The sequence below is a fragment of the Lysinibacillus sp. FSL M8-0355 genome, assembly GCF_038008985.1.
Lineage (GTDB): Bacteria > Bacillota > Bacilli > Bacillales_A > Planococcaceae > Lysinibacillus > Lysinibacillus fusiformis_D.
The window spans coordinates 4,382,055-4,439,725 of the sequence record NZ_JBBPAI010000001.1; the positions used below are offsets into that span (position 1 = coordinate 4,382,055).

At 38.1% G+C, this 57,671-nt stretch carries 54 protein-coding genes and 1 riboswitch (1 of these 55 only partly in view); of the genes, 6 read left to right on the forward strand and 48 right to left on the reverse strand.

The window, feature by feature from the left end:
• From MKY46_RS21395 to putP, 9 genes are all read right to left on the reverse strand, one after another.
• A protein-coding gene (locus MKY46_RS21395; protein ID WP_036128399.1) for an iron chelate uptake ABC transporter family permease subunit crosses the window boundary here: on the reverse strand, window positions 1-506 show its 5' portion. It extends 448 nt beyond the left edge of the window; the window shows 506 of its 954 coding nt (coding positions 1-506); it begins with the start codon at window positions 504-506; the stop codon falls past the left edge of the window.
• A complete protein-coding gene (locus MKY46_RS21400; RefSeq protein ID WP_036128401.1) occupies window positions 499-1,449 on the reverse strand; it encodes an ABC transporter permease in 951 nt (316 codons plus the stop codon). The genes MKY46_RS21395 and MKY46_RS21400 overlap by 8 nt, the downstream gene beginning before the upstream one ends.
• A gap of 285 nt (window positions 1,450-1,734) precedes the next feature.
• Window positions 1,735-2,787: a YkvI family membrane protein gene (locus MKY46_RS21405; protein WP_036128403.1), complete on the reverse strand. Its 1,053-nt coding sequence runs from the start codon at window positions 2,785-2,787 to the stop codon at window positions 1,735-1,737.
• Window positions 2,788-2,829: 42 nt separating this feature from the next.
• Window positions 2,830-3,936, reverse strand: a complete 1,107-nt coding sequence (gene menC, locus MKY46_RS21410; protein WP_340835347.1) for an o-succinylbenzoate synthase — start codon at window positions 3,934-3,936, stop codon at window positions 2,830-2,832.
• Window positions 3,937-3,957: 21 nt separating this feature from the next.
• Window positions 3,958-4,782, reverse strand: a complete 825-nt coding sequence (locus MKY46_RS21415) for a GNAT family N-acetyltransferase (protein ID WP_058844744.1) — start codon at window positions 4,780-4,782, stop codon at window positions 3,958-3,960.
• Entirely contained in the window at window positions 4,782-5,927 is a 1,146-nt protein-coding gene (locus tag MKY46_RS21420) for a M20 peptidase aminoacylase family protein (RefSeq protein WP_036128409.1), read from the reverse strand. Before MKY46_RS21420 ends, MKY46_RS21415 begins: the two co-directional genes overlap by 1 nt.
• A 205-nt stretch (window positions 5,928-6,132) precedes the next feature.
• Window positions 6,133-7,620 carry a peptide MFS transporter gene (locus MKY46_RS21425; RefSeq protein WP_036128411.1) on the reverse strand — a complete coding sequence of 496 codons (1,488 nt, stop codon included), beginning with the start codon at window positions 7,618-7,620 and terminating at the stop codon, window positions 6,133-6,135.
• A gap of 413 nt (window positions 7,621-8,033) precedes the next feature.
• Entirely contained in the window at window positions 8,034-9,320 is a 1,287-nt protein-coding gene (hflX, locus tag MKY46_RS21430; RefSeq protein ID WP_340809575.1) for a GTPase HflX, read from the reverse strand.
• Between the two features lie 135 nt (window positions 9,321-9,455).
• A complete protein-coding gene (gene putP, locus MKY46_RS21435) occupies window positions 9,456-10,943 on the reverse strand; it encodes a sodium/proline symporter PutP (protein ID WP_036128414.1) in 1,488 nt (495 codons plus the stop codon).
• Window positions 10,944-11,142: 199 nt separating this feature from the next.
• On the opposite strand from putP, the gene MKY46_RS21440 reads away from it, so the two are divergent.
• Window positions 11,143-12,303, forward strand: coding sequence for a class I SAM-dependent methyltransferase (locus MKY46_RS21440; protein WP_340835350.1), 1,161 nt, complete (start codon window positions 11,143-11,145; stop codon window positions 12,301-12,303).
• A gap of 61 nt (window positions 12,304-12,364) precedes the next feature.
• Here the strand turns inward: MKY46_RS21440 and MKY46_RS21445 are convergent, their stop codons facing one another.
• The gene (locus MKY46_RS21445) at window positions 12,365-13,684 is read right to left on the reverse strand and encodes an ABC transporter permease (protein WP_340835352.1); all 1,320 of its coding nucleotides are present in this window, start codon (window positions 13,682-13,684) and stop codon (window positions 12,365-12,367) included.
• Window position 13,685: 1 nt separating this feature from the next.
• A complete protein-coding gene (locus MKY46_RS21450; protein WP_036128420.1) occupies window positions 13,686-14,372 on the reverse strand; it encodes an ABC transporter ATP-binding protein in 687 nt (228 codons plus the stop codon).
• Between the two features lie 423 nt (window positions 14,373-14,795).
• On the opposite strand from MKY46_RS21450, the gene MKY46_RS21455 reads away from it, so the two are divergent.
• Window positions 14,796-15,416: a DUF47 domain-containing protein gene (locus MKY46_RS21455; RefSeq protein WP_036128422.1), complete on the forward strand. Its 621-nt coding sequence runs from the start codon at window positions 14,796-14,798 to the stop codon at window positions 15,414-15,416.
• Window positions 15,417-15,437: 21 nt separating this feature from the next.
• Complete coding sequence (locus MKY46_RS21460) at window positions 15,438-16,454, forward strand: inorganic phosphate transporter (RefSeq protein WP_058844748.1); 1,017 nt, start codon at window positions 15,438-15,440, stop codon at window positions 16,452-16,454.
• Window positions 16,455-16,639: 185 nt separating this feature from the next.
• On the opposite strand, the gene MKY46_RS21465 is transcribed toward MKY46_RS21460, so the two are convergent.
• Complete coding sequence (locus tag MKY46_RS21465; protein ID WP_145991322.1) at window positions 16,640-17,494, reverse strand: IS3 family transposase; 855 nt, start codon at window positions 17,492-17,494, stop codon at window positions 16,640-16,642.
• Window positions 17,479-17,985: a helix-turn-helix domain-containing protein gene (locus tag MKY46_RS21470; protein WP_180957783.1), complete on the reverse strand. Its 507-nt coding sequence runs from the start codon at window positions 17,983-17,985 to the stop codon at window positions 17,479-17,481. The genes MKY46_RS21465 and MKY46_RS21470 overlap by 16 nt, the downstream gene beginning before the upstream one ends.
• A 516-nt stretch (window positions 17,986-18,501) precedes the next feature.
• On the opposite strand from MKY46_RS21470, the gene MKY46_RS21475 reads away from it, so the two are divergent.
• Window positions 18,502-20,613 (forward strand): MMPL family transporter, encoded by a 2,112-nt coding sequence (locus tag MKY46_RS21475; protein WP_340835353.1) that lies wholly within the window; start codon window positions 18,502-18,504, stop codon window positions 20,611-20,613.
• A 46-nt stretch (window positions 20,614-20,659) separates the two neighbouring features.
• Here MKY46_RS21475 and MKY46_RS21480 read toward each other — a convergent pair whose 3' ends face one another.
• The 22 genes from MKY46_RS21480 to MKY46_RS21585 form a co-directional block, all read right to left on the reverse strand.
• Window positions 20,660-21,268 (reverse strand): alpha/beta hydrolase, encoded by a 609-nt coding sequence (locus MKY46_RS21480; RefSeq protein ID WP_036128466.1) that lies wholly within the window; start codon window positions 21,266-21,268, stop codon window positions 20,660-20,662.
• Window positions 21,269-21,285: 17 nt separating this feature from the next.
• Window positions 21,286-21,477: a hypothetical protein gene (locus MKY46_RS21485; protein WP_036128468.1), complete on the reverse strand. Its 192-nt coding sequence runs from the start codon at window positions 21,475-21,477 to the stop codon at window positions 21,286-21,288.
• Between the two features lie 21 nt (window positions 21,478-21,498).
• Window positions 21,499-21,963, reverse strand: coding sequence for a hypothetical protein (locus MKY46_RS21490; RefSeq protein ID WP_036128470.1), 465 nt, complete (start codon window positions 21,961-21,963; stop codon window positions 21,499-21,501).
• A 136-nt stretch (window positions 21,964-22,099) separates the two neighbouring features.
• Window positions 22,100-22,723, reverse strand: coding sequence for an NUDIX hydrolase (locus tag MKY46_RS21495; RefSeq protein ID WP_036128472.1), 624 nt, complete (start codon window positions 22,721-22,723; stop codon window positions 22,100-22,102).
• 11 nt (window positions 22,724-22,734) lie between these two features.
• Window positions 22,735-23,826: an AI-2E family transporter gene (locus MKY46_RS21500; RefSeq protein WP_036128475.1), complete on the reverse strand. Its 1,092-nt coding sequence runs from the start codon at window positions 23,824-23,826 to the stop codon at window positions 22,735-22,737.
• A gap of 242 nt (window positions 23,827-24,068) precedes the next feature.
• Entirely contained in the window at window positions 24,069-25,766 is a 1,698-nt protein-coding gene (locus MKY46_RS21505; RefSeq protein ID WP_036128477.1) for a M3 family oligoendopeptidase, read from the reverse strand.
• 142 nt (window positions 25,767-25,908) lie between these two features.
• Window positions 25,909-26,436 (reverse strand): YdcF family protein, encoded by a 528-nt coding sequence (locus MKY46_RS21510; RefSeq protein WP_283778285.1) that lies wholly within the window; start codon window positions 26,434-26,436, stop codon window positions 25,909-25,911.
• A gap of 535 nt (window positions 26,437-26,971) precedes the next feature.
• The gene (locus MKY46_RS21515; protein WP_340835712.1) at window positions 26,972-27,826 is read right to left on the reverse strand and encodes an IS3 family transposase; all 855 of its coding nucleotides are present in this window, start codon (window positions 27,824-27,826) and stop codon (window positions 26,972-26,974) included.
• Window positions 27,811-28,317 carry a helix-turn-helix domain-containing protein gene (locus tag MKY46_RS21520; protein ID WP_340835356.1) on the reverse strand — a complete coding sequence of 169 codons (507 nt, stop codon included), beginning with the start codon at window positions 28,315-28,317 and terminating at the stop codon, window positions 27,811-27,813. The genes MKY46_RS21515 and MKY46_RS21520 overlap by 16 nt, the downstream gene beginning before the upstream one ends.
• 205 nt (window positions 28,318-28,522) lie before the next feature.
• Window positions 28,523-30,265, reverse strand: coding sequence for a methyl-accepting chemotaxis protein (locus MKY46_RS21525; RefSeq protein WP_340835359.1), 1,743 nt, complete (start codon window positions 30,263-30,265; stop codon window positions 28,523-28,525).
• Window positions 30,266-30,464: 199 nt separating this feature from the next.
• Window positions 30,465-32,213: a methyl-accepting chemotaxis protein gene (locus MKY46_RS21530; RefSeq protein WP_036128492.1), complete on the reverse strand. Its 1,749-nt coding sequence runs from the start codon at window positions 32,211-32,213 to the stop codon at window positions 30,465-30,467.
• An 82-nt stretch (window positions 32,214-32,295) separates the two neighbouring features.
• A complete protein-coding gene (locus MKY46_RS21535; protein WP_036128494.1) occupies window positions 32,296-33,591 on the reverse strand; it encodes an arsenic transporter in 1,296 nt (431 codons plus the stop codon).
• Window positions 33,592-33,657: 66 nt separating this feature from the next.
• The gene (locus tag MKY46_RS21540; RefSeq protein ID WP_036128496.1) at window positions 33,658-34,377 is read right to left on the reverse strand and encodes a YebC/PmpR family DNA-binding transcriptional regulator; all 720 of its coding nucleotides are present in this window, start codon (window positions 34,375-34,377) and stop codon (window positions 33,658-33,660) included.
• Window positions 34,378-34,577: 200 nt separating this feature from the next.
• Window positions 34,578-35,039 (reverse strand): low molecular weight protein-tyrosine-phosphatase, encoded by a 462-nt coding sequence (locus MKY46_RS21545; protein WP_036128500.1) that lies wholly within the window; start codon window positions 35,037-35,039, stop codon window positions 34,578-34,580.
• A gap of 58 nt (window positions 35,040-35,097) precedes the next feature.
• The gene (locus MKY46_RS21550) at window positions 35,098-35,700 is read right to left on the reverse strand and encodes a lysophospholipid acyltransferase family protein (RefSeq protein WP_036128502.1); all 603 of its coding nucleotides are present in this window, start codon (window positions 35,698-35,700) and stop codon (window positions 35,098-35,100) included.
• 79 nt (window positions 35,701-35,779) lie between these two features.
• Window positions 35,780-36,613 carry a putative RNA methyltransferase gene (locus tag MKY46_RS21555; protein WP_036128503.1) on the reverse strand — a complete coding sequence of 278 codons (834 nt, stop codon included), beginning with the start codon at window positions 36,611-36,613 and terminating at the stop codon, window positions 35,780-35,782.
• 2 nt (window positions 36,614-36,615) lie between these two features.
• Window positions 36,616-37,971, reverse strand: a complete 1,356-nt coding sequence (locus MKY46_RS21560) for an MATE family efflux transporter (RefSeq protein ID WP_101966905.1) — start codon at window positions 37,969-37,971, stop codon at window positions 36,616-36,618.
• A 150-nt stretch (window positions 37,972-38,121) separates the two neighbouring features.
• Window positions 38,122-38,889, reverse strand: a complete 768-nt coding sequence (locus MKY46_RS21565; RefSeq protein WP_036128509.1) for a tyrosine-protein phosphatase — start codon at window positions 38,887-38,889, stop codon at window positions 38,122-38,124.
• A 142-nt stretch (window positions 38,890-39,031) separates the two neighbouring features.
• On the reverse strand, window positions 39,032-39,982 hold the full coding sequence (locus MKY46_RS21570) for an ABC transporter substrate-binding protein (RefSeq protein ID WP_089933774.1): 951 nt from the start codon (window positions 39,980-39,982) through the stop codon (window positions 39,032-39,034).
• On the reverse strand, window positions 39,966-40,523 hold the full coding sequence (locus tag MKY46_RS21575) for a hypothetical protein (RefSeq protein WP_089933771.1): 558 nt from the start codon (window positions 40,521-40,523) through the stop codon (window positions 39,966-39,968). The genes MKY46_RS21570 and MKY46_RS21575 overlap by 17 nt, the downstream gene beginning before the upstream one ends.
• Before the next feature lie 153 nt (window positions 40,524-40,676).
• Window positions 40,677-40,876: riboswitch (cobalamin riboswitch) on the reverse strand.
• Between the two features lie 99 nt (window positions 40,877-40,975).
• Window positions 40,976-41,521: a glutathione peroxidase gene (locus tag MKY46_RS21580; protein ID WP_036128514.1), complete on the reverse strand. Its 546-nt coding sequence runs from the start codon at window positions 41,519-41,521 to the stop codon at window positions 40,976-40,978.
• A gap of 84 nt (window positions 41,522-41,605) precedes the next feature.
• The gene (locus MKY46_RS21585; RefSeq protein ID WP_036128516.1) at window positions 41,606-42,154 is read right to left on the reverse strand and encodes a hypothetical protein; all 549 of its coding nucleotides are present in this window, start codon (window positions 42,152-42,154) and stop codon (window positions 41,606-41,608) included.
• Window positions 42,155-42,244: 90 nt separating this feature from the next.
• Between MKY46_RS21585 and ytvI the strand changes: the two genes are divergently transcribed.
• Window positions 42,245-43,303: a sporulation integral membrane protein YtvI gene (gene ytvI / locus MKY46_RS21590; RefSeq protein WP_036128518.1), complete on the forward strand. Its 1,059-nt coding sequence runs from the start codon at window positions 42,245-42,247 to the stop codon at window positions 43,301-43,303.
• 194 nt (window positions 43,304-43,497) lie between these two features.
• Here ytvI and MKY46_RS21595 read toward each other — a convergent pair whose 3' ends face one another.
• Together MKY46_RS21595 and MKY46_RS21600 are read right to left on the reverse strand one after the other, a co-directional pair.
• Window positions 43,498-44,631, reverse strand: coding sequence for a C40 family peptidase (locus MKY46_RS21595; protein ID WP_036128519.1), 1,134 nt, complete (start codon window positions 44,629-44,631; stop codon window positions 43,498-43,500).
• A gap of 845 nt (window positions 44,632-45,476) precedes the next feature.
• Window positions 45,477-47,465 (reverse strand): ABC1 kinase family protein, encoded by a 1,989-nt coding sequence (locus MKY46_RS21600; protein WP_101966896.1) that lies wholly within the window; start codon window positions 47,463-47,465, stop codon window positions 45,477-45,479.
• 245 nt (window positions 47,466-47,710) lie between these two features.
• Between MKY46_RS21600 and MKY46_RS21605 the strand changes: the two genes are divergently transcribed.
• Window positions 47,711-49,405, forward strand: a complete 1,695-nt coding sequence (locus tag MKY46_RS21605) for an FAD-dependent oxidoreductase (RefSeq protein ID WP_036128553.1) — start codon at window positions 47,711-47,713, stop codon at window positions 49,403-49,405.
• 553 nt (window positions 49,406-49,958) lie between these two features.
• On the opposite strand, the gene MKY46_RS21610 is transcribed toward MKY46_RS21605, so the two are convergent.
• The 11 genes from MKY46_RS21610 to hmpA all read right to left on the reverse strand — a co-directional run bounded on the left by MKY46_RS21610 (window position 49,959) and on the right by hmpA (window position 57,667).
• Complete coding sequence (locus tag MKY46_RS21610) at window positions 49,959-50,909, reverse strand: c-type cytochrome (protein WP_036128559.1); 951 nt, start codon at window positions 50,907-50,909, stop codon at window positions 49,959-49,961.
• Window positions 50,910-51,136: 227 nt separating this feature from the next.
• The gene (locus tag MKY46_RS21615) at window positions 51,137-51,841 is read right to left on the reverse strand and encodes a DsbA family oxidoreductase (protein ID WP_058843909.1); all 705 of its coding nucleotides are present in this window, start codon (window positions 51,839-51,841) and stop codon (window positions 51,137-51,139) included.
• Between the two features lie 2 nt (window positions 51,842-51,843).
• The gene (locus tag MKY46_RS21620; RefSeq protein WP_036128563.1) at window positions 51,844-52,629 is read right to left on the reverse strand and encodes a sulfite exporter TauE/SafE family protein; all 786 of its coding nucleotides are present in this window, start codon (window positions 52,627-52,629) and stop codon (window positions 51,844-51,846) included.
• An 85-nt stretch (window positions 52,630-52,714) separates the two neighbouring features.
• On the reverse strand, window positions 52,715-52,942 hold the full coding sequence (locus tag MKY46_RS21625; RefSeq protein WP_036128590.1) for a sulfurtransferase TusA family protein: 228 nt from the start codon (window positions 52,940-52,942) through the stop codon (window positions 52,715-52,717).
• Window positions 52,943-53,083: 141 nt separating this feature from the next.
• Window positions 53,084-54,211, reverse strand: a complete 1,128-nt coding sequence (locus tag MKY46_RS21630) for an MBL fold metallo-hydrolase (RefSeq protein WP_036128565.1) — start codon at window positions 54,209-54,211, stop codon at window positions 53,084-53,086.
• Between the two features lie 81 nt (window positions 54,212-54,292).
• Window positions 54,293-54,688 carry a DsrE/DsrF/DrsH-like family protein gene (locus tag MKY46_RS21635; RefSeq protein ID WP_036128567.1) on the reverse strand — a complete coding sequence of 132 codons (396 nt, stop codon included), beginning with the start codon at window positions 54,686-54,688 and terminating at the stop codon, window positions 54,293-54,295.
• A 16-nt stretch (window positions 54,689-54,704) separates the two neighbouring features.
• Window positions 54,705-55,253, reverse strand: a complete 549-nt coding sequence (locus MKY46_RS21640; protein WP_036128569.1) for a sulfurtransferase TusA family protein — start codon at window positions 55,251-55,253, stop codon at window positions 54,705-54,707.
• Between the two features lie 63 nt (window positions 55,254-55,316).
• Window positions 55,317-55,616: a rhodanese-like domain-containing protein gene (locus MKY46_RS21645; RefSeq protein WP_036128571.1), complete on the reverse strand. Its 300-nt coding sequence runs from the start codon at window positions 55,614-55,616 to the stop codon at window positions 55,317-55,319.
• A gap of 11 nt (window positions 55,617-55,627) precedes the next feature.
• The gene (locus MKY46_RS21650; RefSeq protein WP_036128573.1) at window positions 55,628-55,969 is read right to left on the reverse strand and encodes a rhodanese-like domain-containing protein; all 342 of its coding nucleotides are present in this window, start codon (window positions 55,967-55,969) and stop codon (window positions 55,628-55,630) included.
• Between the two features lie 42 nt (window positions 55,970-56,011).
• The gene (locus MKY46_RS21655; RefSeq protein WP_036128575.1) at window positions 56,012-56,272 is read right to left on the reverse strand and encodes a metal-sensitive transcriptional regulator; all 261 of its coding nucleotides are present in this window, start codon (window positions 56,270-56,272) and stop codon (window positions 56,012-56,014) included.
• 228 nt (window positions 56,273-56,500) lie between these two features.
• A complete protein-coding gene (hmpA, locus tag MKY46_RS21660; protein WP_036128577.1) occupies window positions 56,501-57,667 on the reverse strand; it encodes an NO-inducible flavohemoprotein in 1,167 nt (388 codons plus the stop codon).
• Between the last annotated feature and the right edge of the window lie 4 nt (window positions 57,668-57,671).

Here is a 57,671-nt window from a genome sequence, read left to right on the forward strand (position 1 = left end):
CTTGCAAACATTTTACTTTGTAAACCTAAAAACTCATTAGGATCGATTAATACTTGGAAGAACGTCGTAATACTTCCTAAAAACGTACCAACAATCATTCCGACAAGCAGTAAAAAATAAATCGGTCGCTTTCCTTCTTTAAATAATACTCGGTAAAAAATTAAAGCGAATATAATCATCACTACAATAGCAAGCGTGAAATTATAGTAAATATTAATGACTAATATAGATGTAGAGCCAAAGAAAAAGTAGATGAATGTTTGAATCAACATATATAAAGCATCTAATCCCATGACACTTGGCGTTAAAATACGATTATGGGTAATTGTCTGGAAAACTACTGTTGAATAGGCAATAGCTATACCTGTTAACGACATCGCTACTACCTTTATGACACGACGTGGAAAAGCATAATGATAGTTACCATTTAGTGCCCAAAATAAATACAATAAAATAGCTATTACGGCAAGACCTAGTAAAATGAACATTTTTGTACGATTACGCATATGCTCTCCCCCTAAACAACATGAATAGGAAGATGGCACTTCCAATTACACCAACAGTCATACTAATTGGTATTTCATAAGGGAAAATCAGTACACGTCCCAAAATATCGCAGAATAATAAAAATGACATACCAAGTAATGCTGTATGTGGCAAGGTTTTTGCCAAATTATCACCTTTAAACAGTGAAATTATGTTTGGAATAATCAAACCAAGGAAAGGAATGACACCGACTGTTAACACCACTGTTGTGGAAATAAGGGCTACCAACACTAAGCCTAAATTCACCACAAATTTATAGGATAGACCAAGGTTTTTTGCAAAATCCTCACCCATCCCAGCTACAGTAAAACGATTTGCGTAAATGTAAGCTAAAATAAGTACTGGCACACTTATGTATAACAGTTCATAACGGCCTTTCATGATTAATGAGAAATCTCCTTGTAACCATGCAGAAATGTTCTGGATAATATTCGCCTTGTACGCAAAGAATGTTGTAACGGAGGACAAAATATTTCCATACATTAAGCCAATAAGCGGTATAAAAATCGCATCTTTAAACTTAATTCGGTTTAATATTTGCATAAATAGTAATGTGCCGGCTAAAGCAAATATGAAAGCGAAGGAAATTTTTTGAAAATACGTGACATTCGTAAAGAACATCATGGAAATCAATACACCCAACCGCGTGGCATCTAATGTACCAGCTGTTGTTGGCGATACGAACTTATTCCTACTTAAGCTTTGCATAATTAAACCAGCAATACTCATACCTGCACCTGCTAGCAAAATAGCAACAAGTCTAGGTACACGACTAATTAAAAATAGTCTAGCTTCTTCTGATTGAAAGTCTAATAGGTCGCTAGGCTTAATATCTATTACTCCGATAAATAGCGACACAATAGACAGCACAATCGTTGCTGTTAAAAGATATCTTATTTTCATAGTAATCCCCGGTAGATTTCATTTTTGTGTGTAATTCACTTTCTAGTGAAAATGATTATCATTACTCACGTTTCCCATTATAAGCATGATTTTATAGTCAGTCAACCAACAATTGAGAATTATTCTCGTTTTATTGAGTATTAACTAAAAAACGTGTCTAATAAACAAAATATCAGTAAGTTCGCTAAACTCTACAACTGAAATAATTCACTATTTCTACAAATTTTTTATCCAAACAAAAAGGTAATTGAGAACAAAAGCTATCTCTCAATTACCATTTTTATATTAAATAATCTTCCTCGTACCTCTTAACCACGCAGAAACAATAAATATAATTAACACCAAACCTACATAGCCCATGACTGCATACAGCTTTGCGACTAGTGTCGTGAATCCTACAAGACTCGCTAGAAATCCGAGACCACCTATAAAAATAACTGCTACTCTAAAGCTAGCTTTACTAGGCTCGAAAAACCTTACCATGAAAGAATAGAGCATTCCTACGGCCGTATTATAAATCATCCCCAAAAGGGAAATTGCCATTAAAAGGCCCACTATAGGATGGATTTCATTTGCTAAGGCTAGCATTGGAATATCTAATCCAACAATGATATTCATTTTTGCTAGAAGGGAAAAATTAACAAGTAAAATTAAAGCGCCTAACAAAATGCCACCAATTATGCCACCCATGCCAGCAACTTTGGCATTGCGTATAGAACCACACATAACCGTTAGTAAAGAAAAGCTAACCCCTACATTGAATGACATATACAGTAAGGCCGTCACCCACCAACTGTTTGCACTTACTTGAACCTGTTGGGCAATAACTGCCTGCTCTACAAAGGTAAGGTCCATCGTTGCTATAGCATAGATTGCGATAATAGAGACAATTGTTAGTAGATAGGGTGTGGCAAGGGCAATGATATTAATAATGCTTTTGACATCCATCATGACCGTAGCTACTGTAAGTAAAATCATACAAATACTCCCTAGCCAAATAGGTAGTCCAAACATTTGCTGAAATGTTGCACCCGCACCAGCAAACATAATCACGGCTACACCAAATAAAAAGAGAGATAATACAAAATCCAACACAAAGCCAATCGTATTCCCTGAAATTTGATAAATCAAATCCTTATGTGAGGCTGTGCGGAGTCTTGAGCTCACTTGAGCAATACACATGCCAACAATAGAGAAGCCAACCATGGCTAACAGCGCACCATATACGCCTTGAAAGCCATAGCTTGTAAAATAGAGGACAATTTCCTGTCCTGATGCAAATCCAGCTCCAACGATGATTCCTACATAGGCCCCACCGACTTGCAAGCTTTTTTTCAATCAGTTCTCTCCTTGTTTTTCCTTTATTGACTTACTAATGCTTTATTGATAGACCTCTGTACTAATCGTTAACTTATCAATAATAGTCATATTAGGCGCATACCCAATACCAACTGACTGCGACACCTCAATATAACCATCTTTCACTACTACTTCAGGATCAATTATATCTTCATACCAATAATGACTAGAACCTGCAGTATCACCAGGTAAAATAAAATGACTAAGCGATGTTAAGGCAATATTATGTGCTCGTCCGATCCCTGCTTCTAACATACCACCACACCAAACTGGAATTCGTTTCACTTTACATAAATCATGGATTCGTTTCGCTTCTGTTAAACCACCTACTCGTCCAATCTTGATGTTAATAACACCACAGCTCCCAAGCTCAATCGCTCGTCTGGCATCCTCAAAAGATGTGATACTTTCATCTAAACAAATAGGCGTTTTTAACTTTTTCTGTAATGTTGCATGATCGACAATATCATCCGTAGCTAATGGTTGTTCAATCATTAATAAACGAAAGTCATCCAGCTGCTGAAGTATATTTATATCCTCTAATGTATAAGCAGAGTTTGCATCCACCATCAAAGGTAAGTCTGGTAGTTCCGCACGGATTGCTCGTACTACCTCAACATCATAGCCAGGCTTTATTTTTATTTTCACCCTTTTGTAACCCTTTTCACTATGACTTTTTATTACCTCTATTAATTGCGCAGTGGAAGGCTGGATACCTACACTGACTCCGACTTCAATACGCTGCTTTTGGCCACCTAATGCCTGTGCAAGTGATTGCTTCGTTAGTTGAGCATAGATGTCCCAGACAGCACCCTCTATCGAAGCCTTCGCCATACAATTTCGACGAATAGGGGCAAATAACGAATTGACCTCATCTGGATGCCCAATCTCTTTATGTAACAAGATGGGTATCAAAAAATCCTGTAGCATATGCCATGTGGTCTTTAATGTCTCTTCTGTATACCAAGGTGCTACAAAAGCAACGGTTTCTCCCCATCCTGTAATTCCTGACTCATCTCTTGCTTCTACTAATAACAGCTCTTTTTCATCGACTGTGCCAAAGCTCGTTGTAAATGGTGTTTTCATGGGCATTTTTAAGTGCCTTAACGTTATCTTTTCTACTCTCACGATATTCACTCCTTATCCTTATTATAAGGCTAATAAGGAGCGTCTGACTAACAGATAGCTATGAACATATTCTGGGTGCTTCTTCATACGTACAATGGCATAATCTTGATTAAATAATGTAGTTAAGATTGTGCGTATTTTATAACGCCAATCCTCTGCAAGTTTTGGACTCTCTACTTTCATTTTCTGTAAAGATTGTGGAATTGGTAAGAGATAGGCATCCTTGTAAAAGGACTGCTCCATCTGAAATGCATTTTCCACATCAAGCGCAGGTAAGCCATCGACGGTTAATGTCCACGGTACAATCTCCCCCGCTATTTCTTCTAATTCATCAAGGCTATCTGTCATTTGGTCACGCTCGATCCACCATTCAACGACTAACCTATCTGAAGGTAGTCCTTCATTAAAATCATCCTGGAGCGGGCCATAGTAATCATTTTCATATTGATAGCTAGTGGCATTTAGTTTTAGAAACGCTAGATTAGCTAAACGTACTTCTAACGGTTCAATTAACCAACGGACAAGCTGAAAACCATGTTCTTTTGCATATTCTTGTTGCGCGTGCTTCAATAATTCAGCTACACCTTGTTCACGATATGCTTTTTCTACACCAATCATGTGCGAATGTAAGTACATTTCGCCATCTTGATAACCCACGAAGCAATAGTTAAAGCCAATTAGCTTTTCTCCTAAATATGCCCCTACTATTAACCCACCATTTTGTACAGCTGCTAGTAATTGATGGGAGGGAATTGCTTGGCTACCCCATATTTCTGCATTCAATTTTTGGACCTCTGCAATTTCTACCGGTGTCATTACTTTCTGTATACGCACTTGCTCTAACATTATGCTGACGCCTCCTTTGTCTGCCCTGAATCCAATGCTAGCAGTACTGCCCTCGTTAGAATTTCAACTCCCGTGACAAGTCTTGCTTGTTTAAATTTCATTTTTGGATGATGCAATCCCGGTGTAAGACCACAGCCCAAGCCAAGCATCGTTGTTTTTAAATGTGGTCGTTGCACAGCATAGTGATGAAAATCTTCTCCACCAGGTGTATGAACTGGCTTTCTTAAATTCGATAATCCCACAGCCTGTATAATGGCCTGCTCCATCATGTATTGTGCACTTGTGTCGACTTCAGCAGCTACAATATTCGCAACAGTGCGTAATTCAATCTGCACCTTATGCAAGATTTTAGAGGAATCTATAACGCGCTTTACCCCTTGTGCTAAATCATCCATTACATTATTTTGCTGGGCACGAATATCAATCGTAAACGATGCATTACCAGGAATAATATTGCCTGAATCTCCACCAGCATGAAATTTCGTCATCTTAACAGACACTGGCACCATAGGATCAGTATGAATAGTTCTTAAATCTTCAATGATCGTTGCGCCTACTTCAATGGCATTAATGCCTAGGTGAGGTCTTGCAGCATGGGCATCCTCCCCTATAATCTCCCCCTCAAGCAAGCGAGAGGCACCGTGATAGAGCGCAGCACAATACGTACCATCCTCTAGCTCATGGACAGGTCGTACATGAACACCAAATAAATAATCTAAGTCATCAATAACACCTTCCTCTAAAACAGATAACGCTCCAGTTCCCTTTTCTTCTGCCGGTTGGAAAATAACACGAATTGTACCATTAAATGATTGCTGTAAGTCTTTTAAAAGTAATAGCGTACCAATGGCCATCGTCATATGTCCGTCATGACCGCAGGAATGATTTGCACGGAAATGACCATCGACCTCCTGCCATAAGGCATCTATATCTGTTCTTAACCCCACTTTTGGATATCCATGGCCAACATCGACGTATAGACCTGTAGAATTTTTAAACCGTATAGGAGAAAATCCTTCCTGTGTTAATAGCTCAACTATATAATTGGTGGTTTCTACTTCATGCCAGCTAATTTCAGGATTTGCATGTAAATACGTAAAAATCTCCATTAACCTTGGCCTCAAATAATCTAACTCTTCTTTCATGGCTTCCAACCCCTTAAATTTTCATATTATTAAGACTATTATAACGAAAATGATTATTATCTACATAGAAACTTATACCCACATTCAATAAATTAACTACTTACGATAATATATTTCACTCTAAATTTCTTAGATAGACTTTTATTTAGATAGCAAAAAAAGATGCAAGTACAGTTACTAATCAAACTGTACTTGCATCTTTCTTTTAATTAATACCCTTCATCGCTTTTGAAATAATCGGTGAAAGTACTAATATAATAATTCCGACCACAATAGATAATGAACCTAAGAAGCCGAAGTATGTGAATTCGCTTACAACTTCATAAACCTTTACTAATTGCGCATTAATTGCTTGTGCTGCGGCACTTGTTAAAAACCATAATGACATAGTTTGTGCTGCAAAGGCTTGCGGTGCCAACTTTGTTGTAGCAGATAGACCAACTGGTGATAATAATAACTCACCAACCACTACTAGGAAGAATGACAGGACTAGCCATAAAGGGCTTACTAACGTTTCCCCACCAGATAAGTATGCTGGAATCATCATTACTAAGAATGAGAGACCTGCAAAAAACAATGCATATGAAAACTTACGTGGTGTAGTTGGTTGCTTGTCCCCCCATTTAAGCCATAGCATCGCAAATAATGGTGCCAATGTTATGACAAATAAAGGATTCAACGACTGGAACCATGAAGATTGAAGCTGAATGCCTCCAATACTTAACTGAGTACGCTCATCTGCATACGTAGCTAAAATTGTTGCCCCTTGTTCTTGAATAGCCCAGAACATTACCGCTGATAAAAATAATGGAATATAAGCAAGTAGGCGAGACTTCTCATCTTTCGTTGTTTTTTCACTGCGATACATATAAATGAAGAACACAGTTGGAATTAATACACCTAGTGCCGTAATAATAAAACTGAATACATTCATTGTTAATGTACCCGTTTTAATACCAATAGCACCTAAAATGATGATAAGTAAGGCTACAATTCCGAATTGTGTAAAGACTTTTTTACGTTCTTCAGGCTTTAATGGATTATTAACTTGTAATCCTGCTAAGCCTAAATACTTTTTCTCTGTTAATTTGTAAACAATTAAACCAACAAACATTCCAAGACCAGCTAAACCAAAGCCTAGATGGAAGCTATATTTTTGTCCAATTGTTCCGACAATAAATGGCGCAATGAATGCCCCCATATTAATACCCATATAGAAAATAGAAAAACCTGCATCACGGCGGCTATCTGTTTCAGCATAAATGTCCCCAACAATACTTGAAACGTTTGGCTTTAATAAACCTGTACCCATGACGATAAATGCCATTGAAGCAAATAACATAGTCACTCCGCCAGGCAATGCTAGCAGTAAGTGACCGATCATAATTAACACGCCACCATAAAAAATGGTTCTACGTGTTCCTAAAACTCGGTCGGCAATCCAGCCACCTATAATACCAGACATATAAACAAGTGAGCCATAGATGGCCATAATAGAGTTCGCTGTTCCGCGGTCTAGACCTAAGCCACCCTCATTCAATTCATAATACATAAAGAAGATGAGAATTGCTCGCATTCCATAATACGAGAAACGTTCCCAAAATTCCGTGAAAAACAAAGTAAAGAGCCCTTTAGGGTGTCCAACAAAGCCATTTTGAGGGACAGATTTTACAACTTCATCTTTACTAGACATACAATACCCTCTCCCAAATAAAAATTATTCTCCAAAAACATTACTACCCTAATTTAAGGATAAAAAAACTTTGTTTCATCATACTAAAGCGTTTTATTATCTTTAGCAAGAGTTTTAAAAAATGTTGAAAATTTGTCATTTTTCTATAAATTCTGATTGGTTATAGCACAAAATATTAAATCCTTTGATATATCTAAGTTTTCTCATTCTTTGTTTTCAGAAAACTGACATAAAAGCTTTAAATTATTCTAAAATATTTAACATTCGAATTTTTTACTTATTATACAAATTCACACTATTTTGTCTATAAAATTTACGAAGTCCTGTCATGTAGTTCTAGATTCTACTATTCCCACTAATCACAAAAAGCATGCCAAAAATCCTTTGGCATGCTTTGGGTGATCTACATTTTTTTAATTGACAACATATTGTTGGTACTTGGCATAATCTGCTGCCTTTACTTCAAGCGATAATAATGTACCGCCCTCTTCATAGGCTGTATTAAAAACAGAGGCATATTCATTTAAATAAGAAACAACGTTGCCTTGGTCATAAGGAATTAACATGTCACACGTCACATAATGAGAGAAGATATGCTGACGAATCAATTGTATTAATTCCTCTAAACCGATCCCTTGTTTTGCTGAAATCCACATATTATCACCGCTGACTACAGGGTAAGGAACATCTGCTATATCAGCCTTATTGTAAACATAGATTGTTGGAATGTCTTCTACTCCAACCGCCTTCAGCGTTTCATTTGTCACATCCATCATAAATCCATGCTCTGCATTTGAAACATCAACAACATGGAGTAAAAGATCAGCATCTCGCGCTTCTTCTAATGTGGATCGGAACGCTTTTACTAAATGGTGGGGTAATTTACTAACAAAACCAACTGTATCTGTCAGTAAAAATGTCTTTTTATCGGGTAGTTCAATTTGACGAACTGAAGTTTCAAGTGTAGCAAAAAGCATATCCTTTTCAAAAACCTGTTTATGTTCTTCTTGCCCTATTTGGGCAAGCAACTGATTCATAATGGTTGATTTACCCGCATTTGTATAGCCGACGATTGATACAACTGGGAGTGCATTTTTTCGACGCTGTTTACGTTGTGTTTCTCGTTGCTCTTTAACGTGCTCAAGATCCTTTTTAATTTTAGCAATTTGATCTTCAATTTTTCGTCGATCCAATTCAAGCTTCGTTTCACCAGCACCACGGTTTTTAAAGCCGCCTCCAGTACCACCGCCCTGACGACTTAGAGAGGCATGTAAGCCCACTAAGCGAGGTAGCATGTATTGTAACTGAGCTAATTCCACCTGCATTTGTGCTTCTCGTGTTTTTGCACGTCTTCCAAAAATATCTAAAATAAGCATTGTTCGATCAATAACCTTCGTTGCTAAATCACGCTCTAAATTACGAATTTGAGAAGGCGACAATTCATCATTAAAAATAACAAGATTTGCTTGCGCTTCTTCATAAAAATTTTTGATTTCTTCTATTTTACCTGTCCCCACATAATGAGACGGTGTAACACGCTCCAAATTTTGCGTGACAACGCCTACTACTTCCACATGCAAGGCCTCTGCTAAATTTTGTAACTCTTCCATAGAATAATCAAAATGCTCATCATTTCGTAAATTTACGCCAACTAATATGGCCTTTTCAAGTAATACATCGACTTCCTTAATTCTATCCATTAGAAACCTCCCACCAAAGCTTGGTGTCTCTACGACAAATTTTCTTCATTTTACCATATATAACTCTTTTTCGTATCTCTTGATATTCAGCTATTTTTCTAAAAAATGCGCCTCTTAAGAAAAGGCGCATTTTAACTATTTTCTTTCTTCTTTTAGTAATATTTCTGAGCGAGTGAACTCTTCTTCGATTTCTTTATTTGGTCTATATGTCAGCATACTGACAACAACCGCAACAATTAAACAAACAAAGAAGCCAGGAACTATTTCATATAGTGCACTTGATAAGGCATCTACTTTACCCCAAATAAACGCAGTTGCAGCCCCTGTTACCATTCCGCTAAGTGCTCCATAATTCGTGAGCTTTCTCCAATATAAAGAGAGTAAAATAATAGGTCCAAACGCTGCACCAAATCCTGCCCAAGCAAAGCCAACTAAGCTTAAAATGGAACTATCAGGATTCCACGCTAGGATTGCTGCAATAATTGCTACAACTAATACTGCCATACGCCCAACAAAAACATAATGTTTATCATCTGCTGTTTTATTAAATAAAGCTTTATAAATATCTTCTACAAGCGCTGAGGAAGTCACAATAAGCTGTGAGGAAATGGTACTCATAACAGCTGCTAAAATAGCCGCCAGCATAATACCCGCTATAAATGGATGGAATAAAATTTGTCCAAGTACAATAAATACTGTTTCAGCGTCTTTCAGCTCACCAGCGTTTTGCTCATAATAGGCTACCCCTACCAAAGCCGTCCCAATAGCACCAAATAAACTTAACATCATCCAGCCAATACCAATACGTCGAGCCTGCTTCGTTTCCTTCACAGAGCTAATGGCCATAAAGCGAACAATGATATGTGGCTGCCCAAAATAACCTAAACCCCAAGCAACTGAAGAAATAATTCCTGCTGCTGTCGCAGTGGCTGGTAATAAATTTAGAAGATCTGGATCAACAGCTTTAATGGATGTAATTGTATCACCTATACCTCCTGTTACAAATAAGCCAAATACCGGTACCATTATAAGTGCTAAAAACATAATAAGACCTTGTAAAAAGTCTGTATAACTAACCGCTAAAAACCCACCAAATAGGGTATAGGCAACTGTTACGCCTGAAACGATTAATAACCCTGTGTGATAATCATAACCAAATGAACTCTCGAAAAACTTGCCTCCTGCTACCATTCCTGACGATACATAAAACGTGAAAAATAATAGGATGATAATACCTGAAGCAATCCTAATAAGCTTAGTATTATCACGTAATCGATTATCCAAATAACTTGGAATGGTAATGGAATCATTCGTAACCTGTGTGTAAACCCGTAAACGTGGTGCAACAAGCAGCCAGTTTAAATAAGCCCCTATTGTGAGTCCAATCGCAATCCAAGCTTCCACAAGACCTGATAAAAATATCGCACCTGGTAAGCCCATAAGGAGCCAGCCAGACATATCCGCAGCACCCGCACTTAGCGCAGTAACCGCTGGACCTAAGGAACGACCGCCAAGCATATAGTCTGTTAAATTGGATGTTTTCACAAATGCATACCAACCTATTGCTAGCATGGCGACCATGTAAATAATAATTGCTAATAATTGATACATGTTATCTGACATATTTTCTCCTCCTTTTTTCCTCTTTAGTATCTCCAATTCAAAAAGAATTACTATATTTAAGATACCATGAATATACAATTCCACCTATAAATACTCAGAATTTTTATTAAAATTTTTCCGAATGTCAAAGTAGCCATTGTCTATTATAAAATGTGTTAAACTAGTGCCATCTATTACACAATAAAGAAGGCGAAAATGTATGACATTTGAAGAAATGAAAGCTCTGCTCATTGAGCAAATTTTGCAGCAACAGCTTGTGACTGCTACAATCAGTCAACCACGCATGAAATCGAACGAAATCAAACGAATAAAATTAAAGCCATTAATGTTAAAAAATCATTATCATATACAAATTGAATACCAATATGAACGCATTTTAAAACATGAAAATATTGAATTGGCCGATTTCCCTTACAAGCTTGAAGTCATTTTTGAGGATTATCGTCAAGCACATATCGATTTTGTAGATGAAAAAGTACATGTGCAATTATCCAAAAAGAATAAGGTCCTTTGGAAATCTAATAAATCGACCTCCCCTAAACAAGTCAATTTAGCCCATAATCGAAAAAAAAATTATTTACTATCTGATGACCAGCCCTATCCATTTTTAATTCGGCTTGGGGTACAAACAGAGGAAGGGAAAGTAAAGAAACAAAAATACGATAAGTTTAAGCAAATTAATCGTTTCATTGAATTTATTGATGATGCTTTAACTTACTTACCTCAGGATCGACAAGTGCGTATTTTAGATTTTGGTTCGGGTAAATCTTACTTAACCTTCGCTTTGTATCATTATTTAAAAATCGAAAAGGGCTTAGACATTCGTGTTACTGGTTTAGATTTAAAAAAAGAGGTTATTGAAGAATGTTCAAGAATCGCACAGGATCTAGGCTATGACCAGCTCGAATTTCTTGTAGGAGATATTAATGATTATAATGATGAATCTGCCGTGGACATGGTGGTAACACTACATGCATGTGATGTTGCGACAGACATGGCACTAGCTCATGCTGTGAAATGGGGGGCCAGTGTAATATTAAGTGTCCCTTGTTGTCAGCATGAGTTAAATCGTCAATTAAATACGCCAGCTCTTGATATTATGTTGCAACACGGTCTTGTTCGAGAACGTTTTGCAGCACTAGCCACAGATGCTATTCGTGCTGAAATATTATCCTTGGTTGGCTATGAGGCACAGCTTTTAGAGTTTATTGATATGGAAAATACCCCTAAAAACATTTTAATCCGAGCATATCAAACAGGTAAAAAACCTAGTGAAGAGCAACGCGCCAGCTATGATGCCTTCTTAAAATTGCTCAATGCCACACCATTTTTAGCTAAAGAGTTAAAAGATTATTTATAATCTACGGGGTACTCCTTCCCTAATAGAAAGGCGATCCATCTTTGAAATGGACCGCCTTTTATTATAGCTCTTGTCGTAAAGCTTGAATCACATCTATTTTAGTCGCTTTGCGTGCTGGACGATAGCCTGAAATCATCGCTACTCCGATACTAATGGCGGCTGCAATAATGACTAATTGCCATGGTATAAGAGAGAATATTATATCATTTGTTGCAAAAGCCTCCTCTCCTGTCGCTGCCTTAAGAATCAATGGTAATGCTGCGTTAGCCGCAAAGCTGATGGCATACGAAATAACAACCGCAATAAACGTTCCAAAAATACCAATAAACGTGCTCTCCATTAAGAATAATCGTTGAATAAGCTTCGGACTTGCACCAATCGCCTTTAACACACCGATTTCACGTGTACGCTCTGTGACAGCCATTGTCATTGTATTAAAAATACCAATAGAAGCAATCAGCACCGCAATCGTCCCTACAAAGATTAAGCCAATTTTTAGTACAAGGAAAAATACATTCATTTGATCTAATTGTTCGGTCACTGAATAGACACTATAGCCTTTACCCTTTAACTTCTCCAAAATCGGCTTTACATTTTCTAAAGTATCCGCATAAATATTAAATTCTGAGTAAAATAGCTCATCTGCTTTGATATCACTATTGGCAGGTATATTTTCAGCTAACACTGACTTTTGTGCTTTATCCATGTGAATGGCGTTATCAACCATCCAATCATAAGAAGGCTTCTCCATCACACCAACAATTGTATAGGCCATTTTTTGCGTTTCATCATTTGTGCCAGTATGAGGCACTAAGGAAAGCTCTATATTTTTTCCAATTAATGATTCTTTATAGCCTTCTTCACTACCATCATAGTATGTTCCTTCTGCTTCAGCCTTTTTACTCTTTTCTTCAATAATATTGCGTTCTGCCGCATTCAATAATGTTTGACCAAAATGATAGCCTACAACAATTTCATTTGGCTTTGTTGGATAGTGTCCTTTTGCAAGCTTGCCGTTCACCTGCTCAAAGTCCTGCATATCCGACAAAATTAAATTAGAGGTTGTATCACGATCACCTAAAAAGGAATGTGCAGAAGCATTCACACTTATCGTTTCAAGCACCGTTTCTACATGGTTCAAATTTTTAATTTCTTGTACTTGCTCTTCTGTCAATTGCTTATCGCCATATACTTGAATTTTCGTAACTGTTTCATTCGAAAGAATTTCATTGCGTAAAGATTCCTGTAATCCAAAACCAACGGATGCTAGCACAATCAGAAAAGCACAGCCCATCGTTGCAGCTAATATCGTCATAAACACGCGCAGCTTATTTTTCTTAATATGTTGTGTTACAAAATCTAGTTGATCTTTAAATAACATGTTAAGCCTCCTCCTTTACAAGTTCGCCATCATACATGCGAAAACGTCTATGTGCTATCGTGGCCACTTCTTCATCATGCGTAATAATGACAAAGGTTAGCCCTAGCTCACGGTTTAGGCTCTGGATAAGCAATAAAATATCTTGCTCGGTTTCTGAATCAAGACTTCCTGTAGGCTCATCAGCAAGCAATATCGGAGGATTTGTGATAAGGGCACGCGCAATACTGACACGCTGTTGTTGTCCACCAGATAATTCATTAGGATAATGATCTGCCACTTCTGTCAGACCAACTTTGTCCATTAATTTCTTTACCCTTTCTTTCCGTACAGCCTTACGTAAGCCCTGTAGTTTTAAAGGTAATTCAATATTTTCGAAAGCCGTTAAACCCGGCATCAACTGAAAGTTTTGAAAAATAAAGCCAAATTGACGTAAGCGAAAAGCAGCACTTTCTGTTTCAGTCAGATGGGCTGTTTCCTTACCATTTACTTTAATAGACCCCTGTTCAGCTTTCATAAAACCAGCAAGAACTTGTAATAAGGTCGATTTGCCAGAGCCACTTTTTCCTACAATGGCAACAATCTCTCCTTTATTAACTTCAAAGTTCACACCTTTCAATACTGGAACCTGTTTTTCCTTCCCTCTTTTACCAATTAAAAATGTATGTTGTAAGTTTTCAACTTGAATCATTTGTTTATAAACGCTCCTTTCTCATTCATTTCCCATTGTAGAAAACAATTCTTAATAAAGAGGAAGGATAAAAATGAAGAAATTCTTAAGAATAAGAAGACTTCCTCATAGTACAAACGTATTTACATTAGCTTTACAATTCATCATGCTATTTCTCTTGTTATTCATCCTATTTTCCGTTGAAATCTGTACCAAACAGAAAAAACTATAAGATAATTCCTTATTAAATAAAGACTTTTCCTGTATCTATAAAAGTAAATACAGTTTGTTCCCCTTTCATTTTGTGAACGAAATAAATATTACAGGAATGTAAATTTTCATGTCGAATATAAAGTTTTTATGTAGATAAATTAAAGATTTTGTTATGATAATAAAGTTTAGAGGTCGATTAATTTTATTTACATCCAGGAGGATTCGATTTACATGCTTAACTCAAAAAAACAAGACCCTTTCTTTATTGCATTGCATAAAATTGCTGAAAATATGAGAGAGGCTGTACATTACGCAAATGATTTTCGTATTAACAGTGTAGCTGACCTAAAAGAGATTAGCATTACAATGAAAAATTACGAAACTGCTGGCGATAAGCTCATTCATGAACTGATCGTAATGCTAAACAAATCATTTATGACACCTATTGAACGTGAGGATATTTTAGAGTTTGCCATTCGTATGGATGATATTTTAGATGGAACAGAACACTGTATTGCACACTTTGAAATGTTTTCCCTGACAGAAATCGATGAATCCATGCGTACGTTCTTAGGGTTTATTTCTAAAAGTGCTGATGAAATTGTTAAAGCGACTGAAGAGTTAAAGAAAAAGAATCTAATTGGCATGCGTCCACACGCAATTCTTATTAAAGACTATGAACGTGAATGTGATGAGGTACAGCGTTCTTCCATTAAGAAATTATTTTTAAATGAAAAAGATCCAATTCGCCTCATTAAATTTAAAGATATATATGAACAACTTGAAGATATCGCTGATCATTGTCAAAACGTAGCAAATACTATGGAAACAATTATCATGCGCAACGCATAATTAGGAGATGGGCACTTTACAATGAACACAATCATTATACTAACCGTACTGGTCGTCATCTTTGCCCTTACATTTGACTTTATCAATGGCTTCCATGATACAGCAAATGCTATCGCAACTTCGGTTTCCACTAGAGCATTGCCACCTCGAGTAGCAATCATCATGGCAGCAACCATGAACTTTATCGGTGCTATTACCTTTGTAGGGGTTGCAAAAGCTCTAACAAAAGATATTGTAGACCCTTTCTCTTTAAATGCTTTTGAAGGTGACACAACCGGTTCAGTCGTTATTTTAGCTGCATTAATTTCAGCTATAATTTGGAATTTATTGACATGGTATTTTGGTATTCCATCTAGTTCTTCTCACACATTGATTGGCTCTATTGCCGGCGCTGCTATCGCTTCTGCTGGCTTTAATGTACTAAACTATGGTGGCTTTACTAAAATTATTATGGCGTTAGTTTTTTCTCCAATACTTGCTATTTGCGCAGGTTTTATTATGATGACGCTATTTAAAATATGGTTTAAAAATTTAAACTTATATCGAACAAATAAAGGTTTCCGTACTATGCAAATTTTCACGGCGGCCATTCAATCATTTACCCACGGGACAAACGATGCACAAAAAGCAATGGGGATTATGACAATGGCGTTAATTGCTGGTGGTTTGCATACAGGAGATGAAATACCGTTCTGGGTGCGTGCAGCAGCAGCAGCAGCAATGGGTCTAGGTACATCGATAGGTGGTTATAAAATCATCAAAACCGTTGGCGGTAAAATTATGAAAATCCGCCCTGTTAACGGTGTAGCAGCAGATTTAGCTTCCGCTACTGTCATTTTTGGGGCTACGTTAGTCCACTTACCAGTATCAACCACACATGTTATTTCTTCATCTATAATGGGTGTTGGTTCTGCACAGCGTGTACGTGGTGTAAACTGGGGTATGGCCCGCAAGATTGTCACTACTTGGATTATTACAATGCCAATTTCAGCCGTTATGGCATCTGTTATTTATTTCCTCTTATCATTATTCTTTTAATAAAAGGCTCCTGTCCAATAGATGGACAGGAGTCTTTCATGTTGTTGAAAAAAGGTAATGTCAACGGCATAATAAGCAATTTGGTAAGACGAGGGGTTGATTTCCGTTCCGCCAGCGTCCTTTCCAGGGGGCGTCCGATGAGCCGCTTCACTCACTGCGTGAACTGACCCCAAAAATTTGAACTTTTAAGAAACTCTTCGAAACTCAACTGGACTTTTTCCGTTGAGTTTTATTTTTATCCGCTCATGATTGTAGTAGTGGATAAAGTCTACTAACGCTTTTTTGAATGCTTCGTAGTTCTTAAACGTTGTTGCGTATAGAAATTCTGATTTCATAATGCCAAAAAAGCTTTCTATCACGGCATTATCTAAACAATTTCCTTTCCGTGACATACTTTGCTTGATTTCATGTGTTGCCAATAACGCTTTAAAACGTGGTATTTGATATAACCATCCTTGATCAGAATGGACGATTAAGCCACTCTTTTTCGATAACTTTGTATACGTAAACGCCTTCTTAAAAGACTGTTGAACTAACTCAAAATTAGGTGATTTTGATACCTCATACCCAACGATTTCTCGATTGAATAAATCTAATACAGCGGATATATAGATTTTTTGACCGTTTATTTTAAACTCCGTTACATCGGTTACCCATTTCTGATTGGGTGCAGTGGCTTCAAAATCACGTTGGATGACATTCTCTGCGACATAGCCGACTGTCCCTTTATACGAACGGTATTTTTTAGGGCGTACCGTCCCTTTTAAGCCCAATTCTTGCATCAATCGTTGGACCGTTTTATGGTTGATGAAAAACCCTTCATTTCGGAGGGCTAAACAAATACGACGATAGCCATAACGCCCCTTATGGTAATGAAAAAGCGTCTGAATTCGTTCTTTGATCGCCTGATATTTATCTGGTTTTACCCATTTTTGGAGATGATAATAATACGTACTTTTCTTAAGTTTCGCGACTTTTAATAGAGCTTGAAGAGGAAAATCCAACCTTAGCTCATAGACAGCTCTTACTTTTTCTTGGATTTGAAGGCATCCTTTTCTTGAACTAAGGCTTTCAACTTTTTTAAATAGGCATTTTCCATCCGTAAATACTCAATTTCGGCTTTTAACTCATCCGTTGTTTTTCCATTTAAATCGGACGAAGGTGGTTGTTTTTTTGGCATTGATTGGCGCTCCTTTTCTACTTGATAGAGCACCTCACCAGCCGTTGACATCCATTGTTTTTTCCATCTCCGAACGGTTTCACGGGAAGGAATATTAAACTTCGCAGCAGTCTGAAGGAGCGAATCGCCCGTCTCTATCAGGTGTTGAATTACTTTTATTTTAAAAGAATCTTCGTAATTCGTGAACCCTTGAGGACGAATAATTCCTTCGATGCCATGATAGCGATATAATTCAATCCATAATCGAATGTACTGTCGATCCCTCTGTAATCGATTGGCAATCTGATACGTACTTTCTTTTTCTTCAAAGTAAGCTAGAACTGCGGCTAATTTTTGTTCATCAGAAATCACTACCTGCACCCCCTATAGTAGATTTTTAAGTCCAATATTTTGGGTGCAGCTCAGCGTTCGCTCCAGGGTCTCCTCTGTGACGCTGGCTCCACTCCAATCAACCATTCTGCAAAAGTGTCTTTCCCTGAACAAAATAGCCCATTATTTATAGTATAAGAGAGGATAGCCTCTTACTTTCAATGTGGAGAAGTGATGTGTGACAATACCCCTCCATAAAAGAGTAGTGAATACCTTCACTTTTTTATGGATTGGAGTGGAAGGCTACTTGACTCCCGTGGGAATAGCGAGACAGGCGAGCCTCTAAACGGAGCGGTAGCAGAGGAAGCGGCTCGGCGCTCGCCCACAGGAAAGCAAGTAGCCTGCAACGGAAATCCTTTTTCACCTTTCACATAAATTCTATGGATGGTTTTGTTTTTCAACACTATGAAAGACTCCTGTCCAATATCTTTACTTTGTCACACGACAAAATGTGACACATCCTTTACACTATTTGAGAAGGGGGATGCATTAACAACTATGAAAACTTTTTCGGCATTTATTACAGCACATGCAAAAGCAATCGTAGCGATATGGCTTATTATTTTTCTAGCAATGGCTTATTTTGCTCTACAGCTTCCAGGTAAACTTCAGGGTGATGGCTTTTTTGTTGAAGCCGACCATACCTATGTGACAAATGAGCTAGCAGAAAACTTTGATCTACCATCTGATACGATTTTAATTGTCTTTGATCCAGCTGAAGATCAACAAATGAAAGACACTTTAAAAAAACTAGATAGCATAAAAGACATACATTCAATCCAATCACCTTTAGAAGACTCCTCTTTACGTAAAGATGACATTGCCTATGCAATGGTTCATTTAAAAAATGATGTGGAGAATCTTTCTGACATTGTAGAAAATGTTCGATCATTAATTGAAGAAGACGGCGTTAGCATTACGGGAGGACCCGTTATTTCTGCTGACATTAATACAGCCAGTCAAAAAGATTTAGCTTCCGCTGAAGCCATTGGGTTACCCATTGCCATCGTTGTTCTCTTATTGGCTTTTGGTACAGTGATTGCTTCTATTTTGCCAATCATCATTGGTGTTGTAACAGTTGTTACTGCGTTCGGTATAATGACGCTCCTTAGTGGTAGTGTGAATCTATCCATTTTCGTCTTAAATATTGTCCCAATGCTCGGGCTTGCTTTAAGCATTGATTTTGCATTGTTGTTTATTAATCGTTACCGAGAAGAGCGTGCGCACACCTCTATAGTCCAAGCTATTCAAACTGCTATACAAACAGCAGGGCGTTCCATCATTTTCTCTGCTGTTTGTGTCATGATAGGCTTAGGCGCTATGATCGTTATTGATGTAGAGATTTTTCACAATATCGCTCTAGGAGGTACCATAGTCGTCCTGTTAGCCGTTCTTTCTGGCTTGACACTACTCCCTGCCACTATGATGCTATTAGGAGATAAACTCAATAAATGGCGTCTAATACGCATTAAACCAGGTGGTGCCAATCGTTGGCGTGGCTTTGCAGGCTTTGTCATGAAACATCCAATAGCCATTGTAATCTCTGCTTTATTATTACTTGGCATTGGTATGCTCCCATTAAAGGACATACAACTAACGATTCCACAGGTTGACTCCTTGCCAACTAAATATGATGCACGTGCAGCATATGATAAATTAGATGAAACGTTTGGACTGGGTGAATCATCTACGTTATATTTATTAGCTGAACGAAAAGAAGGCTGGGAGGATGCTGAAGGAAGAGAGCTCATTTATGCTATTCAAGAAAAGCTATTAAAGGACTCCCTAGTAACAAATGTTTCAACAGTCTATACAGCTGCTAACATTCAAACACCTGAGGAGCTTTCTACTTCTTTAGCAATTCCACAGATTGCGGAACAGTTAAAGTCTGTAATGAATACTTTTTCAAAAGATACTCAATTATTTATCCCTATTACCATCGATGCAGCGGGCTCTTCCACTACTGCTCAAAAATTTGCCCGATCTTGGATGGATCAAGATTTAGGTGTAGATTTCGCGCTTGGAGGACCCTCTAAATTCAACCAAGAGATTTTTGATGAAATTGCGAATAAAATAGTTTTGGCTATAGCCATTATCATCGTTTCCACATTCTTTATTTTAATGCTGGCATTCCGTTCGATTTTAATACCGTTAAAAGCGATTATTATGAACATTATTGGGCTTTCATCTGCGTTCGGTATACTCGTTTATATTTTCCAATATGGACATTTTGGTATTGAAGCAGGTCCGATTGTACTAATTATTCCAGTCATTGTTTTCTGTCTGGTGTTCGGCTTAAGTATGGACTACGAAGTCTTCTTAATCTCTCGTATCCAAGAAGAATATTTAAAAGGGGCAGATAATACACACGCAACAATTGATGGGTTAACATCCACTAGCCGTATTATTACATCGGCAGCGCTTATTATGATTGTTATTACAGGGGCATTTGCCTTCACAGACGTGATGCCTGTAAAACAAATTGGTGTTGGTATAGCCATTGCCGTTGCTATTGATGCGACGATTATTCGTCTTATGCTTGTGCCAAGTCTCATGAAATTATTTGGTGATTGGAACTGGTGGCTACCTTTTTCAAAGAAAAGTAAATAAAATCATTAAAATCCGCCTCCTTTAGGAAAAGAGGCGGATTTTTCAATTAAACATAGATACTGTTATACCATTCTTTTGCTGCTTGTACTTCCGGCATTGTTAGCTGATGACCAAAATTAAACCAAGCTGTCGTGACCATTGCACCTGAAGACGTTAAAAGCGCTTCTAAATCCTCAGACTCCTGTGCTGTACACATCGGATCATTCGTTCCAGCACCGATAAAAACAGGCGTAGAAGAAAGTTGAGGTAATTCTATTCCACGTCTTGGTACCATTGGATGATGTAAAATAGCTCCTGCTAATGCATCAGCATAGTGGAATAATAAGCTTGCTGCAATATTAGCGCCATTTGAATAGCCAATCGCTACAATTCGTTGGCGATCAAAGCCATATTGCTGTGCCGCCTCCTGTAAAAAGTCATGAAGCTCTTTAGTTCGAAAGATTAAATCCTCTATATCAAAGACACCTTCTGCTAATCGACGGAAAAATCGCGGCATCCCATGCTCAAGAACATTTCCACGTACACTTAAAATATTGGCTGTTTCATCTATTTCTTTTGCCAACCCAATTAAACTTTCTTCATTACCACCCGTGCCATGTAACAATAGCAACGTCGGTTTTGTTTCATCTGTACCTTTATAAAAAATGTGTTGCACTAACAATCACCTCTCGATTATCTTGAATTCGAGATAATTGTAGCCTGTGGCAAAATTAAATTCAAGCTCTTTGACTTATTAATTTCTCGATTTTCTCGATTCGGCTGTTCCTCATGGTTTTTATAAAAATTAGTAATGGTAAAAACTGAAAATAAACATGCCACGATTAAAACAACAATTACAATTCCCACTAATTTTTTTCCGTTCATTTATGATGATCCCCCGTATGTTTATTTCTTTGTACGAAAGCCTTCTTCTAGTAAATATTCCTTTGCCGCGTCATACGTACCAAATGCCTCTTCAAGATTTTCTCCATGATACACATTCCAAGAACGTTGCTCAAACGCTAGCTGTAATTTCACACCATCTCGGCTATGCCAAATCTCTACAATCGGCTCCTGCTCTTCTACTTCTTCTGATAAATACTGAATAGAATCCTCAATAATCTCACGTAGCTGTTGCTCATCGTAATCACGGATATTCACTAATCCTTTATCAGTAGCCTCTTGCTCATAGCGTAATAAATCCCCAACAAAGACAAAGCCATTGCCATTTGGGTGAAGCTTTTCCACTACAATTGTCTTTTCATAAAGACTATCCATATAGTGATAATTTAAGCGTTTTAATGAAATCTCCTTTTTTGTTAGTCCAGAAAACGATTCAATAATCGCTTGTTTTTGTTCAAATGTTAGCATATTAAAAATGCTCCTTTTCTTTACAATCTATCTTACAGTATAACGTATTTTTTACTGTTATATCGTGTAGTTTCTAAATCATTTTTGCCCAAAAAGTAGGACAAGCTTACATTGATAGCTTGTCCTACTTTCCATCTTATGATGTTTGATTAAATATCTTTTCGCGTGTAAATTTTATCACTTGTGCTACATACAATTCTCGATAAGGAACAAATTGCGTGGTGCCAACTGGTCTGACAATTTTCACTCGTTGACCATCAGGGAAATACTCGTACCCTTCAATATTAAGTGTTGTTGTTTCTCCCAAGAAGAAAGCCTCAGCCTCATTTAGCCTTGCTCTCACTACACCTGATACTTCCTCGTACTGTAAATCAAAGGAATCCCAATCGTGCTCGAAAGGGTATATGTAGACATGGCAAAATTCATTGTCAATCATATTTTCGGAAACGATACTACAAGAGGTCATGCCCATTTTGACAACTTCATGGACATCTATCTGGAGCCCTAATTCTTCTTTTACTTCTCTGATACCTGACTCCACAGTCTCAATCGCTAAAAGATGTCCTGCTGCTGTAATATCGAGTAAGCCTGGATAATCCTTTTTCTGTGAGCTACGTATTTGAAAATAAATATAGTCTTCATTGACAAGCCAGCAATGAAAAGTCTCATGCCAAAGCCCTTTTTCATGTACTTCTGCTCTCGTAGCTGTCCCTATTTGCTCATGCTGCTCATTAAATACCTTTACAATTTCTTGTTCCATTGTTTCGACTCCTATACTGACTTCGTCGCTTTTTTCTTAATCGCATTACGTTGATCATAAATATTGGATACGATAACCTTTAATACTGCATAAAATGGTACAGCGATAATAATTCCAATAAAACCTGCTATATTACCTGCTGCTAGAATAATTGTAATCACGGTTAGTGGATGGATATCAAGGGATTTCCCCATAACATTAGGTGTGATAAAGTTGCTATCAATTTGCTGAGCAACAAGCGTCACAACGGATACCCACACAACTAAAATAGGATCCTGAATAACTGCTACGATCAGCGCTGGCGCAAAGGCGATCCAAGGTCCGATAAATGGAATCATGTTCATAAAGAACGCGAAGATTACTAGCAGCAACGAATAGTCTAATCCAATAATTAAATAGCCGACATACATAATAAGTGCTAATAAAAAACTAATTTGCAGTTGGCCCTGAATATAAGTACGTAATACATCATCAATTTCACTTAACGTTTTCTTTACCCATTGCTGACGTTCACCACTGAAATACTTATAGATGGATGGTGCAAATTTCTCATGATCCTTCAGCATAAAAATAAAGAAAAACGGAATTAATATAGCTAATAACGATACGGACACTATGGATTGTAAAAAAGACATAAATCCTTTACTCGCCACTACTGCAACATCTTGTACTGAATTCGCCATTTTTTCAATAACATCATTTAATTGCTGTGGGAAGTTATCTTTATTTTGCGTTACATAGTCTGTTAGTTGCTGAATGCTTGTGCTAATGCTTGTACTAATCATAGGGGCATTCTTCACTAATTTATTGATCTGCTCAGCAATCGGATTACCAATAATCCAACCAAAAATCCCTACAATGGCTATTAGCCCAAATACAATCGTCAAAATACTTCCCCATCTAGGAAATCTACGTTTTTCTAAAAATCTCTGGATCGGTTCTGTCACATAATAGAGGACACCGCCAAGTAGTAAAGGGACAAAAATAGCTTTTAATATGATGACTAATGGTGAAAAAATCCAATGAATCTCTATAAAATATTTAATGATTAGTAGTGTAATTAATATCCCTACACCTACTTGAAACCAAACTTTCCTCGTCACTTTTATTCACTTCCTTTTTTCACAGTTACTGAAAATACTACTGATATATTACCCATTTCGCAAGTATCCTAGTATTTTTAAACAAAATCAATGATACTACTGGACGACATTGCTACATGCGCACAGCTAAGCCATGCGTCCAGATTTTTCGAATTTGCTTGAAAAATCAACTTTGACAAACTAAAAAATTCGCTCACTTCCACAACGCTTAGCATGGAAGTGTAGCGAATTTACGTAATCAATTATAGTGAAGAATCGTCTACTGAATTTAAGTATTCCTCAATTTCCCCGATAACCGATTCAACACAGCCATCTTCAAATGGTGAAATTAAACCTGCCTCTTTTACCAGCTTTGTAAAGGACATAGAACCACCTAAGCCACATAGATGAATATAGTCTTTCCAAGCCGATTCAAATTCTTCACGTGAGCGTTTCCAGAACTGGAATGCACAAATTTGGGCTAACGTGTAATCAATATAATAAAATGGACTTGCATAAATATGACCCTGACGTTGCCATATGCCTCCAGCCTCTAGGTAGCTGTTATGATCATAGTCGCGGTGTGGTAAATATGTTTCCTCAATTTTTTTCCATGCTGCTTTACGTTCAGCCGGCGTCATTGTTGGATTTTCATAAATAACATGTTGGAACTCATCTACTGCAACACCATATGGTAAGAATAAAAGACCACTACTTAAATGCGTAAATTTATATTTCTCTGTATCCTCTTTAAAGAACAACTCCATCCAAGGCCATGTGAAGAATTCCATACTCATCGAGTGAATTTCACAAGATTCATAGGTCGGCCATAGATACTCTGGAATGCCAATGTTACGGCTTGAATAAACTTGGAAGGCATGTCCTGCTTCATGTGTTAATACATCGATATCACCTGACGTACCGTTAAAATTCGAGAAAATAAATGGAGAATGATAGTTTTCAATAAATGTACAATAACCACCACTCTCTTTCCCTTTCTTCGCTACTAGGTCCATTAAGTCATGGTCAATCATGAAATTGAAGAATTCTCCTGTTTCAGGTGATAATTCCTCATACATTTTCTTACCATTCGCCACGATCCACTCTGGATCTCCTTTTGGAGCAGCATTACCTGATAAGAAGTTGAATGCTTCATCATAGAATTTAAAATCTTCAATTCCAATACGCTTTGCCTGACGCTCATATAGCTTCGTTGCCACAGGTACAATTAAATCACGAACCTGATCACGGAATTTTTGAACCATTTCCGCATTATAATCAATACGATTCATACGAACATATCCTAGCTCAACATAGTTGTTATAGCCTAGTTTAATCGCAATTTCATGACGTACTTTTACAAGCTCATCATATAAACGATCGAAATCATCTTCATGCTTCGCAAAGAAACCGAAACGGGCATCAGTTGCTGCCTTACGTGTTTCTCGATCAGTTGATTCTGCAAACGGACCAAGCTGAGCAAGTGTTAATGTCTCCCCATTAAAGTCAATTTGTGCAGAAGCTACAAGCTTATTATACTCAGAAACAAGCTTGTTTTCTTTTTGCATTAAATCAATAACTGCTGGTGAAAAACCCTTAATTTGATAGCTTGCAAGGTCAAATAATTGTTGACCCCACTTCTCTTCTAATTGCTCACGGAATGGTGAATCAATTAATGCTTTATAATATTCAGTCGTTACTTCTTCTAGCTCTGGGCCTACTTCATCGAAATAATCGCGTTCTGCTTGATAAAATTCATCATTCGTATCGATTGAAGCGCGAATGTATACTAAGTTAGCCATTGTCGCAAAGTCATTACTGATGGCATTTAGCTTCTCAATTACACCACTTTGCTCATCTATTGATTGTGCATGTTTAAATTGCTCGATAAGTGCTAATTGCTGTTCTTTCATCGCTGCCACATTTGGACGGCTATACTGATAATCTTTAAACGTTGTCATTGAAGTCCCCTCTTTCTGTCCTATACCCCGTGATATTTCTATTATATGCCAAATGGAACCTATTAAGAAACAATTATCTATTTTTGTAGTGGTGTTTTTTACGAGAAAGCACTAGAAATGATTACGCCTCAATGAAAGTACTTTAATAGCCAACAATATACGTTTTTAATAAAGCGGCTCTTTCTCTCAATCTTAGTTTAGCTTCTACTGACTTTGGTGTTTCGGCTGCGACGACATCCACTTCGAAATCTAAAGTTTCTGCTAAATACTTAGCGCGTTTCAAATGAAAGTCATTTGAAACGATGGTGATTTTCTTTGTATCTTTCGGTAATAATTCTTTGGAAAATACTAAATTTTCATAAGTGGACGTAGACTTGTCCTCGACGATAATCCTTGTAGCCTCGATACCGTTCTGTTCTAAATATTCTTGCATAACAGATGCCTCTGTTTGATCTTCATCAGGTCCTTGCCCCCCTGACACAATGACCTTAACATGAGGGTATTTTGTTAAGTATGGAACTGCCACCTCTAATCTACTCTTTAATGAAAGTGATGGTACACCACCCGCCTTTACTTTTGCCCCTAGTATAATCATATAGTCAGCAGAGCCTTTTGCACTTGGTTCAACACCCTGCTCTATTTGTTTTCCCAACCAAATATAAAGAACCATTCCAATGCTTACTAGAAGTACACTTCCTCCAATTACCCATTTTTTCACAAATCACCCCTCCTTTACCTTTTATTAACGCAGCTAAAGAAAAAAGGATGCTTGTTGACCAAGCATCCCATAGTGTTGAAAAACAAAACCATCCATAGAATTTATGTGAAAGGTGAAAAAGGATCTCCGTTGCAGGCTACTTGCTTTCCTGTGGGCGAGCGCCGAGCCGCTTCCTCCGCTACCACTCCGTTTAGAGGCTCGCCTGTCTCGCTATCCCACGGGAGTCAAGTAGCCTTCCACTCCAATCCATAAAAAAGTGAAGGTATTCACTACTCTTTTATGGAGGGGTGTTGTCACACATCACTTCTCCACATTGAAAGTAAGAGGCTATCCTCTCTTATAATATAAATAATGGGCTATTTTGTTCAGGAAAAGACACTTTTGCAGAATGGCTGATTGGAGTGGAGCCAGCGTCACTCCTAGGGGATTTAGCGTCACAGAGGAGACCCTGGAGCGAACGCTGAACTGACCCCAAAAATTTGAACTTTTAAGAAACTCTTCGAAACTCAACTGGACTTTTTCCGTTGAGTTTTATTTTTATCCGTTCATGATTGTAGTAGTGGATATAGTCTACTAACGCTTTTTTGAATGCTTCGTAGTTCTTAAACGTTGTTGCGTATAGAAATTCTGATTTCATAATGCCAAAAAAGCTTTCTATCACGGCATTATCTAAACAATTCCCTTTCCGTGACATACTTTGCTTGATTTCATAAGTGGCCAATAACGCTTTAAAACGTGGTATTTGATATAACCATCCTTGATCAGAATGGATGATTAAGCCACTCTTTTCTGATAGCTGTGTATACGTAAACGCCATTTTCAAAGACTGTTGGACTAACTCAAAATTAGGTGATTTTGATACCTCATATCCAACGATTTCTCGATTGAATAAATCTAATACAGCGGATACATAGATTTTTTGACCGTTTATTTTAAACTCCGTTACATCGGTTACCCATTTCTGATTGGGTGCAGTGGCTTCAAAATCACGTTGGATGATATTCTCTGCGACATAGCCGACTGTCCCTTTATACGAACGGTATTTTTTAGGGCGGATCGTCCCTTTTAAGCCCATTTCTTGCATCAATCGTTGGACCGTTTTATGGTTGATGAAAAACCCTTCATTTCGGAGGGCTAAACAAATACGACGATAGCCATAACGCCCCTTATGGTAATGAAAAAGCGTCTGAATTCGTTCTTTGATCGCCTGATATTTATCTGGTTTTACCCATTTTTGGAGATGATAATAATACGTACTTTTCTTAAGTTTCGCGACTTTTAATAGAGCTTGAAGAGGAAAATCCAACCTTAGCTCATAGACAGCTCTTACTTTTTCTTGGATTTGAAGGCATCCTTTTCTTGAACTAAGGCTTTCAACTTTTTTAAATAGGCATTTTCCATCCGTAAATACTCAATTTCGGCTTTTAACTCATCCGTTGTTTTTCCATTTAAATCGGACGAAGGTGGTTGTTTTTTTGGCATTGATTGGCGCTCCTTTTCTACTTGATAGAGCACCTCACCAGCCGTTGACATCCATTGTTTTTTCCATCTCCGAACGGTTTCACGGGAAGGAATATTAAACTTCGCAGCAGTCTGGAGGAGCGAATCGCCCGTCTCTATCAGGTGTTGAATTACTTTTATTTTAAAAGAATCTTCATAATTCGTGAACCCTTGAGGACGAATAATTCCTTCGATGCCATGATAGCGATATAATTCAATCCATAATCGAATGTACTGTCGATCCATCTGTAATCGATTGGCAATCTGATACGGACTTTCCTTTTCTTCAAAGTAAGCTAGAACTGCGGCTAATTTTTGTTCATCAGAAATCACTACCTGCACCCCCTATAGTAGATTTTTAAGTCCAATATTTTGGGTGCAGTTCACGCAGTGAGTGAAGCGGCTCATCAGACGCCCCCTGGAAAGGACGCTGGCGGAACGGAAATCAACCCCTCGCCTTACAAAATTGCTTATTATGCCGTTGACATTACCTTTTTTCAACAACATGGGATGCTTGTTGACCAAGCATCCTGCATAATTATCTCAATATAAAGCGTTTAATAGACTCCTGTAAGGCTGATATTTCATCAGTTAGATCATTGGAAGACTCACTAACAAGCTGGATTGCTCGTTGCTGCTCATCTACAGACGCTGTTACCTCTTCAGATGCAGCAGCATTCTTTTCACTAATCATTGCAATGCTTTCAATCGACTGCATAATAACATTCTTGGAGCTATTTAAATATTCTACACCCTCTGCCATATCTCCTATAATGGCTATTATTTTTTCAACAGCCAATTTAATTTCTTTAAAAGATAACGCTGTCACCTGAACCGAATCATTTTGCTGATGCACAATAGCATGCGTTTTCTGCATCTCATCATTGACTAACTTCGTTTCACTTTCAATCCCCTTTATAGTGGTGCGGACGAGCTCTGTCGCGACTGATGTTTGATCCGCAAGCTTACGTACTTCTTCTGCAACAACTGCAAATCCTTTACCATGTTCTCCCGCTCTTGCGGCTTCAATAGAGGCATTAAGAGCCAGTAGGTTTGTTTGGTCGGAAATTTGCGTAATTGTCTCTACAATACCTTCAATTTCATGCACTTTGACTATTAAACTGCCAAAAACAGATTGAATGTTCTGAATAATATCGAAAGATTCCTGTGATGTCTCTTTTAAACTATCTAGATTAACGAGACCTTCTTCATTTGATTTTTTCATATGCTGTGATGCATCCAACATTAAATCATTTTTATCGTGCAATCCTTCAATTTGCTGAGCAAACTCAATAGCTGTTCGATTTGTATCCTCCGCATCTGATGCTTGCTTGACTGCACCTTTAGATACTTCATTGATGGCTTTGACGATTTCGTCACCATAGGCATCCGTCTCTTCAGCCACTGCTGTTAGGTTCGCTGATGTCGATTGTATTTCTACAATCGCTTCCTCCACATCTGAAATAAGCGTTTTGAGTTGATTTACCATTTCATTAAAGCCCTCATTTAATTGTCCAATTTCATCTGAACGCTGTAAATGCTCAATCTCTACAGTTAAATTCCCTTGCGCTACTTCTCGCACACGCATCGATAATTTTTTAACTGGTAATGCCAGATGTCTAGATACTAAAATGACTACGATTGTCCCGATAATAATCGCACCCACTAATGTCACACCAATCACTAACAATAAAGAATTTGCCCCTTCGTTAAAATCTTGCATATATGTACCTGATGCGATTACCCATCCCCAATGTGGATCTTTCTCCGAATAAATAATTTTATCTGCTAAGACATCCTGACCTGGTAGCTCAAATTCATATACTGTAAAACCACCACCAGCAAGAGCTTTTTCAGTCACTTCCCGAATAAAATAATTTCCGCTACTATCCTGGTCATTCCAAAGATTATCCCCTTCTCGCGTTGGATGTGTTGTTAATGTCCCCTTATCATCCAATACATAAATATAGCCATATTCTCCTAAATCACCAGGATAATTAATAGGGCGTTTCCCTTCGCTATCTTTAGGTCCAAGAAACGCCTCACGTACTCGCTCCTGTGCAACTTCTAAAGGAATGTCACCTTTTTCAACACTCTCATTGGCAAGCTCAATTATTTGCAAAGCTGATTCTACGCTATTGTAAAGTACTTGCTCACCAATTTCCTCCATGCCATTCTTAGCCTTACCGTAGCTAACTATACCAATTATTAAACTTGGAATAATCAGTATTACTAATGAAATAATAATCAATTTCCCCTGTATTGAACGTAAAAACCTCATACTTTAGCCCCCCTATTTCGTTCAACAAATATTACTTTATATTATGTTATGGTTTGAAAGTTTTCACAATGGGTAAAACACAAATTATTTTCTAATTTCCCTTAATATGGTTTATTTAGACATTTACACACTACTATCTCCTATTAAAAAACTATTTTTCTACAAGACCTATGCTTATAGAAAAATAGTTTCAAGGTCATCATAATTTGAATGTATTAATCGTATCGATAACTTCTTTAGATGTCTGATCTAAAATGGTTACAACTTCATTTAATTCCGAAACCATTGCTACTTGTAAGTCAGAGGAAGTTGCAACTTCCTTTGTTCCTAGCACACTATGCTTCGCAATATCATTCATTTGCTCTATAGTAGCTAATATTTCCTCAGAGCCAGCTGACATTTCCTCGATCACAGCTGAATCATCTTGAATTTTGTTATTTACCTCAATGACTGATTGCAATATTTGCTCTAAGCTTACACCAATATATTGCACCGCTTTATTGCCTGCTTGTACGTCTACTGTACTGCTCGACATCTCTTGCAATGCTCGATCTGTTATTTTCTTAAAGCTTTCTAAATGCATGTGTATTTCGTCAGCTGATGATTTAGACATCTCTGCAAGTTTACGTACTTCGTCCGCCACAACCGCAAATCCTTTACCTGCTTCCCCAGCCCTCGCTGCTTCAATCGCCGCATTCAAAGCAAGTAAGTTTGTTTGATCGGCAATACTCGTAATGATCGTCACCATCTCTTCAATAGAACGGAACTTCTCGCCCATCTCCTCGACATGATTAGCTGTACGTAAAACGGAGGCTTCTACATTTTGAATTTGTGATACAACTTCTTGTGAATGACCAACACTTGTTTCAACTAGACCCGTCATAGCTGAAGATGACTCGGCAATTTCAGACGTAGTATCAGCTAGACGTTGAATACCAATCGACATTTCGTTCATCGTTAAGACAACCTCTTGATTGTTTTGCTGCTGCTGCTCACTCCCCGCAGCAATTTCGATAATACGATCCGCAATTTGAGCGTTTGATGTTTCCACATGATGAGTTGTCTCATCAATCTTTTGAACGACACTTTGTAAAGCTAATGTTCGTTGTTGAATCGTGTGGAATGTTTCTTTTAATCTTTGTAGAGACTCCTTAAAGGATTGAGCAAAAATAGTAATCTCATTTTCTCCTGTCAATTGAATTTCCTCTACTGCCATAGATGCCTTAGCAATATCTCCTTGTGCAAAGTTTTGTGCGGCAACACCTAAATTTGTTAAAGGCTTCAACGCTCGATTGATATAACGATACATAATAAACATAACAAGTCCTATTAAAGCTAATATAACGACAATTAAAGCAGGTAAAATGGCTGTTAGCACAGCATTTGTCACACCACTTACCTCTGTTGCCTCTATATCTACCCCTACAAAGGCAACAATATTTCCTGAGGCATCTTTCAATGGCACAGTACCTGATAAATAATCGCCAAAATCGCTATGTAAAATATCGGAGTAGTAGTTCCCCGTATCCATTACCTTTTTTAAATCTTTATAATAGGTGGAAGCAGATTCATCTCCTATAACGCCAGCATTTTCTTGATCATCTACTGGCATACCATCCACTAAAAATCGAACCTTTTTATCTTCCTTTGGGACTGCGAAAGTATAGGCATACAGAACCCCATTTATTTCACGCAATTCATTGAGTTCTTGCCTTAGCTGCCAATATAATTCAGATTCCTTTGGGTCCTGTGAGAGTTGTTCATATTCATCTGCGTTCAAACGTTTTGCAATATTCTCAGCAACTGCAACTGCCTGTGTTCCCATTGTTTTATTAACAGATGATTTCGCTGTATATATCGTTGTTACAATGAAAAAGGCTAACAAAGCTAATAGCATAACAAATGACATTAGCACAATTTTATTACTTAATTTACCTGTCGCTCGCATACTTTCCTCCTTTAATACGCTGATATATTAATATCTTACTATTACTTATTGTACTATTTATTTCACTATTTCGACAATATAACTATGCTATTATACTTATCCAAAAAACTAATGCTAGTAAAGTAGCGAGCAGTGTTGGAATTGTAAGAATGATGCCGATTCTAAAATACTGTCCCCAGCTAATTTTAATGCCCTTTTGAGCCAATATATGAAGCCATAATAATGTCGCAAGTGAGCCAATCGGTGTCATTTTCGGACCTAAATTTGTGCCAATAACATTTGCATAAATGAGCCCTTCCTTCATCATACCAGTTGCACTTGTTTCAGAAATGGCTAAGGCATCAATCATAACAGTAGGTAAATTATTCATCACTGCAGACAAAATTGCCGCAACAAATCCCATCGTCATGGTTGCCACTACAAAACCATGCTGTACCGCTTGCTCTAGTAAACTGGCTAGCAATCCTGTCATCCCTACATTTTTTAATCCATAGACCACCACATACATACCAATGGAAAAGAACACTATATTCCACGGCGCTCCTTTTATGACCCTCTTCGTATCTACAACCTTACTACGCTGTGCAAGCGATAAGAAAATAGAAGCAACACCGCATAAAACGAAGGATACAGGAATGTGTAGAACTTCACCGACCACGAACCCTACTAATAGGATGGCGATCACATACCAAGCTATCGAAAATAAGCGAGGATCTCGAATTGCCTGCTTTGGATGCTCAACCGCCTCAAGAGAATAATGCTGTGGAATGGACCGTCGAAAAACAATATACAGTACAACAATACTGGCCACTAAAGAAAAGAAATTCGGTACAACCATATGAATTGCATACTCTATAAAGCCGATTTCAAAAAAATCAGCTGATACAATATTAGTTAAATTACTTATTACAAATGGTAAGGAAGTTGTATCTGCTATAAAACCACTTGCCATGATAAACGGAAAAATCATTTTTTCAGTTAAATTCAGTTTTCTTACCATTGCTAACACAATGGGAGTGAGTATTAAAGCCGCTCCATCATTAGCAAATAGGGCCGACACAACTGCCCCTAGGCAAGCAATATAAACAAATAACCGAATTCCGCTTCCCTTCGCAAGTCGTGCCATGTGCAGAGCTGCCCATTCGAAAAAACCAATTTCATCTAAGATTAGCGAAATTAAAATAATGCCAATAAATGATAACGTCGCATTCCAAACAATTCCAGTTACTGCTAACACATCATGCCAGGTAACTACACCCATTAGTAAGGCAATCGCCGCCCCTATACAGGCTGACCAGCCGATAGATAGTTTACGTGGTTGTACTATGACAAAAAATAATGTGACTAAAAATAAACTAATGGCTAAAATACTCTGCATCGTTTTCCTCCCTAATTAAAAACCAGTAGCTAATTTGCTACTGGTTTACTCACTTCATTTATCGATTTATTCGCCCAAATCTGCATTGTGGAAGACATTTTGTACATCCTCTAAATCTTCTAATGCATCGATTAGTTTTTCAAACTTAGCTACATCATCGCCAGTTAAGGCAACTTCTGTTTGAGGTAGCATAGAAAGCTCTGCTACTGTAAATTCTGCAACCCCTGCAGCCTTTAACGCTTCTTGTGTCGCAAAGAATTGATCTGGCTCCGCATAAATAATAACCGCGTCATCCTCTTCTAAAATATCGCGAGCATCAAGATCTGCTTCCATTAAAATTTCAAGTACTTCATCAGCCGTTTTACCTTCTAAGCCAATAACTGCAGTTGAATCGAACATATAAGCGACAGATCCACTGACACCCATGTTCCCGTTATTTTTACCAAATGCCGCACGAACATCTGATGCTGTACGATTCACATTGTTTGTTAAAGCATCCACAATAATCATTGTGCCGGCTGGTCCAAAGCCTTCATAACGTAATTCATCAAAGTTTTCATCGCCGCCACCTTTTGCTTTATCGATGGCTTTTTCTATAATATGTTTTGGAACACTGTATGTTTTCGCGCGTTCGAGCACTACTTTAAGTGCACGGTTTGACTCTGGATCTGGTTCGCCTGATTTAGCTGCCACATAAATTTCTCGCCCGAATTTTGCATTAATACGGCTTGTGCTTTGATCTTTAGACGCTTTCTTTTCTTTAATGTTGTTCCACTTACGACCCATTGTTTCCACTCTCTTTCAAATATAAGTTTATAAAAATGATAGATACGCAGTTGCACATCTGTAAATGGTAATTAAATACTTATCGTATCTTTACTCTGCAAATAATAACACAATGATACTTACAAAGCTATATATACCAATGTTTAAGCTAATATTTTCTGAAGAAATAGCTGTTAAAATTTTCGTTTTTTAGTGTCACTTTACAACAGCTCTTGTTTTATTTTTGCTAGTAATGCCTGACAGCCTTCTTGCACTAAATCATAGGTTTCTTGAAAATCACCCGTATAATATGGATCAGGGACGTCTTTGCGATGTTCCGTTAAATCTAGAAAACGAAAAATCTTTGGTGAGCGCGGATCGCCTAGCATCGTTCGGATATTGCGAATATTGCTTTCATCCATACCGATAATATAAGCGAATTTTTCAAAATCAGCCCGTTGTAATTGTCGACCTTGCATGCCTGTTGTGGAAATACCATTTTCTCTAAGCTTATCCAATGTACCTTGATGTGGAGGTTCACCAATATGCCATGAACTTGTGGCAGCAGAATCCACTTCAATTTTATCTCCTAAATGCTCTTTTTCTACTAACTCTCGCATGACGGCTTCTGCCATGGGAGAGCGACAAATATTACCTAAGCAAACGAAAAGTACTCGAATCATGTTTCTCCTCCTACAACAAAGCACTCAAAATCTATGTGACTCTGAGTGCCGCTTCTCTTTATTTGACTGCAATACGTTTTTGTAATTCTTCCGTTAAAGAAATTAGCTCATGTTCAAGATGTTGTGTAAATTGCTCACGACCTTCTTTCCCTTTCCCTGTTACATAAAATGGCTCACCATAGATTAAGTAGCCTTTGCCACGCTTCATTACATCGCCAGCATTACGCGCGCCAACATATGCAGCTGGAACAATTTGCGCCTTTGCTAGCTGTGCAATCGTAATCGCTCCTTGCTTCAAATCCGTTCCTTCTGAGCTACGAGTACCAGAGGGAAAAATCCCTACAATTTTACCTTCTTTCAATAACTGTGAAGGAATTTTAATCACGCTTGGTCCAGGATTATCACGATCCACCGGAAAGGCATTTAAACGCTCAATAAGCCAGCCAAGCCCTTTCATTTCAAATAATTGCTTCTTCGCCATAAAGTGAATTTCACGAGGGTACATGGCTACACCAAGGTTTAAAATATCGACGTAGCCTGTATGTGTACAAGCTATAATATACCCACCATCTTTTGGCAAGTTTTCTTCTCCATATACACGAGCCTTTGAACCCATTAATTTTAATATTACTTTGACAACATTAGCTGCTAATTTATACACTGTTACATTCCTACCTTATTCAATAGTTATTCCCATTGTAATCGAAAAGACCAGTATACTGCAATTGCAGGTGGCCCTCTTAAACTTTCCCTACTAATAGATCTACATCAATCGTAATTTCATTTAATACAATGGCCGTTTCCTCTTTTTTATGCCAGCCCATCGGTGTCATCTCTAATAACGCCGGCACAAGCTCTTCTGCAAGCGGTAAAGTATAGGTTACACGTTCTACTATAACTTCACTAAAGCTATCTTTAAAACGGGCAACAATTTGTTCATTAGAGTATGTTTCCTTGCTCGAATCTGCATATAATTGGGCACGCAGTTCCTGTAAATAGCCGCTTTGTGGTACAACCTTTACAAGACAGCCATCTGGGGCAAGAAGACGCTTAAATTCCTCATAATTTGCGGGCGATAAAATATTTAATATTGCATCAAAGCTTTCTTGCGCAAATGGACTTTTGGCTAAATCACCTACACACCAAATTTGTTGTGGATAATGACGTGTTGCTGCCAATATGCCCTCTTTTGCTATATCGATACCAACACCGATGCCATTGTCTATGTCTGTCATAATACGAGCTAAATGTGATCCTTCTCCACAGCCAGTATCAAGCACTGTTTTTGCAGAGGCTATAAGCTTACTAATTTTTTCTTCTACAGCATCATAAATCCCACTATCAATCACTGCCTTACGAGATTCAAAAAGACTTTTGCTATATTTAGAAGCAGCGCTATGTGTCAGCATGTTGACATAGCCCTGCTTAGCTATATCAAAAGAATGGTTAGCAGGACAAACCAATCTTCCCTGCTCATAGACATGCATCGATTGCTGACATACAGGACAAGCAAAAAGTGTGATAGATTGCTCCATTAATGCTGCCGCTATCGCACGTTTAGATAATGCTCCCATTTCTATGCCTCCTTCTGTTCATTCGGTGAAACGAGGGCAAATCGCTCCCATTTACGGCTTTTCCATCTAAAGTATACGATAATTGCACGTACCCATTCATCTGCTGAAATAGCTAGCCATATTCCAACCAAGCCCCAATCCAATATAAATACAAATAAATAACCAAGCGGAAGACTCATACAAACCATCGATAGAAAACCAATCTTCACAGGAAATCTGGCATCTCCAGAAGCACGTAAAGAGTTAATGACAACGATATTCATTGTACGGCCAGTCTCTAGCAAAATACTGAGGGCTAACACGGATGCTCCAATAGTAATGACATCTGGATTATCGGTAAAAACATGCATGAGTGGTTTGCGGAAAATCGTAACGACTGCAACCATAATAATCGTAAAAACAAATGCCGCACGGACACTTATCCATAGTTGATGGTATGCCTCATCCTTCTTCCCTGCCCCCACATGACGTCCGATAATAATAGCTGTTCCTGTACCAATGGCAATCGCAAATAAATACGTAAACATCGAAATATTCATAGCATATTGTCGTGCTGCCAGTGTTTCTGCTCCTAAATATGTCGCATAATATAAAAAGACAATCTGACAAAACTGATAAAGTACCTGTTCAAAGGCAGAAGGTAAGCCAATGTTTAATATTTTCCTTACATATTCCTTAGAATAATCAAAATAATAGTGTAGCTTCACGCGTACTTCCATCACTTGATAGAGCAACCAGAAAAACACTAGTACAGCTAATCCTCGACTAATGACCGAAGAAATAGCCGCTCCTTTTACACCAAGCTCTGGTAAACCTAAATTCCCAAAAATCAGACCATAGTTTAGCACAACATGCAAGATATTCATGCCAAGTGATACATACATCGTTTGCTTCGTCCAACCATGTACACGAATAATTGCAGCAAGTGCATTAATAATAGCCTGTAGAAAAATAAAACTCCCGATGATAACTAAATAACTTTGTGCATAGTGAAGTACTTCTCCCTGCAAGTTCATCATAGTCATTAAATGTTTTGCAAAGAAGAAAAATAGAATACTCATTAACAGTCCAACAACCAAATTCATTGTGACAGCTAAAGCAGATATTTTCGCTGCTTCAAAAAAACGTCTTGAACCTAAATACTGTGAAACGACAATGGATGCACCATTCCCTACCACTTCAAGAATCAAGATCGCAATATGGATATATTGATTGGCTGCACCTACTCCGGATACAGCATTATCTGATAAAGCACTGAGCATAAAAGTATCGGCTAATCCCATTAACATAAATAGAAATACTTCTAAGAAAATAGGCCATGTTAAATGGAATAGACTTAACTTATTTGTCTCTTTCATTGTCTCTGCCAATACTTTCACTTCTCCTATATTTTTCTTAAAAATCTATTGTATCTTATCATAAATTTTCAGACTGTAAAGAGGTTTATAGGAAGACAGCGCTTCCACATAAAAAATCCCTCTCACACAGATATGTGAAAGGGGTCATTGTTATGTTAAGCAATAAGCTTGCAATTGCTCTCGTCTAGCAATAGTTAGGCCAAACTCCTGCTCTAAAAACTTAGTCTTTGAGCCATAATGGTAATCCATAGCATCCAATGCTGCTTGTAAATAGTCTTCTCGAGCAGACATTAATGCATAGAATTGCTGTAATTCTTGCTCATTATATTGATGTTGAATAGCCTGTGCCATTCTGTCTACCATTGGACGTAAATGGATATTCGTGTTTAAATAGTCTTCCATAATCGTCTCCTCAGGTACATCTAAGGCTAGCAAAATAAGAGCTCCCCCTATACCTGTGCGATCCTTACCAACTGCACAATGGTGGACAAGACCCAAATTGTCAGGATTTTGTATGGTTTTCATTAACTCTTTAAAAGAAGGATTATTAAACGGCATCTGTGCATAAAAATCTCGGAACATTTCGGGGCTTACTGCTTTATAAAAATCTCTACCACCAGCATTTGTAGGCATTTCAAATGTATGATTGCCCTTCGCTGGTATTTGAATATATTGAGCGTGTGAGAACATAGGGTTAGGATTATGGTGTGCCTCATTATTATCACGATAATCAAAAATGGTTTTAATCCCTAATGTTTCAAATAGCTCTTTATCCGCCAACGTCATTTTCCCAAGAGCCGCTGAGCGGTAAAATAAACCGTTCTTGACAATGCGCCCATCCCTTGTCCTATATCCCCCCATATCTCGAAAATTATAAACTGCCTCAAATGGAATTATCTTTGTCTCTAACTGTTCCAATTACTACACCTCCTAAAATTATCGAGCACTCTTACTTTTATTTTATAGAACTAACTCAATTAATTCCAATTTTCACACTAGGAAATAACAACCCACATAAAAATGGCTAGCTGTCAGTATACAGCTAGCCTTGAATGGTTTCTTATTTAAATAACTCTGGATAGACAGCCTTTGCTACTAGTTCTACGGCTTCCCCAATACGTGGGCCAGGTCGATTAGAGATATCTGTATCAAGAGTCTGTACTGCTTTATTTTGAACTGCTGTCACTGTATTCCATCCATCACGTGTAAGTATTTCACCTATTGGATCCTCTGTGTAGTTTACTGTCGTTAAAATAACATCTGGGTTTTTCACTATGACATCTTCCTCAGAAACTTGTGCCCAGCTGCTCAAGTCAGAAAAAACATTCTTAACATTGGCTGCATCTAGTATTTCTTGCTGGAAAGTACCAGAGCCTGCTGTATAAATATCGGGCTTAGGACTAATTTCTAAATAAACATTTTTCGGTGCTTTTACTTCCTTCACCTTTGCTTTAACGTCAGCTAATTTCGCTTTAATCTCTTCGTTTACTTCATTTCCTTTATCTGCAACACCCATTACAGCTGCGATCTGTTCGATGTCACCATAAACATCATCGAATGTAGCTGCTGATTGAATAACAAACACTTTGATTCCAGCATCTTCAAGTGGTTTCATTGCTTCCTTATCACCAATCGTATAAGCTATAACAACATCTGGCTTCAACGCTATGATTCGTTCACTGTTAAAATTCACAGAATCAGAAACCCGTTCAATTTTCTGTGCTTCCTCTGGGTAAGTATCATATTCAGTTGCTCCTACGATTTTATCACCAACACCTAGAGCAAATAAAATTTCTGTATTACTTGGTTGCAATGATACAACTGTTTTTGGTACTTCTTTAAACTCTATTTCTACACCGCGATCATCTGTCACTTTGTAGTTTGTTTGCTCTGTTTGTTGTGTATCCTGTGAAGCGTCTTTATTTTTAGTATCTACCGAAGTACCACAACCTGCTAAAATCATTGCAAGGAAGAGTACTGTTAGCCATTGAACATTAAATAATTTCTTCATTATTATTCTCCTTTTTCTTTTTCATCGGATATGATTTACTAATAAATGGTATTTCAGCTATCCCTGCTTGTTGATTCATAAAGACAGCCATAACGAAGCACACATTGGCTAATAGGCCTAAATAATCAAAAAGAATAGCTGGAACCTCTCGTTCATCCGATACTTTGTGTAATGTACGATATGATTTTTTTGCTTCACTACGGCAAAGATGTAGAGCAGCGGCAGCCTCTGTACCTTGAGGTAAGACAAAGTTTTGTATCTCTTCCTTCACATGACGAACATAAAAATCATAGCGCTCACTTAACCAAGCAAGATCCTCTTCTGTTACAGCTAGTTTTCCACGAACCGAGCCATTGACATGGTAGGCCATAGGTAAAATAATTATTAAATCTTCTACAACAGCTTGTACATCCTCTTTCTTAACTGCAGCTAAAGCAACTCCCAAATGCGTAGTCAGACTGTCTGTTCGAATCTCAAAATCAACCGTCGAAGCTTTTTCACGCATAAATGGATAACAAGAATAACGTGCATCTTTTTTCACTTGCGATCCCCCCACTTTTCATTATGAAAATTCTTGCATAAAAAAACGCCGCTCCTTTACGCAAAGGAACGACGAAAATAACATAATAATGGCCAAATTAACATGACATAGCCTATGTATTTGCCGTATATCCTCCTAGCTTCCGAGAAGTTTTTATACGTTCAAACAAAGGTCGGTCTCCTGGCTTGTACAGTTCATTACATAAAAAACGAATGTGTGATAAAGTACCTTCCCATCTCTGTTAAGACAGTGGTAAACCTTTATACTAGCTGTACTTACAGTTGCGGAAACAGCTTCGGTTTTTCACCGAATTCCCGATTATGCTTGTTAGCACCTTTATTCTGCAAGAATAATTCACTTGTAAAGCAGTTTATCATATATTAATAGGAAAAAATAGCTGTGCTTTGAATGGATCGTCACCATTTCTAAAGAATAAGATAAACAAAACTGTTTTATAGTATAGTTTCAATTGCCTGTTCAATATCAAGTTGTGAATCTGTTGGTTCAAAGCGTGCAACGGTCTTGCCGTTAGCATCTACTAAAAACTTTGTAAAGTTCCAGCGAATATTACGACCATCTAAAAAGTTAGGGGCAAGTTGAACAATTGCCTCAGCAAGCATTTTTTCCTGCATGCTCGCCTTGCCAAACTCTCGAAAATCCACTTCATGTTTTAAATAATTGAATAATGGGTGGGTAGTCTCTCCATTTACTTGTACAAGCTCAAAAATTGGGAAGGTAACGCCATAATTCACTTTACAAAGATGCGTAGTCTCCTCGCCATCTTCAGGATTTTGATGACCAAATTGATCGCAAGGAAATCCTAGAACGACAAAATTATCTTTCCCATATTTATCATACATTTTTTGTAAGTCATCAAATTGATATGTAAATCGGCATTGATTCGCCGTATTGACAATTAGCATCGTTTTTCCACGATATGTTTCCATGGATAAAATTTCACCATTAGGTTTTCGTACTAAATAATTATAAATGCTCATGTCTTAACCCCTTTTATTTTTTCATTTATTATAGTTGACTATTCAATAATTTACCAAATAATTTGCACAAAAAACACCATCTCGTTACGTTGAACGGATGGCTGACTTATACTTCTGTTTAGATTTAACGTCCTGCTCTTCATTAATTAAACGATGGGCAATGTCTAATAACTTTATGTCACTTGTCTCGTCATATAGCTTTTTAAAAGATACAATAATATCATGGCGAATGTGAGTCGGATGCTTCTCATCTAAACAAGTTTGAAATCTCTTTGCTAAATAAGACACCACTAAGTCACTTTGTACTTGACCTGCTAGCCCAATTTTCCAAATAGCTTGTAATGCATTTCGAGCTGTAACGGATCGTTCATCATAAGTCACAGCCCAAATCTTTAAAAAATCCTCCAATACCCTTTCTTCTGGGTCACTTTTTGCGGCTAAGGCGCATAAAATTTGTGCAGCACGTGCACGTGCATGACCATCTTTGTATGTAAGTGCTTGTACAAGCTGTTCCCAGACTGCATATGTCCAATCTACGGGTTCCTGCAGAATTTTTATTAGTTCCTCGTAAGATTCAATATCGCGGTCATGCTCTGTTAGATTATTAAAAAGTTGCAAAATCTCTTTCTCCATAATTTATCCCTACCTTTATTGTTTCAGAACGTAATAAAATTTGATTTATGGTACACTTAACTTAATTTTTTTCTCAAAGAAGGTGAGTTTATGAATAAATTTAATGCTAGGAAAATGATTTTCCGATTGATTGTGATTCTTTCTCTACTTGTAGCTGCCTATTTTGTAATCCCTGTATCCATGCCTATAATACTTGCTGGTGTCAGTGCATTTTTCTTAGAACCCATTGTTATGTTCTTTAAAAGGCGATGGAAAATGTCAAGGAAAATTGTAGTTGCTTTTATATACATAGTGAGTGTTATTGTTATCTCTATTATTTGCTATATATCCATTACACAAATTATGTCGCAAATAATTATATTGTCAAAGCAAGCTCCCTATTATATTTCCAAGCTATCAGATATGTGGCTTCATATGCAAGAAAATATTTCTAAATACACAGAGGACTTTCCACCTGAAGTAAGTGCTTCGCTTCAAAAAACCACTATGGATTTCATAAAGAAAGTTGAAGAATCCTTTTTAAGCTTCTTTAATTATAACAAAGTTTCAGCATTCTTTTCAGAGATTCCAAGCCTATTTATCAGTCTTCTCGTTTATATGATTGCTTTATTCCTATTTATGCTTGATTTGCCCAAATTAAAGGAAATCACTTATAAATATTTAAAGCCTAACACAGCAAAGAAAATAAAAATCATCTTAAATCGTTTAAAAGATGCAACATTCGGTTATATGAAGGCACACTTATTTGTAAGCTTTATCATAGGTGGCGTCACACTTATTGGATTACTATTAATCCAACCGAAATATGCAGTTACGATGACCATTATTATTTGGTTAATAGATATCGTTCCTTTCCTAGGGTCCATTATTATATTAGCCCCATGGGGACTATACCATCTATTAATGGGAAACACAGCTATCGCTGTAAAATTATTCATCTTAGCTGCTATTTTACTTATTATTCGTCGTGTCGTCGAGCCTAAACTAATGGGCGACCACATTGGCTTATCCACTTTGCCAACATTAATTGCCATGTTCATTGGTCTACAGTTATTTGGTATCATCGGTTTACTCGTTGGCCCATTTGTTATCATTTTCTTTATTGCCTTAAAAGAGACAGGTGTCATTAAGCTAAATTTTAAAATTTAATGCAAAGTCATTACGCTTCGAGCTTACCTCTAATGCTCCTCTTAAACCACTGGAAATGCAAAATAAGTGTTCATCTCTCCTCGACAAAGGAGGTAGATGAACACTAAAGCAAAATAAAAAAGGTCATCTTTGTATATTTTTTCTCTACAAAGATGACCTTTTCATCATGTCAATCGTCTATTAAATATAGAGGCTTATTGAATACGACCAAAGCCTACTAAGTATTGATTCCACCAATCAAGTGATTCAATTACGATACCATTGTTTTGAGCATCGATCATTGTGTTGTTCCCTAAGTAAATACCTACGTGAGCTACACCAGAACCATAGCTGAAGAATACTAAGTCTCCAACACGTGCTTCACTTGCTGAGATACGTTGAGTTGCTAAATACTGCTGTGATGCTGTACGTGGTAAAGAAACACCTGCTTGTTTGTATGACCACTGTACAAGACCTGAACAGTCAAAGCCTGTCGATGGGTTACTACCACCCCAGACATATGGACGTCCTAGGAATTGTTTAGCTGTTGAAATAGCATCTCCTGAAGAAGCCGTACCAGCTCCTGAGCCCATAACAATTTTTTGTGGCACGCCGCCATCATTATTTTGAGTTGCTTGTACAACTGGAGTTGCTGCTTGTAGTGCACGTAAACGGGCTGCTTCTTCTTCAGCTGCTTTACGCTCTGCCTCTAAACGTTCTTCTTCTTGTTTCGTTGCAATTTGAGCTTTTAATGCAAGTGATTTCGCTTCATTTTCAGCCTTTTTCACTTCCATTTCGCTTTCCTTTTGTTGAAGCTCTTGGAATTGCTTTTGAAGCTCTTTTTGTTTTTCATCTAATATAGCTTTTTGTTGCTCTAAGCTTGCTTTATCTGCTTCCTGTTGATCTACCAATTCTTGGTCAGCATCCATTAATGTTTTGACCGCTACGACACGATCCATTAAATCGGCAAAGCTTTTTGCTTCAAGAACGACATTTAAATAAACGCCTACAGTATTATCTTGTGCTTGGTATGCAGCCATACGCTCACTTAAAATTTTAGAACGTTGCTCGATACGTTTTTGTGTTTCAACAATACTTGCATCCACTTCTTTAATATCAGCTTGTACCTGTTTAAATATTTTCACCTTTGCGTCGATCTCTTGTTGTAACTTTGTTAATTCTTCTTGTAATTTTTTAACTTGTGCATCAATTTCAGCCTTTTTCTCAATCATTTGTTGAGAAGTTTCTTCGGCATGTACTTCTGTTGGTTGAATTGTATTAAATAATAAGCCGCCAGCTAGTGCTAATGCTAGCACCATCGACTTACGCCATTTATTGCGCTTACCCACTGATTTTCATTCCCCTTCATCTGTCAATTTCGCTCTAGATATTCTATGTAATCACTTGAACGATTCTATTTTAATCAAATGTTCTTATATTTATTTTAGCCTTTTAAAGTTTAGCATTTTCGGCATAACTTTTATACTATTTCATGTCTATTTAATACATTAGTAAAACTCGAAATATTTCTGTAATATTTGCAAGAAAGCTACTTTATTCTACAAAACGCCACTTTATTCTGCCTATCGCTACTATTAGCTGATTCAACATTAGACCTACACATCACTTTGTAATGTTTTTGTAATATTTTATTCAAATATTTCAATGAAAAAGGTAGGGAATCAATCCCTACCTACTAATGTTTGAAAAAAACCACCAATAGAATTTTCGCGAAAAGTGAAAATGGATTTCCGTTGCAGGCTACTTGCTTTCCTGTGGGCGAGCGCCGAGCCGCTTCCTCCGCTATCGCTCTGTGCAGGGGCTCGCCTGACTCGCTATCCCACGGGAGTCAAGTAGCCTTCCACTCCAACCCATAAATTTAGTAAAGGTTTTCCAATAAAGTGAAGGGTATTCACTACTCTTTATGGAGGGGTGTTGTCACTCAGCACTTCTCCACATTGAAAATAAGAGCCTCTCCTTTCTCTAAGAAGACAAATAATGGGCTAATTTGTTCACTACGGCTCGTATGAAAGATAAGGAAAAGAAACTTTTGAACATGGTTAATTAGAGCGAACGCAGTGAGTAAAGCGGCTCATAAGACGCCCCCTGGAAAAGGCGCTGGCGGAACCCCCCACCCGTCTCTGCCGTTGACATCACCTTTTTCAACAACATGAGGTAGGGAATCAATCCCTACCTACTGCTTCATCGATCTCAGTGCTTGTATAGATAATCTCACTAACAAAATTGCACATAAAAATAAACCTAAATAAGCGGCTGTGTTTAAATATACCGCATACGAATCATGAATAAATTGTGAGATGGCTAAAAGAGCGACAGATATAATGCCAAATGTTATCCCTACTAGAAGCAGAACAAATCGAGAAAACAGATGTGTGATAAAACGTGCATTATGTTCATCCGAGAATATATCATGATGTAAAATGATTTTCCCACTTTCAACCCGTTGAATGAGTTGATCTACCCTTCTTGGCATTTTTCGCAAAGTGGGAATCAGCATGGATAGTTCCTCCTGCAGTCGCTCTTTTGTTGCCATCGGTTCTTTAAATGGCTTTAGGAAAGACGCACGCATATATGTAGCAGAAAAATCCTTTGCCTCTGTAAATATATCGAAACGTTGATCAATGACCCGTAATGTGCCATCTAGCGTCACCAAGGACCGGAGAGCCAATCCTACAGCAGGATAAAATGCAAGTCCAAAATCTCTTACCACTGTAAAGAGCGCATGGATCAATTCTTCAGTTGGTATGCGATCAACATAGGAGATTTTTAATAAAATTTGATCGATGGCCTGCTCCATTCTTGCGCGTTCTGCATGATCAGCATTTTCCACTAATAATGTTAGGCCATCATATAACACGCTTGAATCATTAAGCTGAATGCCCATCAAAAATAGCTTTAAGCCTTCTTGCTGTGTAGCTCCTAATCGTCCAACGGCTCCAAAATCGAGCAAAACGGGTGTGCCATCCGATTCATCGATATGAATATTACCTGGATGTGGGTCTGCATGAAAAATACCTGAGAATAGCATTTGCTCAAAGAAAGAATATAATACCGTTTTGGCAAAGTGCCTACGATCAATAGATAAACGTTTGAATTCTGATGCCCCATCCGCCACACTTTGTCCACGAATATATTCCATCACAATGATATTCTCATTACTATACGCTGTATAAATTTTAGGAATTCGCACCTTATAATCACTTTTGGCTAGCGCATTCTTTACCTGTAATGTGTTACGCACTTCAATATCTAAATGTATTTCCTCACGTAGTCCATCGGCAAACCCACCCGCTAACTCCCGAAAGCCTAATGACTCTGCCCAAGTCGATTTTGTTGAAAGCCAATTAGCAAATTCCTCTAAAATTTCAAGATCATCACGCATAATCCCTTTTACTTCTGGGCGCAATAGCTTGACGACAACCTCTTCATAATTTTTGAGTCGTGCCTTATGCACTTGGCCAATTGACGCTGCTGCAATGGGCTCCATTTGAAAATGACTAAAGATTTCATCCATAGGTTGTGGAAGTGAACTCTCTAAAATTTGTGTAACTTGCTCTGCTGGTAAAGGCTTCACACTATGTTGCAATCTTTCTAACTCATCAATAAAAATAGGTGAAAATAATTCTTTACGTGTAGAGAGGACCTGTCCAAATTTAATAAAAATCCCACCACACTGCTCTAAAGTTGCTCGTAGTGCAATCGCAAGCTCTTTTTCATTTTCCCGCTGCCTTGCATATTTAATTGTTTGCACAACACCGTTTGTAACAGCAATTTTTAACACCTGTCGCAAACGTTTCTGCTGTCGCCAATAGCTTCGCAGACGCAATAGCAAGGACTTTTGACCGTTACGACGATCTCCAGCCGTAATACCGCTTGGATCAAATAACTCAAAAACCAAATAAAGCAACATCGAGATAAGTAGCATACTACCAATCCAAATAAGTGTGCTAACCTCTGTCACTGTCTGCATCATCGTTTCAGACAAAAAATCTGTATGGCGTAAATAAGAATACCAGTAAACAAAAGAGGTTAGTGTCACACTAATGACGACCGATAGCACTCTGCGAACAAAATTAATATTTGAACCAATTAATCGTCCGCTCACAATATAAATCAAACCCGATACAATGAGGATTTGAATTAAAAATTTCAAAAAAATCAACAGTGTCACCCCCTGTGTCATTTCCAATTCCTACTACCGCTAGTATAGCAAATTTATGCCCTAACTTTCTTTCACAAGGAATATCTCTGAAATTTTATAATATGTACTACTTGATAATATACCCTTATAGGTATATTATTAATTTGTAGTATTCATCCTATATAAATAATCAATAATTAGAAATTAAACCCTTATTTAATAGCATCCAAATACCCTAATATGTATTTCGAAAAGGAGTGTTTACTTTGAGTAAAAAATTTATAGTAGTTGGTGGCGTTGCAGGTGGCGCATCAACAGCGGCACGTATACGTCGTCTTGATGAAAAAGCAGAAATTATTATGTTTGAGAAAGGCCCGAATGTTTCTTTCTCTAATTGTTCCCTACCGTTCCACTTGAGCGGGATTGTTGAAAATAGCGATAAATTAATCTTAATGACACCTCAAGCCTTTCAAACAAAATACAATATTGAAGCTCGTGTTCAACAAGAAGTTATACGTATTAACCGCATGCAAAAAACTGTCACGATTACGGATTTGAAAACTGGTGTTGATTATGAGGAAAGTTACGATACGTTAGTTCTGTCGCCTGGTGCAAGTCCTATCGTTCCAAACTTAGAAGGTATTCATTCTGAACATGTCTTTACTATTCGAAATGTGGTGGATATTGACCGTTTAAACCGTTATCTACAAACGGATAATGTGCAAGATATTGCTGTAATTGGCGGAGGCTTCATTGGTGTAGAGGTAGCAGAAAATCTAAAGCTTGCAGGCTTTAATGTATCACTAGTCGAATTCGGTCAACAAATTATGGCACCGTTCGATTATGACATGGCTCAAATATTACACAAGGAAATGGCTGACAAAGGGGTTCAAGTCATTGTGAACGACAGCCTCGCACAAGTTGCACCCGATTATGTGGTATTAAATTCAGGCAAGCAATTAAAAGCACAAGCAGTTGTATTAGCCATTGGTGTTCGCCCTGAAACCAAATTAGCTAAAGAAGCTGGGCTAGCTATTGGTGAACTAGGGGGTATCCGAGTGGACGCTAATTATGTGACATCTGACCCTTCCATCTATGCTGTAGGAGATGCTATTGAAGTATTCCATCAGCTTACTCATAAACAAACGCGTCTAGCTTTAGCTGGTCCTGCTCAACGACAAGCACGCGCCGCAGCTAACCATATGTATAGTATCCCACAGCATAACAAAGGGGTTATTGGTTCTTCGAGCGTACAAATCTTCGACCTTGTATGTGCTGCAACAGGTTTGAACGAAAAAACAGCTCTAGCAAATGGCTTTCAAGCAAAAAGTGTTTATTTAATTGCACCAGACAAAGTAGGATTAATGCCAAATAGTAATCCGCTTCACTTTAAACTCATTTACGAAACACCAACTGGAAAGGTTCTTGGTGCACAGGCGGTTGGTAAAGGGAATGCAGATAAACGAATAGACGTTATAGCCACTCTTATCACAATGGGCGGTACTTTAGAAGATTTGAAGGAACTAGAATTATCCTATTCTCCAATGTTTAGCACTGCACGTGATATTGTAAATTTGGCAGCACTTGTAGCACAAAACCAATTACACGGGAACTTCAAACAAATAAAAGTGGATGAAGTTAGGCCACTCATTGAAAAGCAAGCCTTTTTCTTAGATGTACGTGAAAAGAACGAATTCGAATCTGGTCATCTCATTGGCGCCCACCATATACCTTTAAGCGAACTTCGAGAACGAATGAATGAGATACCAAAGGATCAGCCTGTTTATGTACATTGCCGATCTGGTCAACGAAGTTATAACGCGGTTATGACTCTACAAAATAATGGCTATTCTAATGTCATGAATGTCAGTGGATCATTCCTTGGTATTTGCTTATATGAATACTTTACAGATATAACAACTAACAGGGAAAAAATTGTAACTACCTATAACTTTAACTAATCTAAAAGGGATGCGGTGATGTCAATGGGAGAAGCAGCTATTTTGAAAGGTAAGGGGTTGATTTCCGTTCCGCCAGTGTCCTTTCCAAGGGGGGGCGTCCGATGAGCCGCTTCACTCACTGCATTCGCTCCAAGGTCTCATCTGTGACGCTGGCTCCACTCCAATCAACCATGTGCAAAAGTGTCTTTTCCTTATCTTTCATACGAGCCGTAGTGAATAAATTAACCCATTATTTGTCTGATTAGAGAAAGGAAAGGCTCCTATTTTCAATATAGAGAAGTGATGAGTGACAACACCTCTCCATAAAGAGTAGTGAATACCCTTCACTTTATTGGAAAACCTTTACTAAATTTATGGGTTGGAGTGGAAGGCTACTTGACTCCCGTGGGATAGCGAGACAGGCGAGCCTCTAAAAGAGGAAGCGGCTCGGCGCTCGCCCACAGGAAAGCAAGTAGCCTGCAACGGAAATCCATTTTCACCTTTCGCAAAAATTCTATGGATGGTTTTGTTTTACAACACAATAAGGGATGCTGTTAAACAGCATCCCTTATTGTTAATTTGTTGACAGTACTTTTTCCCAATCAATCGTACCGTTTTTAATTTGTTCACGTTTTTCTTTATCCATAATGTCATTTGGACGTCCGCCTTTTGGCCAGTCTTTATCATGGTTTGCCCATTCTGGACGATCTTGCGATAAAATAAAGGCAGCTAAATCAGAAGCTTCCTGGTCAGTTAAAGTACCCGCCGCACCTATCGGCATATTATTTTGAATATAACCTGCCATCTTCGACATACGCGCCATGCCAGCTCCATCATTAAAGGAATTTTCCCCCCATAACGCTGGACCAGTATTGGCATCAGTACCAGATCCGTCAGCAGCATGACAAGCAATACAAGACTGTGCATAAAGCTCCTCGCCATCAGCAACATTTGGAATCGGAACATTCTTCATATCACTAGTGCCTGCCCATTCACGTTTTGCACCGATAGGTACACCTTCAGAAATATAAGCAAAATACGCCACCATAGCCTCTAGCTCATCACTATTCATTTCAAATTTTTTACCATTCATACTACGAACCATACAACCATTAATACGTTCTTCAATCGTAACTATACTACCTGAGCGTCCGATATATTGTGGATAATTTGCCATTACTCCCACTAACGACGATGTTTGCTCATCATAGCCTGCACCTGCGTGGCAACTTGTGCAAGATAATTGGTTTCCTACATATTCATCTGCCGCTACATGCGTGTTATTGACAAGCTCATAACCGTATAAGATTGCCTCTTTCATAGGTCCATCTGGTACTTCTTCAATACTTGGCGGAGCATAGACCACTGACTGAGCAGCTGCTGTTGTTGGTAATTGCGTCTGCACTGTCGCTTCTTGCTCGCCAACATTCGAATCAACTGATATTTTATCGCTGACAATTGTTCCAACAAAAATTGCGCCTGCTAACAGTACTGTCCCTGCTACTCCTGCTACTATAGGTTTCATCTATAATACCCCCCTTTGTATACTCTCTTATATTTTAGCAACATAGCAATTAATTGGATGTGATTTTTCTCACATCTCTTTAAAATAGCACCGTTAAGATGATAAAAATGGATATATTATACATTTATTTTTGTTCTATAACACAAAAAACTAGACTTAATACCTCTTGTAGTATATTGCTCATTCTGAATAAAAAAATGTCGAGCACCCAAGTACTCGACACTTTTTTATAGTTTACATACGTCATCATTACAGGCAGCTCCATCATTTCCCACCAACTTTATCGTCGGTTGATTTCCTGCTAATGCTGCCGCCTGATGTAAAGTTCGCACAAACACTTCATTTGGCTCTGCCCCTTTAATGCCATAACGGTTTTCAAACACGAAGAACGGGACACTTTGCACACCAAGTTGCTGTGCATCATAACGATCTCGATCTAAGGCCTCGCTAAAATCATTCGTTGCTAAAATAACCTTTGCCTCTTCTATATCTAAATCTAATTGTGCTATCACTTTTAATAAAAAAGCATCTTCGTTGACATCTTCTCCAGCTGTAAAATACCCTGCCATGAGAGCTTCAGTATAAGCCGCCGCCTTGCCAAACTGCTGAGTCCACTTCGCTAAACGATGAGCCTTTTCTGTATGGGCTGTTGTCATCTTATCAAAATCATAATGCAATCCAATCTCTGCTGCTCTCACGGCGATGCCCTTCGTCATGTCTTTCGCAGCTTCTAACGAGATATCATATTTTTTAGCCATCCCCTCGTAAAAAGAGGGGGCATTCACTTTCGGCGTATCTGGCCCTATTTGGTATGCTTTATATTCTATTTCTACTTGCTCTGTATAGCCCGCAACATCAATAGCTCGCTCCAATTCACGCTTACCAATATAACAAAATGGACATGTGAAATCAGAAAAAACTTCAATTTTCATCGCTACACTCCCCCTATTATATCCGCCCAAATTTTAATAGCCGTTGCAACGATCAGCACCGCTAAAATGGCTTGTAACACTTTTGTATTCAATTTTTTCCCCGCTCTTGCACCAAGAGGAGCCGCTAGCAGACTAGCTACAATTAAGATGAAAGCTGGATAATATTCAACTTGTCCCGTTATTAATTTCCCAATGGTGCCTCCTATTGAAGAGAGAAAAGTAATGGCAAGGCTTGTCGCTATGGTCATACGTGTTGGAATTCCTAAGACAACTAGCATAATCGGTACTAATAAAAAGCCACCTGCTGCCCCCACAATTCCTGAACCAATACCAACAATCCAGGCCAAAATGATCGCCAGTGGTTTACGAAATGTCACTTCCTCCATCGGCTTATCATCAATTTGCTTTTTCGGGATAAACATCATGACAGCTGCAATCAATGCCAGGATACCATAGACAATGTTAATGCCTGATTCTGATAAGAACTTTGAACCGAAGCTCCCTACAAAGCTACCGATTAAAATAGCACTACCCATGTAGATAATAAGTGATTTATTTAAATACCCACCTTTCCGATATACCCATACACCAGCAAAGGAAGCAAAAAGCACTTGAATTGCGCTAATTCCTGAAACTGCATGCGCTGAAAAAGCCACAAAGCCTAATAATGACGGAACATACAGTAGCATCGGGAAATTAATAATAGCACCACCAATGCCGAGCATCCCCGAAACAAACGAACCGACAAAACCAATCAAAAATATGGTGAAAATCCATGCAATATCCATTTATTTTTCCTTCTTTCTAGCTCCCATCTATCAAGATAAAGAGAAAGAAGGTTGTGCTACGTTAATAGACAACCCTCAATAAGCTCTATGCTTTCTGAATTAAAAATGTAATGACACCAGCAACCTCGGATTGATCTAAAATCACATGCCCTCCCGCTTTAGCCCAAGCAGGAATATCCGCTAAAGCTCCTTTATCTGTTACTTGAACTTCTAAGATTTCCCCCGTAACTAATGTATCCATTGCCTTCTTTGTTTTCACAATAGGCATGGGACATGACAAGCCTTTTGCATCTAGTTGTAAATTTGACATCATAGTAATCTCCTTTGATCCGACAAAGGGTGTAAGCGATTTTGCCGGTTCCACTTTATTAACTTCAGGAAGGAAGAGTGCCTTCCATTCACGGAATTTACACGCTACAAGCATGCATGCGTACTCATTGCACTTTAGCATACGCTATCGGACAGCACAGCGATTTGGTCCAATTTCCATTTCTGTCTGTTCATCTGGTGCAGGTGTTATTTTCCCCATATTTACCTGACGAATCTCTTGATATGCATTTGGCTGTGGAGGTAATTGATCCGTGACAACACGTCTAAATTCCTCGTCACTTTGAATATTTAAACCATGGTTCTGCGCCAATAACTCTCCTAATCGTTTCGCAACCGTTCCATCTGCATTAAGCTCATCAATAATCATGAAATGTGCTGGTAGCACTATTAATTCTTCAGACAATTTGCGATAACGCTTATAAAGTGTTTCTCGTAAATCTCCAACCCAATCTTCAGCAAGTCCAGCTAAATCAGGTCGACCAATTGAATCAATAAATAAAATATCACCCGTTAATAAATAGCTGCCGTCGATGACAAAAGATGTAGAGCCAATTGTATGACCAGGTGAATAGATAGCACCTACATCTATTTTAGAAGCACCGATTTGAACAGTGGCTCCATCAACTAGAGGTGTATAAGGAAAGACAACCTCTTCAGCATCTTTTGGTGGTAAGTAGTAAGCTGCACCAGTTTCTTCTGCTATATGGCGTCCACCTGAAATATGGTCGGCATGTAAATGTGTATCAAAAACATATTTAATTGTAACGTTCTTCTGTTCAGCGAAGCTTGTAAATACATCTGTAAATCTCACAGCATCAATAATCGCTGCCTCACCTTCAGAAATGACCATATATGAAAGGCAGCCCTTTCCTAAACGGACGAATTGATACAGCTCTCCACCACCTGTTAAATCCCCAACTTTAATCGGCTCTAAATATTCACTCCAAGATTTCATGCCTCCTGCTAAATAGGCAACATCACGACCTGCCTCAGACAACATTTCAGCGACCATCAATGATGAGCCTTCTTTGGCACAGACAACTAATACTGTTTGTTCAGCCGGAATTTTAGGTAAAATATCTTCAATCCCATCTAACAACTCAAAGTACGGGATATTTAGGTACTCAAATCGATGTCCCTCCATTTTCCAATCTTCAAATGCCTCTGCATTACGAACATCTAAAATAAACAGCGCTTCATTATTAATGACCTTTTTAGCAACTTGTGATGCACTCCACTTTTGAATAGACATACATTTTACCCCCATAGGTATGATTTCAATGTTTTTTATAGCGGAGAGCTATAGTCACTCCCCACTCTCAAGAACAAATTACTAGAAAGTTAGTGATGGCGCTGCATCTTTGGCAAACTCAAGGAAAGTTACAGCTCCACCTACTTCAATACCGTCAATAAAATCATCTGTTGATAAACCCATGACATCCATAGTCATTTGACAAGCAATAAATTTCACCCCTAGTTCTTGTGCCATTTCCACCAGTTGTGGGATGGCTGGTACATTTGCTTTTGAAAAACCTTTTGCATAATGCTCCGCGCCAGCAGGCATCGGTAGTACATGCATCCCTTGTTTATGAATGAGATTCAGCCCTTCAAACGTAAAGAAGATGGCTACCTCCTTCTCAGAAGCTGCCGCAGCCGTTGCGATATTAAACACTTTATACGCATCAAATAAACCACCATTACTTGCAATGATTGCTACCTTGTTTGACATCTTAAATTCCTCCTAATTAAATGCTTTTTGTTAAATTGCCCGTCCAGGATGTCATCCCCGGCAAGACATTAAATACCTTTGTAAAACCATGTGAAGCAAGCTTTTGTGCAGCCATATCACTGCGTGTTCCTGTACGACAGATGACATAAATCTCCTGCTCTTTATCAAGCTCCGTAAGTCGTGCCATTAGTTCACCCATCGGAATAGATTTTGCTCCCTCAATATGTCCGAAAGCGAACTCTGTCTCCTCTCGTACATCAAGAATCAATCCCTCACGATTGGTAATCTGCTCTAGATCAATCGTTTGACCAAATGTCATCTCTACTATTTGTTCATTTGTACATTTGCGAATATAATGCTTTAGCACACCATCTGTCTCTAACGTACCAATGTATTGATGACCAACCGTTTCAGCCCATGCAGCAATATCCGCTTTCGATCCTTTATCTGTCGCAGAAACTTCTAAAATTTGACCATCCAGTAAATCAGCCATCGCCTTCTTCGTTTTCACTATCGGCATCGGACAAGATAGTCCTTTAGCATCTAGCTGAAAATCAGACTTCATACACCTAACAACCTCCATATACCTACATGGGTATTATTTTTACTAAAAAAATATAGCTATGTTCTATATTTTTACTGCGCCCTCCCAAGCAAGCATACCACCAGCCATGTTGGATACAATAAAGCCATTACTTTCTAGTATTTGAGTAGCACGACCACTACGTCCACCTGATCGACAAACCATAATATACGGCTCATTCTTATTTAATTCATGTAGTCGAAACTCTAATAATCCGAGCGGGATATGAATAACACCTGGAATATGACCAGTCTCTACCTCATCTACCTCTCGTACATCAATAAGATTCAACTTGCTTCCCTGCTCCATAGCTTGTTGAACTTCTTTTGCTGTAATTTCCTTCATTTTTCCTCCTCCTAGTATGCACTCATTCCGCCACGAACATTGGTAACATGCTTAAAGCCTTGTTTTTTTAGTTTCTTACAAGCCTGGCTACTTCGCATTCCACTTTGACAAATGACAATAATTTCTTTGTCCTTTGGTAGTTTGTCAAAGCTTGATCCAAGCGGAACATTTTTAAATTGCGGAATGTTACGTCCCTTATACTCAGCTGGTGTACGCACATCAATAAATACCTTATCTTTATCATTAAGCATATTTTTTAATTGTGCAGCAGAAATTGAATGAATACCTTTAGTAGGCTTCATTCGCCAAATGAAAAACGCTGCGATAAGCGCAATAACAATCCATGTTTCCATGTGATCACTCTCCTTCTTTATACATTTTGGGGTATATCAAAACTATCGACTTTTCACAACTAAATCCATTGCCTCTTGAATAGCGAAATTCACTTTTTCTGCATCACCTTTAGCTGTTGATACACAATCCAATAAATTTTCACTAACAATAACACCTATCGTCTTATCAACCGCGGAACGTACGGCAGATAGCTGCGTTATCACATCCTTACAGTTTTGACCGTCTTCCATCATACGTAAAATACCCCGTAATTGGCCTTCCATACGTTTCACACGATTTGCTGTGTTAGAACCATAAGCCATGCTGTTTGCGCCCCCCTCCATAACGATTGATTGAACTTGCTTACGTGATTTATAATATACCCCATAAGGTATATTGTCAACGGGAAAGTCCCTACTTTTTTTCATAGTTCGCTCTTTCCGTCATACCGCTTCACTCATCTCGTTTCAGATTTAATCCATCTCTCAGGATTGTCCGCAAAAAAATCCCTGTTACGAGTTGTAACTCATAACAGGGACCTACACATTATATTATTTAGCTAATTGCATGGCTGGTCCGAAGAATTCATAGTGAATTTTTTCATCTTTCACGCCAATTTCCTGTAAGTTTTTAATAACAGCTTCCATAAAGCCTACAGGCCCACATACATAAACATCTGCATTATTAGCAACTTTTTCTGCTAATAACTCTTTTGTAATAAGCTTATCTTCTTCAGAGAATAAAGCTGTATAGGATGCATTCGGTAGTACCTTTACTTTCTCCTGAATGTCATCGCTGAACGCTACAACTTTCTCATTACGAGCACATTGGATAAAGTTTACTTCATTCACTGCATCATCATGTAAAGATTGCAACATACTGTTTAAAGGTGTTACACCGATACCACCACTTACAAATGTAATTGGTGCAGCCGTTTCTTCTAAAACAAATAACCCAGCTGGAGCACTTACATCAACTAAATCTCCTACTTGTAAGTCATCATGAATATAGTTTGAAACTTTACCATTTGGCGTATGATCGCTTTCTCGTTTTACAGAAATACGATAGCCGTCTTCTGCATTCGCTTGTGAAAGTGTGTATTGACGGTTCATCAAATACTCTTCGCCTGGCACTTTCACACGGATGCTAATATATTGACCTGGTTCATAAGCTGGCAGTGGTGAGCCATCTTCATTCACAAAGTAAACGGATGTAACTAAGTCACTTTCAACAACTTTCTTCGCCACTTTTAATGGTTTAAATAAACGCCATCCACCGTTATTCTCAGTTTTCTGGTATAACTCTTCTTCTACTTGAATGAAAATATCTGCTATAACGCCATATGCCTCAGCCCATGCATTAATAATGTCATCGGTTGCTGCGTCACCAAGTACTTCCTTAATAGCTTTTAATAAGTTTTCCCCAACGATTGGGTAATGTTCAGGTAAAATACCTAAACTACGGTGTTTATGTGCTATAAGCATTACTGCTGGTAAAATTGCTTCTAAATTTTCAATATGAACTGCAGCAGCATAAACAGTGTTAGCTAATGCTGTTTGCTGACGACCTTGTTCTTGGTTCGTGTGATTAAAAATATTTAATAATTCTGGATGAGCTTGAAACATATTTTTGTAAAACGTCTTCGTGATCTCAACACCGTGAACTTCTAATACAGGTACTGTTGCTTTAATAATTTGAATTGTTTCTTGTTTTAACATATCG

Coding starts and splice junctions, on each gene's coding strand:
- MKY46_RS21615 (WP_058843909.1), bottom strand. CDS start 51,841: ATGAAAATTGAAGTTTTTTCTGATTTCACATGTCCATTTTGTTATATT.
- MKY46_RS21545 (WP_036128500.1), bottom strand. CDS start 35,039: ATGATTCGAGTACTTTTCGTTTGCTTAGGTAATATTTGTCGCTCTCCC.
- MKY46_RS21475 (WP_340835353.1), top strand. CDS start 18,502: ATGAAAACTTTTTCGGCATTTATTACAGCACATGCAAAAGCAATCGTA.
- MKY46_RS21655 (WP_036128575.1), bottom strand. CDS start 56,272: ATGGCTTATGGTTCTAACACAGCAAATCGTGTGAAACGTATGGAAGGC.
- MKY46_RS21560 (WP_101966905.1), bottom strand. CDS start 37,971: ATGAAAGAGACAAATAAGTTAAGTCTATTCCATTTAACATGGCCTATT.
- hflX (WP_340809575.1), bottom strand. CDS start 9,320: ATGGATAGAATTAAGGAAGTCGATGTATTACTTGAAAAGGCCATATTA.
- MKY46_RS21535 (WP_036128494.1), bottom strand. CDS start 33,591: ATGCAGAGTATTTTAGCCATTAGTTTATTTTTAGTCACATTATTTTTT.
- MKY46_RS21650 (WP_036128573.1), bottom strand. CDS start 55,969: ATGGAAACATGGATTGTTATTGCGCTTATCGCAGCGTTTTTCATTTGG.
- MKY46_RS21555 (WP_036128503.1), bottom strand. CDS start 36,613: ATGGGAGCATTATCTAAACGTGCGATAGCGGCAGCATTAATGGAGCAA.
- MKY46_RS21490 (WP_036128470.1), bottom strand. CDS start 21,963: ATGCTAACATTTGAACAAAAACAAGCGATTATTGAATCGTTTTCTGGA.
- MKY46_RS21445 (WP_340835352.1), bottom strand. CDS start 13,684: ATGTTATTTAAAGATCAACTAGATTTTGTAACACAACATATTAAGAAA.
- MKY46_RS21530 (WP_036128492.1), bottom strand. CDS start 32,213: ATGCGAGCGACAGGTAAATTAAGTAATAAAATTGTGCTAATGTCATTT.
- MKY46_RS21525 (WP_340835359.1), bottom strand. CDS start 30,265: ATGAGGTTTTTACGTTCAATACAGGGGAAATTGATTATTATTTCATTA.
- putP (WP_036128414.1), bottom strand. CDS start 10,943: ATGTCAGATAACATGTATCAATTATTAGCAATTATTATTTACATGGTC.
- MKY46_RS21570 (WP_089933774.1), bottom strand. CDS start 39,982: ATGAAGAAATTATTTAATGTTCAATGGCTAACAGTACTCTTCCTTGCA.
- MKY46_RS21640 (WP_036128569.1), bottom strand. CDS start 55,253: ATGAAGTCTGATTTTCAGCTAGATGCTAAAGGACTATCTTGTCCGATG.
- MKY46_RS21620 (WP_036128563.1), bottom strand. CDS start 52,629: ATGGATATTGCATGGATTTTCACCATATTTTTGATTGGTTTTGTCGGT.
- MKY46_RS21635 (WP_036128567.1), bottom strand. CDS start 54,688: ATGTCAAACAAGGTAGCAATCATTGCAAGTAATGGTGGTTTATTTGAT.
- MKY46_RS21495 (WP_036128472.1), bottom strand. CDS start 22,723: ATGGAACAAGAAATTGTAAAGGTATTTAATGAGCAGCATGAGCAAATA.
- MKY46_RS21645 (WP_036128571.1), bottom strand. CDS start 55,616: ATGAAGGAAATTACAGCAAAAGAAGTTCAACAAGCTATGGAGCAGGGA.
- MKY46_RS21580 (WP_036128514.1), bottom strand. CDS start 41,521: ATGAGCATTTATAATTATTTAGTACGAAAACCTAATGGTGAAATTTTA.
- MKY46_RS21610 (WP_036128559.1), bottom strand. CDS start 50,909: ATGAAACCTATAGTAGCAGGAGTAGCAGGGACAGTACTGTTAGCAGGC.
- MKY46_RS21585 (WP_036128516.1), bottom strand. CDS start 42,154: ATGGAGAAAGAGATTTTGCAACTTTTTAATAATCTAACAGAGCATGAC.
- MKY46_RS21460 (WP_058844748.1), top strand. CDS start 15,438: ATGAACACAATCATTATACTAACCGTACTGGTCGTCATCTTTGCCCTT.
- MKY46_RS21625 (WP_036128590.1), bottom strand. CDS start 52,942: ATGATGTCAAATTTACAACTAGATGCAAAAGGCTTGTCATGTCCCATG.
- MKY46_RS21400 (WP_036128401.1), bottom strand. CDS start 1,449: ATGAAAATAAGATATCTTTTAACAGCAACGATTGTGCTGTCTATTGTG.
- MKY46_RS21540 (WP_036128496.1), bottom strand. CDS start 34,377: ATGGGTCGTAAGTGGAACAACATTAAAGAAAAGAAAGCGTCTAAAGAT.
- MKY46_RS21425 (WP_036128411.1), bottom strand. CDS start 7,620: ATGTCTAGTAAAGATGAAGTTGTAAAATCTGTCCCTCAAAATGGCTTT.
- ytvI (WP_036128518.1), top strand. CDS start 42,245: ATGAATAAATTTAATGCTAGGAAAATGATTTTCCGATTGATTGTGATT.
- MKY46_RS21485 (WP_036128468.1), bottom strand. CDS start 21,477: ATGAACGGAAAAAAATTAGTGGGAATTGTAATTGTTGTTTTAATCGTG.
- MKY46_RS21420 (WP_036128409.1), bottom strand. CDS start 5,927: ATGAAAGAAGAGTTAGATTATTTGAGGCCAAGGTTAATGGAGATTTTT.
- MKY46_RS21440 (WP_340835350.1), top strand. CDS start 11,143: ATGACATTTGAAGAAATGAAAGCTCTGCTCATTGAGCAAATTTTGCAG.
- MKY46_RS21505 (WP_036128477.1), bottom strand. CDS start 25,766: ATGACAACGTTTAAAGATTATCAGTATAGCCGTCCAAATGTGGCAGCG.
- MKY46_RS21630 (WP_036128565.1), bottom strand. CDS start 54,211: ATGTCTATTCAAAAGTGGAGTGCATCACAAGTTGCTAAAAAGGTCATT.
- hmpA (WP_036128577.1), bottom strand. CDS start 57,667: ATGTTAAAACAAGAAACAATTCAAATTATTAAAGCAACAGTACCTGTA.
- MKY46_RS21455 (WP_036128422.1), top strand. CDS start 14,796: ATGCTTAACTCAAAAAAACAAGACCCTTTCTTTATTGCATTGCATAAA.
- MKY46_RS21415 (WP_058844744.1), bottom strand. CDS start 4,782: ATGTTAGAGCAAGTGCGTATACAGAAAGTAATGACACCGGTAGAAATT.
- MKY46_RS21510 (WP_283778285.1), bottom strand. CDS start 26,436: ATGGTTCTTTATATTTGGTTGGGAAAACAAATAGAGCAGGGTGTTGAA.
- MKY46_RS21450 (WP_036128420.1), bottom strand. CDS start 14,372: ATGATTCAAGTTGAAAACTTACAACATACATTTTTAATTGGTAAAAGA.